Here is a 57671-nt window from a genome sequence, read left to right on the forward strand (position 1 = left end):
GCAACAACGCCCGCACCAACAGTACGGCCGCCTTCACGGATTGCGAAACGCAGACCGTCGTCCATCGCGATTGGGTGGATCAGGGTAACAACCATTTTGATGTTGTCGCCCGGCATTACCATCTCAACGCCTTCCGGCAGTTCGATGGTACCAGTCACGTCAGTAGTACGGAAGTAGAACTGCGGACGGTAGCCTTTGAAGAACGGAGTATGACGGCCGCCTTCGTCTTTGGACAGAATGTACACTTCAGATTCGAACTTGGTGTGCGGCTTGATAGAGCCCGGCTTAGCCAGTACCTGACCACGTTCGATTTCTTCACGTTTGATACCACGCAGCAGAACACCAACGTTCTCACCAGCACGGCCTTCGTCCAGCAGTTTGCGGAACATTTCAACGCCGGTACAAGTAGACTTAGCAGTGTCCTTGATACCAACGATTTCAACTTCTTCACCAACTTTGATGATACCGCGCTCTACACGACCGGTAACAACGGTACCACGACCGGAGATGGAGAATACGTCTTCGATAGGCAGCAGGAACGGCTTGTCAATCGCACGCTCTGGTTCTGGGATGTAAGAATCCAGGAAGCCAGCCAGTTCGATGATTTTCGCTTCCCACTCTGCTTCGCCTTCCAGCGCTTTCAGAGCAGAACCACGAACGATCGGAGTGTCGTCGCCCGGGAAATCGTACTGAGACAGAAGTTCACGAACTTCCATTTCTACCAGTTCCAGCAGCTCTTCGTCATCAACCATGTCGCATTTGTTCAGGAACACGATGATGTACGGAACGCCTACCTGACGACCCAGCAGGATGTGCTCACGAGTCTGCGGCATCGGGCCGTCAGTCGCAGCAACAACCAGGATCGCGCCGTCCATCTGCGCAGCACCGGTGATCATGTTTTTAACATAGTCGGCGTGGCCCGGGCAGTCTACGTGTGCGTAGTGGCGAGTCGGGGTGTCATATTCAACGTGAGAAGTGTTGATGGTGATACCACGAGCTTTTTCTTCCGGCGCGTTATCGATCTGGTCGAATGCACGAGCAGCACCGCCGTAGGTTTTAGCCAGTACGGTAGTGATTGCAGCGGTCAGGGTAGTTTTACCGTGGTCAACGTGGCCGATGGTGCCGACGTTAACGTGCGGTTTTGTACGTTCAAATTTTTCTTTAGACACGGCTATATTCCTTACTATAGTGCTCTCCCCTTTGGAGAGAGCACGGGACTTAGGTTTTAATCCTGTGGATTATTTACCACGGGCTTCAATAACGGCCTGAGCAACGTTGTTCGGCGCATCGTCGTACTTCAGGAACTCCATGGAGTAAGAAGCACGGCCTTTGGTCAAAGAACGCAGCTGGGTTGCATATCCGAACATTTCAGACAGCGGAACTTCAGCATGGATAACAACGCCAGTGACGTTGGATTCCTGACCACGAAGCATACCACGACGACGGCTCAAGTCACCGATTACGTCACCGGTGTTCTCTTCCGGAGTCTCTACTTCAACCTTCATGATAGGCTCAAGCAGAACTGGTTTCGCTTTCTTAAAGCCATCTTTGAAGGCGATAGAAGCGGCCAGTTTAAACGCCAGCTCAGAGGAGTCAACGTCATGGTAAGAACCGAAGTGCAGACGCACGCCCAGATCAACAACCGGGTAACCAGCCAGTGGGCCGGATTTCAGCTGTTCCTGGATGCCTTTATCAACGGCCGGGATGTATTCGCCAGGAATTACACCACCTTTGATGTCGTTGATGAACTCGTAGCCTTTCGGGTTTGAACCCGGCTCCAGCGGGTACATGTCGATAACAACATGACCGTACTGACCGCGACCACCAGACTGCTTAGCGTGTTTACCTTCGATATCGGTAACTTTCGCGCGAATCGCTTCACGGTAAGCAACCTGAGGTTTACCGACGTTCGCTTCAACGTTGAATTCACGCTTCATACGGTCAACGATGATGTCGAGGTGCAGCTCACCCATACCGGCGATAATGGTCTGGTTAGATTCTTCGTCAGTCCAAACGCGGAATGACGGGTCTTCTTTAGCCAGACGGCCCAGAGCCAGACCCATTTTTTCCTGGTCAGCTTTGGTTTTCGGTTCTACCGCGATGGAAATTACCGGCTCAGGGAATTCCATACGTTCCAGAATGATCGGGTGATCCGGGTCACACAGAGTGTCACCAGTGGTCACGTCTTTCAGACCGATAGCAGCAGCGATATCGCCCGCGCGAACTTCTTTGATCTCTTCACGTTTGTTAGCGTGCATCTGTACGATACGGCCAAAACGCTCGCGTGCAGTTTTCACTGAGTTCAGGATGGTGTCACCGGAGTTAACCACACCAGAGTACACGCGGAAGAAGGTCAGGTTACCCACGAACGGGTCGGTAGCGATTTTGAATGCCAGAGCAGCAAACGGCTCATCATCGCTAGCGTGACGCTCAGCCGGAGTATCTTTACCGTCGTCCAGAATACCGTTGATCGCAGGTACGTCGACTGGGGATGGCAGGTAATCAATTACCGCATCCAGCATCGCCTGAACACCTTTGTTCTTGAACGCAGAACCACAGGTTACCAGGATGATTTCGTTGTTCAGAACGCGCTGACGCAGAGCTTTTTTGATCTCTTCTTCAGTCAGTTCTTCACCACCCAGGTATTTCTCCATCAGCTCTTCTGAAGCTTCTGCAGCGGACTCGATCAGGTTCTGGTGCCATTCTTCAGCCAGTTCCTGCATGTCAGCCGGGATATCTTCATAAGTGAAGGTTACGCCTGCATCTTCTTCGTTCCAGTTGATGGCTTTCATTTTCACCAGGTCAACAACACCGGTGAACGCTTCTTCAGCGCCAATTGCCAGCTGCAGCGGAACAGGGTTCGCGCCCAGACGGGTTTTGATCTGACCAACAACTTTCAGGAAGTTCGCACCCATACGGTCCATTTTGTTAACGAACGCAATGCGTGGAACTTTATATTTGTTTGCCTGACGCCATACGGTTTCAGACTGAGGCTGAACACCACCAACTGCGCAGTAAACCATTACTGCACCATCAAGCACACGCATGGAACGTTCTACTTCGATAGTGAAGTCAACGTGCCCCGGGGTGTCGATGATGTTTACGCGATGCGGTTCATACTGCTTAGCCATACCAGACCAGAATGCAGTAGTCGCTGCGGAGGTGATAGTAATACCACGCTCCTGCTCCTGTTCCATCCAGTCCATGGTGGCTGCGCCGTCATGAACTTCACCGATTTTGTGGTTTACACCGGTGTAGAACAGAATACGTTCGGTAGTAGTGGTTTTACCGGCGTCGATGTGCGCACTGATACCGATGTTACGGTAGCGCGCGATGGGTGTTGTACGAGCCATTTGATTCCTCGTTTATCTTTTAGGCGTTCAATTTAAGTAGCCCAAAGCGGGCTGCTTACTAGAAGCGCCCGCCTGGTGACTAAAACTCCGAAGGGATTACCAACGGTAGTGTGCGAACGCCTTGTTGGCTTCTGCCATACGGTGAACGTCTTCACGTTTCTTAACTGCAGTACCTTTGTTTTCTGCAGCATCAGAAAGTTCGTTCGCCAGGCGCAGAGCCATGGATTTATCACCGCGTTTACGAGCAGCTTCAACGATCCAACGCATTGCCAGGGCATTACGACGAACCGGACGGACTTCAACTGGAACCTGATAAGTAGAACCACCAACGCGGCGAGACTTAACTTCGACAGTCGGACGCACGTTTTCAAGGGCTACTTCAAAAGCTTCCAGGCCATCTTTACCAGAACGCTGAGCCAGGGTCTCCAGCGCGCTGTATACGATGGTTTCTGCAGTAGATTTTTTACCATCTACCATCAGGATATTTACAAATTTAGCCAGCAGCTCTGATCCGAACTTAGGATCCGGCAGAATTTTACGCTGACCAATGACGCGACGACGTGGCATGGGAATACTCCGTTGTTAATTCAGGATTGTCCAAAACTCTACGAGTTTAGTTTGACATTAATATAAAACGTTTGGCCTTACTTAACGGAGAACCATTAAGCCTTAGGACGTTTCACGCCATACTTGGAGCGTGATTGCTTACGGTCTTTAACGCCGGAGCAGTCAAGCGCACCGCGAACGGTGTGGTAACGAACACCCGGGAGGTCTTTTACACGACCGCCACGGATCAGGATCACGGAGTGCTCCTGCAGGTTGTGACCTTCACCACCGATGTAGGAAGTCACTTCAAAACCGTTAGTCAAACGCACACGGCATACTTTACGCAGTGCGGAGTTTGGTTTTTTAGGAGTGGTGGTATATACACGAGTACATACACCACGTTTCTGCGGGCATGCTTCCAGTGCAGGCACGTTGCTCTTTGCAACTTTGCGTGCGCGTGGTTTGCGTACCAGCTGGTTAACTGTTGCCATTAAATAGCTCCTGGTTGTAGCTTTCGCTTCGTAAACACGTAATAAAACGACCTCATACAATATGAGGACGCAGAATTTTAGGTCGGTGTCGAAAAGGTGTCAAGAAATATACAACGATCCCACAATTACCAGGACATCTGGCTGGGGTGCTTCACCGTAAGTCTGACGAAGTCAGTATAGCTAACCCTGACGACACTGTCTGAAATTTGACCACATAAGCCGCGAGCTTGAATGTCTTCTTCCAGTACATAGACCTTAATGGAGGCATTTTGCAGACTTTCAAGGAAACGGCTTCCTTCTACTGCCGCGGTCACGCCATCCTGGAGCAATAAAAGTTCATCGTCTTTATCAATCAGGCGGAGAAGAGAGGAGAAATCGGTAAGCCACGCAGAGCGATGTAATGTGTGCAGCATGAGTATCTCAAAACCTTAAAATGACGTCATAGTTGCCTAGCTCACGGCGTAAATCTTCCGGTTCTAACGCTGTCGCATCGACCACAAAATTAACACCCTGCTGAAGACCCCGCTCGCGTAAAGAGGCGGCGCAAAGCCAACATTGCTCAATATCGTACAATCCCAACAGTTTGAAGGTTGCGATGTAGTCTCGCGCCAACACAACATCCGGCTGTTGTCCCTGAAGGATTTGAAAAACGCCATCGCCGATAAAAAATACGCCGAGGTCTTCCGTTAATGCCGATGTCGCCAGCAAGGCATCTAATCCTTCACGGCCAGACGCGCTGCCGTGCGGCACGGTAGAAAAGACAAAAGCAACACGTTTCATTAAAACTGCACCACGCGATCGCAGGTCAGGGACGCCTCAGCCAGCGAACCCAGCCCGCTGAGGTTAAAACCTGATTGTAAATTAGCGCCTGCCAGGCCCAGACGTTTCGCTTCAGTTTCATCGACTACGCCGCGACGCAACGCCGCCGCCACGCAAATATTCAGCGTCACGCCATGCTGCTGGTTCAGCTGTTGCCAGGCCCGTACCAGATCGTATTCATCACTGGCAGGCGAAGTCAGTAAGTTGGCGTTATACACACCTTCACGATAGAAAAAGACGCTACTTAGCTCATGCCCTTCTTTGAGTAGCGCATGAGCAAATTGCAACGCGCTGCTCGCCTGCTGCGTACCATAAGCCGGCCCCGTCACCATGATGGCAAAACGCATTACTTGTCTTGCCCCTGGAAATCGCCGCTTTTGAACTGACGAATATAGAGGTAGACCGTGTGCTTGGAGATGTTCAGCCGATCGGCAACCTGGTTGATGGCATCTTTAATATCGAAGATACCTTTCTCATACAGATTCAGGACAATCTGACGATTCTTGGCGTTGTTGGAAACATTGCGATCGGCGTTCACTTCTTCGATCGTGAATTCCAGCGTTTGGGTAACCAGGTCTTCCACCGAAGAAGCGAAGTTGACGGCAGAACCCACTTCCGGGGTTTCCGGTGGGATAAAGGTATTCATTATCTGCGAGAATGGGACATCAAGGTTCATATTGATGCACAGCAGACCAATCACGCGATGCTCACGGTTGCGAATAGCAATCGTCACCGACTTCATCAAGACACCGCTTTTCGCACGTGTGAAGTAACACTTCGACACGCTGCTATCCGCACCCGTCATATCATGCAGCATACGCAATGCAAGGTCGGTAATCGGCGAGCCAATTTTGCGGCCCGTGTGTTCACCGTTAGCAATGCGGATAGCCGAGCATTTCAAATCCTGCAAAGAGTGCAATACGATTTCACAATGGGAACCAATGAGCATCGCCAACCCGTCCACAACCGCTTCGTAGGATTTGAGGATATCGAAGTCAGTTTGATCGAAAGGACGTTGATCCAGTAAATCTAGCTCACTGGTTTCGTTGGTTAAAAGCGACCTGGACATGAAAAAAAGCACTCCTTTTCAGGAGCCTGTCGTTATGTTGTCAGGGCAGGCTCATCACTATTATAGGGGCATCTAAAGTAATACAGCGCACAAGGCGCTTTCCAGTATTAATTATATCCTGTCGATAATAAAAAACCGCCGCCCTGTGGGCGGCGGTTTCTGGTCACTTATTTTTTGCTGCTGTCTGCAGCTTTATCTGCCGGTGCAGCATCTGGCTGCGCATCGGCCTTCGGCGCCGGTTTGATGTCTAACAGTTCAACATCAAAGACCAGCGTAGAGTTGGCCGGAATGCCCGGTACGCCAGTTTTGCCGTAAGCCAGATCCGGTGGGATAACCAGCTGGATTTTGCCGCCTTTCTTGATGTTTTTCAGGCCTTCAGTCCAGCCCGGGATTACCCCGTCAAGACGGAAAGAGAGCGGCTCACCGCGGGTATAAGAGTTATCAAACTCTTTACCATCAATCAGCGTACCTTTGTAGTTGACTACCACGGTATCGCTGTCTTTCGGCGCAGCGCCAGTACCTTCTTTCTCTACTTTGTAGACCAGGCCAGTAGCAGAGGTTTTAACGCCTTTCTCTTTAGCAAATTTCTCGCGGTAAACTTTACCTTTGGCTTCGTTATCAGCCGCGTCTTTTTCCATTTTCGCCTGAGCGGAGCTCTTCACGCGCGCTTCAAACGCCTGCAGAGTTTGTTCGATTTCCTGGTCAGACAGCTTGCTCTTGTCTGCAAACGCATCCTGAACGCCAGCGATCAGCTGATCTTTATCCAGTTTGATGCCCAGTTTTTCCTGCTCTTTCAGAGAGTTTTCCATATAACGACCCAGGGACGCGCCCAGCGCGTAAGCGGCTTTTTGGTCGTCATTCTTGAATGCTGCTTTGCTGTCAGCAGTAGCGGCTGGTTTCGCAGCATCAGCAGCGAAGGTGATCGGGGCATGCAGAGCAACAGCCATTGTGGTCGCCAGCAGCGTTACTTTAAACAGTGATTTCATCCATATCTCCAGGGCCGGGGCATCTCACCCCAGGGTTAGCTAAAACAAAAATGTACTATAAAGCGTTGTAGAACAAATCAACATACGGGCACGCCCTATTATCACCACATTTCAGACTCTTTTTGTTTAAATTAGTTTCGTGACCGAAGATTGAGTGCTGTGCAAACAGGCAAAGTTAAGTAGAATTCGCCGCAGTCCGCGATCTGCCGGAGAAAAAAGAAAGAGGTGAATCATGCAGGATACAACAATGGAAACTCGCCTGGCTGAACTGGAAAGTCGCCTGGCATTTCAGGAGATAACCATTGAAGAGCTCAACGTGACGGTGACCGCGCATGAACTGGAAATGGCCAAACTCCGCGACCATCTGCGTTTACTGACAGAAAAGCTCAAAGCAACGCAGCCGTCCCACATTGCGTCGCAGTCTGAAGAGACCCCGCCGCCACATTATTGAGACGTAAAAAAAGCGGGGATATCCCCGCTTTTTGTGCCGGATGACGACGTAAACGTCTTATCCGGCCTACGGTAGGCCTGATAAGCGTAGCGCCATCAGGCAATCATACCGATCAGTGGCAACCGCAGCCGCCGCCGTTACCTTTACCGCCACCGCCGCAGCAGCCTTCGCCGCCGTGCTCGTGACCATGGTCGTGACCGTGGCCATGACCACCGCAGCAACCGTCATGACCGTGGTCATGATCGTGGTCGTGACCGTGCGCGCCGTGAACGTGGCCGTGAGCCAGTTCTTCTTCGGTCGCTTCGCGGATAGCAACAACTTCTACGTTGAATTTCAGGTTCTGGCCAGCCAGCATGTGGTTACCATCAACTACAACGTGATCGTCTTCCACTTCGGTAATTTCTACCGGTACTGGACCCTGGTCAGTTTCAGCCAGGAAACGCATGCCAACCTGCAGTTCGTCAACGCCCATGAAGACGTCTTTAGGAACGCGCTGCACCAGGTTTTCGTCGTACTGACCGTATGCGTCGTTTGCGCCAACAGCAACATCGAATTTGTCGCCAACTTCATGACCGTCCAGCGCTGTTTCCAGGCCAGAAATCAGGGAACCGTGACCATGCAGGTAGTCCAGCGGTGCACTCACCGGAGACTCATCAACCAACACACCGTCTTCTGTACGTACCTGATAGGCCAGGCTGACCACCAGGTCCTTTGCTACTTTCATGATATCTCCTGAGCATGGAAAGAATAGTGGCGCAGATTGTAGCGGAATTCTGCACCCGTGTACCCTCTAGCTTAAAAAAAGCTGCGCCATATCGCTAGTCCGGATGAAAAATCCCGATCACTTGCTCTTCTTTGCGAACGTGCTCGCGCGCCTCTTTATCCGCTTCCCGCATCTGATGGCCGCACTTAACACACTCAACAATATCGATATTATTTTCGCGCCACATTGCCAGCGTATCCTGCGCCTGGCAGGACGGACATTTTGCGCCTGCAATAAAACGTTTACGAATTGCCATGATTACCTCTACTCAAATTCATCCCAGCCATCCAGCTGACGCCGCTCTTGCTGCATCTCTCGTTGGAAAATTTCCTCCAGCTCGCGCCGGGCTTCCCTGGCTCGAGAGATTTGTACGGTATCCGTATGCATGGGGATCAGCTCCCGCAGCATGCGCATATCCAGCCGACGAAAATGCAGCTGAGCGCGCTGAGCCTGGTGCGGATGCATCCCCAGTGTAACCAGCGTTTTACGCCCCAACTCCAGCGCACTGGAGAACGTTTCGCGGGAAAACTGCGTCACACCAGCTTGTAATAACTCATGCGCCTCTACACGTCCGCGCGCACGCGCAAGAATATGCAAATGCGGAAAATACTGTTGGCACAGTTCCACCAGTTTCATGGTGTCTTTAGGCTCATTACAGGTAATAACAATAGACTGTGCCGCCTCCGCACCCGCAGAACGCAACAGATCCACCTGCGTGGCATCACCGTAGTAAACCTTATAGCCATATTTACGCATCAAATTCACCGCGCTGATATCCCGCTCCAGAACGGTAATCCGCATTTTATTGGCCATCAACAGGCGACCAATAACCTGACCAAAGCGCCCAAACCCCACCACAATCACCTGCGGTTTATCATCTTCTACCCAGGGTTTTTCATCTTCTTCATCCGTACCGTTAAACTGACGGGAGAGCCATTTGTCGATCAGCTTCATCACCAGCGGCGTGGTCATCATCGACAGCGTGACGGTCACCAGCAGCAACGCCATTTGGTCGCCCTGAAACAGCCGTTGCGAGGATGCCGTTGAAAACAGCACGAAAGCGAATTCACCGCCCTGACTCAAAACCCCGGCAAACTGCATCCGTTCTGAGCTTCTCATGCCGTTAAGACGCGCCAGCACATACAGCACCAGCATTTTTACAACCACCAGTACTATCACGCTCGCCGCCACCCACAGAATATGGGTATAGAGCACGCCAAGATTGAGTGACATGCCTACGGAGATAAAAAACAGGCCGAGCAGCAGGCCTTTAAACGGATCGATTGCCGTTTCCAGCTCATGTCGGTATTCGCTTTCCGCCAGCAGCACGCCCGCGATAAACGTTCCCAACGCCATCGACAGCCCCAGCGCATCCATAAATAAAGCCGAACCCAGCACCAGCAACAGCGTCGCGGCGGTAAATACTTCCCGCACGCCAGAATCCGCAATAAAGCGGAAAACCGGACGCAGCAAATAGCGCCCGCCAATCAGCATGCCGGCAAAGGCCAGCACCTTCATTCCCACTTTGATCCAGTCAAAATGTTCGTCAGCAGAACCCGCCAGCAGCGGAACCAGCGCCAACGCAGGGATCACCGCCAAATCCTGAAACAGCAGCACCGAAAAACCCAGTTGTCCGGATTCACTGCGGTTCATGCCTTTTTCGCGCATCAACTGTAGCGCCATGGCGGTCGATGACATCGCCAGACCAATGCCGCCAACCACTGCCGCCTGCCAGGAGAACGCAGTGAGCATCAATAATCCTGCCAGCACTACTGCACTCAGCATTACCTGCGCGGCGCCGACGCCAAAAATTGAACGCCGCAACTGCCATAACTTGGCAGGGTTAAGTTCCAGCCCAATGATGAACATCAAAAAGACCACACCCAGCTCGGAAAAGTGCAGAATTTCATCCACATCGCTGATGAATCCTAATCCCCACGGGCCGATAGCAATACCCGCCAGCAAGTAACCCAGCACCGGACCGATACCCAGCTTTGAGGCCAGGGGAACTGCCGCCACCGCCGCGAAGAGGAACAACACTCCCGCCGTCAATAAATCAGAACCTTCCATCAGCGGCCTCCCACAGGGATCGGATTCGCCAGCCAGTCACCATACGCTTTCGCATGGCTGTCCAGCTCCTGCTTCGTTTGCCGCCTGGCCCAGTAGACGATAATAGGGCTCATCCAGTGCATGCGGCACATACCGGCCGTTAGCTCAAAAGGACGCAGTACATCGCTCATTGGATAACGGTTTAGCGCGTCATAGCGATAGGCGCTTTCCGGTTCTCCGGTCGTGATAACGCTCCGCCAGTACTTTCCCGCCAGTTGATTCCCTCCGGGGCCGCTGGCAAATCCGCGGCTCAGTACACGGTCAAGCCACTCCTTTAACAGCGCCGGACAGCTATAGGTGTAAAGCGGATGCTGAAAAACAATCACATCATGCTCACGCAGCAGCGCCTGCTCATGCGGAATGTCGATAAAAAAATCAGGATAGTGCGCGTACAGGTCGTGCACGGTAACATTGCTGAGCTGCATGGCCGGTTTAAGCAGAACCCGGTTCGCAACCGAGTCCTGAGATTCCGGATGGGCATACAGCAGCAAGACTTTCGCTGGCTGGAACATCATCCCCCTCCCGGTTTTGTCTTTTGTCTATTTTCGACGTTTTGGGCTACCATTGCGCCTCGGTGCGGCAAATGGCCCACACATTACATTATCATAATGATAAATTAACATAGTCTGAACATACGGCGCCTTATGATTGTTTTCTCATCGTTACAAATTCGTCGCGGCGTGCGCGTCTTGCTGGACAATGCCACGGCCACCATTAATCCAGGGCAGAAAGTTGGTCTGGTAGGTAAAAATGGCTGTGGTAAATCTACCCTGCTGGCATTGCTGAAAAATGAACTCAGCGCCGACGCCGGAGGATTTACCTATCCGGGAAACTGGCAGCTTGCGTGGGTGAATCAGGAAACGCCAGCATTGCCGCAGCCCGCGCTGGAGTACGTGATTGACGGCGACCGCGAGTATCGTCAACTGGAAGCGCAGTTGAACGATGCCAACGAACGTAACGATGGACACGCTATTGCCACCGTCCATGGCAAACTGGATGCCATCGACGCCTGGACCGTGCGCTCACGCGCCGCCAGCCTGCTGCATGGTCTCGGTTTCTCCAACGAACAGCTTGAGCGCCCGGTCAGCGACTTTTCCGGTGGCTGGCGTATGCGTCTCAACCTGGCCCAGGCGCTGATTTGCCGTTCAGACCTGCTGCTGCTCGATGAACCCACCAACCACCTCGATCTCGACGCGGTAATCTGGCTGGAAAGATGGCTGAAAAGCTACCAGGGCACGCTGATATTGATCTCCCACGACCGCGACTTCCTCGACCCGGTGGTGGACAAAATTATTCATATCGAACAGCAAACCATGTTCGAGTACACCGGCAACTACAGCGCGTTTGAAATCCAGCGTGCGACCCGCCTCGCGCAGCAACAGGCAATGTACGAAAGCCAGCAGGAGCGCGTGGCGCATCTGCAAAGCTATATCGATCGTTTCCGCGCTAAAGCAACCAAAGCAAAGCAGGCGCAAAGCCGTATCAAAATGCTGGAACGCATGGAGCTGATTGCCCCGGCACACGTGGACAACCCGTTCCACTTCAGCTTTCGTGAACCAGAAAGCCTGCCGAATCCACTGCTGAAGATGGAAAAGGTCAGCGCTGGCTACGGCGATCGCGTCATTCTCGATTCGATCAAACTGAATCTGGTGCCGGGTTCCCGCATCGGCCTGCTCGGTCGCAACGGCGCGGGTAAATCGACGCTGATCAAGCTGCTGGCCGGCGAATTGGCCCCCATTAGCGGCGAGATTGGCCTGGCGAAAGGTATCAAGCTGGGCTACTTCGCGCAGCACCAGCTGGAGTTTTTACGCGCCGATGAATCGCCTATTCAGCACCTGGCGCGCATGGCGCCGCAGGAGCTGGAGCAGAAACTGCGGGACTACCTCGGCGGATTCGGCTTCCAGGGCGATAAAGTCAGCGAAGAGACTCGCCGCTTCTCCGGTGGTGAAAAAGCGCGTCTGGTGCTGGCGTTGATCGTCTGGCAGCGCCCGAACCTGCTCCTGCTTGATGAACCGACCAACCACCTGGACCTTGATATGCGCCAGGCGCTGACCGAAGCGTTGATCGATTTCGAAGGCGCGCTGGTCGTGGTCTCGCACGACCGTCACCTGATTCGCTCCACCACCGATGACCTCTATCTGGTGCACGACAAAAAAGTCGAGCCGTTTGACGGCGATCTGGAGGATTATCAGCAGTGGCTGAGCGATGTGCAAAAACAAGAAAACCAGAACGACGAACCGGCGAAAGAGAGCGTTAACAGCGCCCAGGCGCGTAAAGACCAGAAGCGTCGCGAAGCTGAATTGCGCACCCTGACGCAGCCGCTGCGTAAAGAGATTACCCGTCTGGAAAAAGAGATGGAGAAACTGCACGCACAGCTGGCGCAGGCGGAAGAAAAACTCGGCGATAGCGAACTGTATGACCAAAGCCGCAAAGCCGAACTCACCGCATGCCTGCAGCAGCAGGCCAGTGCAAAATCCGGACTGGAAGAGTGCGAGATGGCCTGGCTGGAAGCGCAGGAACAGCTTGAGCAGATGCTGGCCGAATAGTCATGAGTGCCTGATAAGGCGCTTGTGCGTCTTATCAGGCATTTTTGTTGAATTATCTCTGCATCGCCAGACGCTGGCGGATATCTTCAAAATGTTCACGGTTAAACAGCTTGCCGTTAAGAAAACGGGTTTTCAGTTCTCCTTCCTGCTCTTGCTCCCACGTTTGTTCATCATGCAGGCGCAATTCCCCCAGCTCATCACGTGCTACTCGAAGCAAACCGCGGGCAGAGCGCTTTAAGCCATTATCGGTTTTCGGCTCTTTGAAAATCGTCCGGCCTTTGCCATCGACTTCTCCCCACGTCGCTTTCATTGCAAAACCGAAGGTGTCACGCGTGTTGTACTGATAGGTAAAGGAACCCACGCCAAACACCACATTTGAACTGGCAAATCCTTTCGCTTCAAGACGACGCAGGATCTCATTCGCCCGCTCAAGGGTGATGGAATCGCCATAAATCAGCCCCACATGTGGGTCGAGCACCTTGTAGCCTTTAGCGTTAACCGTGCCGCCAAATATCTCCCACAGCACCTCCACAGAGCCTTTCTCCTGTGCCGTACGATCGGCTCGGGTATCCTCATCCGCACCTGTACCGCACAGAATCTCAACCGGATTACCGCTATCCGGACGGAATACCACCCGCCCTTCACGGGTCAGAATGATGTTCTTCAGTTCGCGGGTGTATTCCGTCAGCACCTGCCAGTAGTCCCAGGTATCGGAGACTATCGATACAAATCCCTGCGGATAGAGATCGGCAATCAGGCGGCGGAAGGTTTCAATCTCATGCTCGCGCTCACCCATACACATCACGCTGTGTTCGGTAGCCGGAATACTGGCGCCGATAAAATAGGGTTCGCCGTCGGTGTAGTAATCGCGGGCGTACAGCAGAGATGGAATACTGTCGGTCCCTTTAAAGCTTAACAAATGCCCACTGCCCGCCTGCATGGTGTCCTGTAATCCGGACATGCCGCGAAAGGAAAAGTCATGACACTGGAAGTCAAGGTGTGCCAGGTCGCTACAGGTTTTCTCTGCCCAGCGCGCGCAGATTTTGCGGTAGTGGTGAGCAATGGTGGCGTTGGTTGACGCTTTCCACAGCTCTGCCGACAGCACGGTTTCCAGGTAATTCACCAGCCAGAAAAACTCGGGTTTGGTGTTGATAATGGTTAAGACCGGTACCGCCATCGGAACTTTGCTGCCTTCATCCAGCGCTTTGATGTGCAACGGCAGATAGCCCAACTGATGCAGGGCGCGGATATGATCCACCGCCACCGCATCTTTGCCGAGATAGCTGTCCATGACCTGTTTATATTCGCTGACCACCTCATCTTCCGGACGGGCAAAAAACGCCTCATTAAACAGGTCGACTAAAAACCACTGCAAAAAACCCTGCAGGCCAAAAAATACCAGTTTGCCATCCGCCAACGGCGAGGAAAAAAAGCGATCGCTGCGTGGGGTAAAATTGGAATACACGCGACGGGTTCCCTGCGGATATTGCACGCGGTGAGAAACTTTGTAGCCGTCGATAGCCAGAATTGGGTTCATTTTCATAATCAGCATCTCCCTCAGGCGCGGTAAATCGCGTCAATGTCGATAAGCTCAAGCTGCGGATGCTCCAGCGTCGGGGCAGCAAAAGAGGTGGTGGTGTAGATAGCATCAATGCCGTTGGCAAACAGGTGTTCGACGCCCTTAGAAAAAATACCGTGGGTGACATACAGACTGACGCTGTGGGCACCGGCCTCACGTAGTACCTGCGCGGAACCAATGAACGTACCGCCTGCGTCGCACAGATCGTCAACAATCAGCATATCCCTGCCCCTGACGTCTCCGGCCATTAACGAAAATCCCGTCAGCTTGCCGCTTGCTACATCGCGTTTTTTGCTCAGGATGGCGTACTCCTCCACGCCGGCAGCTCTGGCAACAGCATCAATTTTCTTCAAAGCTCCGGCGTCGGGGGCAACCAGCATTAGCGTTTTTTGCTGGAACTGGCGCTGCAAAGTCGCGCTGTGCAGCAGGCAAGTCTCTTGTGAAATCGCCACAAAATTATTGATAGCTGCCGCCGCCGCGTCGCTGTGCGGATCGAGCACCTTCACCTTATCGAATTGCAGCGTATTGAGCTGGCTGGCGAAGACTTTCAGCGCAAAGCTATCACCCGCCACCATATGTCTGTCCTGACGCGCCCACGGCAGCCAGGGGAGGTCGAGATGGCTGACCAGTACATCCGTCTGATGACGGACCGCCTCAACCAGTTGCGCCAGCAGCATAAAATCGTTCATATCTCGCATTGCCACCGCGCGGATGCGCATCAGGCGAGCAAACGATGGCAGTGCATCAGTGACTTTCAACCAGCCGGCGCCATCAGGAAAAATACCACTGGCAACTGCGTAGGTCTGGTCGTCCAAAGTTAATGTCAGTTTTACGCTCATCGCTCTCACCCCTTAATTATGTCCCTTCGACACAATTAATAATGTCCTTGAGACACATATTAAGCAAGTATAAAATGCATTATTTTTAGAACAAGAGATAATCCACTGATAAGTAATGATAAAAAACGAACCTTGCCCCCCAGTGCCGGGCTGGTACACTTGTCAGCGTTACAAATCATCGTGAGTACCTTATGACCACCGAAGCCGACTACCTGAATCAGTACGACGCCAGCCGCTTCCCTTCACCTCTGGTGACGGTAGATAGCGTGTTATTTACCCTGCATCAGCAGGCGCTGTGCGTATTACTGGTCGAGCGGGCAAACCAGCCGCAAAAAGGACGTTGGGGATTACCTGGCGGTTTTATTGATATCGAAAACGATGATTCAACCCGCGCCACCGCGCTACGCAAACTCACTGAAAAAACGGGCGTTTCGCCTTCGTGGCTTGAACAACTGGATACCTTTTCCGGGCCAGAACGAGACCCGCGCGGCTGGAGCCTGACGGTCACCTGGTTTGCGCTAATCGCCTGGGTAGACTGCGCGCCGCATATTGCCAGCGTCAGTAACGCCCGTTGGGTACCGGTTGACGAGTTGAAAAACCATTCACTCGCGTTCGATCACGAGAAAATCATTACGGCGGCACTGCATCGCTTACGGCAAAAAACGATGTACTCGCTACTGCCCGTATACTGCCTGCCGGAGACATTTACCCATGGACAACTGCTTGAAGCCACCGAGGTTATCCTTGGTCAGTCGATCCAGCGTAAAAGTCTGATTCGCCGCTTTGAAGCGTCAGGAATGTTTGAAGATACCGGAGAAAGCATGGCGACAGGGACGCGTAAAGCTCGCCTGTGGCGACGTAAACCCGACGTCGATTTTCATCTTTTCTCGCGTAACCTGCTTGCTGACTAGCGACAAAATCACATATTGGCTAACCCGCACGCGCTGTGCGCGGTATAGTTATTCTTTCCGATTATTAATTGCTCTGGTGTTATGGTTGAAATCACGTCCACAGAAATGACCCCACCTACCGACGATTCGCGAGAATTCCGCCCGATGCGCGGTATCAGTAACCGCCATCTGCAGACGATGCTGCCGCGCTTAATTCGCCGCAAGGTGAAGTTCGACGCCCACTGGCAGCGTCTGGAATTGCCCGATGGTGATTTTGTCGATCTGGCGTGGAGTGAAGATCCGCAACAGGCGAAACACAAACCGCGCCTGGTGGTTTTTCACGGTCTGGAAGGTAGTCTGAACAGCCCGTACGCACATGGCCTGATTGAAGCGGCGCAAAAGCGCGGCTGGCTGGGCGTGGTAATGCATTTTCGCGGCTGCAGCGGTGAACCCAATCGTCTGAACCGCATTTATCATTCGGGCGAAACAGAAGATGGCACCTGGTTTTTACACTGGCTGGAGCGTGAGTTCGGTCGCGTGCCGACCGCAGCGGTGGGCTATTCGCTCGGTGGCAACATGCTGGCCTGCCTGCTGGCCAAAGAAGGCAACGAGATTCCAATTGATGCCGCCGTTATCGTCTCCGCGCCTTTCGTGCTGGAAGCCTGTAGTTACCATATGGACAAGGGATTCTCTCGGGTCTATCAGCGCTACCTGCTCAATCTGTTGAAAGCCAATGCCTCGCGTAAGCTTGAGGCCTATCCAGGCTCGCTGCCGGTAAGTCTGTCCCAATTGAAATCTCTGCGTCGCATCCGCGATTTTGACGATCTGATCACCGCCAAAATCCACGGTTTCGCCGATGCTATAGACTATTATCGTCAGTGTAGCGCCATGCCGTTGCTCAACCAGATAGCCAAACCCACGCTGATTATCCATGCCAAGGACGATCCGTTTATGGATCATCACGTGATCCCGAAACCGGAAAACCTGCCTTCGCAGGTGGAGTATCAGTTGACTGAACACGGTGGCCACGTCGGATTCATTGGCGGCACGGTACGCCATCCTGAGATGTGGCTGGAATCCAGAATCCCCGACTGGCTGACAACGTATCTGGAGGTCTCATCATGATCATCCCCTGGCAAGATATCTCCCCGGACGCGCTGGACAATCTGATTGAAAGCTTTGTCTTGCGTGAAGGCACCGATTATGGTGAACATGAACGTTCGCTCGAACAAAAAGTCGCCGACGTCAAACGCCAACTACAATCAGGTGAAGCCGTGCTGGTGTGGTCTGAACTGCATGAAACGGTCAATATTATGCCGAGGAAGCAGATTCACGAGTAATCCGTAGCCGCCGGCCGACTTTACTATAATTATAACCATTTCATGGAGTTGTTATGTCTGCCAAACATCCGGTGATTGCGGTAACAGGATCCAGCGGCGCGGGGACCACCACCACCAGCCTCGCGTTTCGTAAAATTTTCGCGCAGTTAAATCTGCGTGCCGCCGAGGTGGAAGGTGACAGTTTTCATCGCTATACCCGTCCGGAAATGGACATGGCGATTCGCAAAGCGCGCGATGCCGGGCGGCATATCAGCTATTTCGGCCCCGAAGCGAATGACTTCGGTCTGCTGGAACAAACTTTCATCGAATACGGTCAGACGGGCAAAGGCCAGTCGCGAAAATATCTGCACACTTACGATGAGGCCGTACCGTGGAACCAGGTGCCAGGGACTTTCACGCCCTGGCAGCCGCTGCCTGAACCGACGGATGTCCTGTTTTATGAAGGACTGCACGGCGGCGTCGTCACCCCACAGCAAAACGTGGCCCAACATGTCGATCTGCTGGTTGGCGTGGTGCCGATCGTAAACCTGGAATGGATCCAGAAACTGACTCGCGATACCAGCGAGCGTGGACACTCGCGTGAAGCGGTGATGGACTCGGTGGTGCGATCAATGGACGATTACATCAATTACATCACGCCGCAGTTTTCCCGGACGCATATTAACTTCCAGCGCGTACCGACCGTCGATACCTCTAACCCCTTTGCCGCCAAGAGTATCCCGTCTCTGGATGAAAGCTTTGTCGTGATTCATTTTCGTAACCTGGAAGGGATCGACTTCCCGTGGCTACTGGCCATGCTGCAGGGCTCATTCATTTCCCATATCAATACATTGGTCGTGCCGGGCGGCAAGATGGGCCTGGCGATGGAATTGATTATGCTGCCGCTGGTCCAGCGACTGATGGAAGGCAAAAAGATAGGGTGAGGCGTGGAAAGTGCCCGATGGCGCTTCGCTTATCGGGCCTACGAATCAACATTATCTGGCGTCAGGGATTACGCGGCAACCACTTCATAGGAGTGGGTAATGTTCACCGCCTTTTCCAGCATCAGTGCCACGGAGCAATATTTTTCCGCTGAAAGGTCGACTGCGCGTGAGACTGATGCATCTTTAAGATCGTTACCCGTTACGATGAAATGCAGGTTGATGTGGGTAAACAGGCGCGGCGCTTCATCACGACGCTCTGAGGTCAGTTTCACTTCGCAGTTGGTCACATCCTGACGACCCTTTTGCAGGATCGAAACCACATCAATTGCGCTACAACCGCCCGCCGCCATTAATACCATTTCCATCGGGCTCGGCGCTTTATCACCGGAGTTACCGTCCATCAGAATTTGGTGGCCAGAGGCGGACTCACCGAGGAAGGTTAACCCTTCAACCCACTTTACACGCGCTTGCATATTTCGTAACTCCAATGTTTCAATTTTCCTGACAGATTACGCGCACATAACAATTCTCGCAATGGAAGGCGACCTGCGTCATGCTGAAGCGAGACACCAGGAGACACACGGCGAAAGCTATGCTAAAACAGTCGGGATGCTACAGTAATACATTGACGTACTGCATGTATGCAGAGGACATCACATTACAGGCTGCAGTATATTTTTAGTAGCCCCCTTCCCAGGTAGCGGGAAGCACATTTTTGCAAACCCAGAGGCAGCGTCGTTTTCTGGCTCTGGAGACAGCTTATAACAGAGGATAACCGCGCATGGTGCTTGGCAAACCGCAAACAGACCCGACTCTCGAATGGTTCTTGTCTCATTGCCATATTCATAAGTACCCATCGAAGAGCACGCTGATTCACCAGGGTGAAAAAGCGGAAACGTTGTATTACATCGTTAAAGGCTCAGTGGCAGTGCTGATCAAAGATGAAGAAGGGAAAGAAATGATCCTTTCTTATCTGAATCAGGGCGATTTTATTGGTGAATTAGGCCTCTTCGAAGAAGGTCAGGAACGTAGCGCCTGGGTACGTGCCAAAACCGCATGTGAAGTCGCTGAAATTTCCTACAAAAAATTTCGCCAATTAATCCAGGTCAACCCGGATATTCTGATGCGCCTGTCTTCTCAGATGGCTCGTCGTCTGCAGGTCACGTCTGAAAAAGTCGGCAACCTCGCCTTCCTCGACGTAACTGGTCGTATCGCGCAGACTCTGCTGAATCTGGCGAAACAGCCTGATGCGATGACCCACCCGGACGGCATGCAGATTAAAATCACCCGTCAGGAAATCGGCCAGATCGTTGGCTGCTCCCGTGAGACCGTCGGCCGTATTCTGAAGATGCTGGAAGATCAGAACCTGATCTCCGCACACGGTAAGACTATCGTCGTCTACGGCACCCGTTAACCCCATCGAAGTGGCGCGTTACCCAGTAATGCGCCACTTTTGTTTGCACCGATGTGGCGAAGACTGATATACCACCCAGAGATCAACTACGCACTACGGCAGACGCTAGTGCTATGTTTACCTGTGGCTGTTGGTCTGATCATCGGTCAGCTTCATCTGGGCCTCCTCTTCTCCCTGGTCCCTGCCTGCTGCAACATTGCCGGTCTTGATACCCCGCATAAGCGCTTTTTCAAACGTTTAGCTATTGGCGCGTCTTTGTTTGCCGGATGCAGTTTGATCATGCAATTACTGCTGGCAAAAGATATACCACTGCCGCTTATCCTCACCGGCCTGACGCTAATTCTTGGTGTAACCGCCGAGTTGAGCCCTTTGCATGCGCGACTATTGCCTGCCTCACTTATCGCAGCGATTTTCACGCTAAGCCTGGCCGGCAACATGCCCGTCTGGGAGCCGCTGCTGATCTACGCGCTGGGCACGTTATGGTATGGCCTGTTCAACTGGTTCTGGTTTTGGATGTGGCGCGAACAGCCGCTCCGTGAATCGCTCAGCCTGTTGTATCGTGAATTAGCCGATTACTGTGAAACTAAGTACAGCATGCTGACCCAGCATGCCGACCCAGAAAAAGCGCTGCCTCCCCTGCTGGTTCGCCAACAAAAGGCAGTGGATCTGATTACCCAGTGTTATCAGCAAATGCATATGCTGTCGGCGCATCGCAACAACGATTACAAGCGCCTGCTGCGTGCCTTTCAGGAGGCGCTCGATTTACAAGAGCATATTTCCGTTAGCCTCCACCAGCCGGAAGAGGTGCAAAAGCTGGTCGAGCGTAGCCATGCGGAGCAGGTGATTCGCTGGAATGCGCGTACCGTAGCCGAACGCCTTCGGGTACTGGCCGATGATATTTTGTATCACCGTTTGCCGACCCGTTTCTCGATGGAAAAACAGATTGGCACACTGGAGAAAATCGCCAGGCAGCATCCGGACAACCCGGTGGGACAATTTTGCTACTGGCACTTTAGCCGTATTGCCCGCGTGCTACGCACCCAGCGCCCGTTGTATGCCCGTGACTTGATGGCTGACAAGCAGCGTCGGTTGCCGTTGATCCCAGCCCTGAAAAACTATCTGTCGTTGAAATCTCCAGCGCTGCGCAATGCCGGACGCATCTGCGTTATGTTGAGTATCGCCAGCCTGATGGGCAGCGCCTTACACCTGCCAAAGCCCTACTGGATTTTAATGACTATTCTGTTCGTCACGCAAAATGGCTACGGGGCGACCCGGGTACGCATCTTACATCGGTCGGTCGGTACGCTCGTTGGGCTGGTGATTGCCGGCGTCACGCTGCACTTTCATATTCCGGAAGGTTTCACGCTGGCAGCCATGCTGCTGATAACCCTGGTGAGCTATCTGATCATCCGTAAAAATTACGGCTGGGCTACCGTCGGCTTTACGGTCACGGCAGTTTACACCCTGCAACTGCTGACGCTGAACGGGGAACAGTTTATCGTGCCGCGGTTTGTCGATACGATCATTGGCTGCCTAATCGCCTTTGGCGGCACGCTCTGGCTGTGGCCACAGTGGCAGAGCGGTCTGTTGCGTAAGAACGCCCACGACGCGTTAGAAGCCGACCAGGAGGCCATTCGCCTGATCCTCAGCAACGATCCGCAGGCCACGCCGCTGGCGTATCAACGCATGCGGGTTAACCAGGCGCAGAACACGCTGTTCAACTCACTGAACCAGGCGATGCAGGAGCCAGGATTCAACTCGCACTACCTTGCGGACATGAAACTGTGGGTCACGCACAGCCAGTTCATCGTCGAACACATTAACGCGATGACCACGCTGGCAAGGGAACATACGATGCTGACGCCGGATTTGGCGCAGCGGTATCTGGAATCCTGTGAAATTGCGCTTCAGCGCTGTCAGCAGCGGCTGGAGTATGACGGACCGGGAAGCTCGGGCGATGTGAATATTCTCGAAGCGCCGGAGATGCTGTCCCACGGTCCGTTAAGCACTCTTGAGCAGCATCTGCAACGGGTTCTTGGGCATCTGAACACCATGCATACCATTTCGTCGGTAGCATGGCGTCAGCGACCGCACCACGGGATCTGGCTGAGCCGCCGACTACGGGACATGAAGGGTTAAAAGATTTGCCGGATGCGCTACGCTTATCCGGCCTACGAATCACACCTTACCCTGTAGGCCGGATAAGGCGCTCGCGCCGCCATCCGGCAATCAGCTCACCACCTTCGCGACAGCCTGCGCGAAACGCTGCATCCCTTCATCGATATCCGCCTGCTCTACCACCAGCGACGGCGCGAAACGCATTACGTCCGGCCCGGCGTTCAGCACCATCACCCCTTCGTGCGCGGCGGCATAGAGGAAATCGCGCGCCCGGCCTTTAAACTGCGGCTTCAACTCGGCGCCAATCAGCAGCCCCATCCCGCGAATATCGCTGAAAATGTCGAACTGTTGATCAATCTTGTGCAAATGCTGGACAAACGTCTGACGTTTGGCCTGAATGCCTCCCAGCACTTCCGGCGTGTTGATGATATCAAACGCTGCACCCGCTACCGCGCAGGCCAGCGGGTTACCGCCGTACGTGGAACCGTGCGACCCCACGTGGAACGCGGAGGCAATCTCCTGAGTGGTCAGCACCGCGCTCACCGGGAAACCGCCGCCGAGCGCCTTCGCGCTGGTGAGGATATCCGGCGTCACGCCGTAGTGCATATAGGCAAACAAATCGCCGGTACGCCCCATCCCGCTCTGCACTTCATCAAATACCAACAGCGCCTGGTGCTGGTCACAGAGTTCGCGCAAACCTTGCAGGAATTCCGGCGTAGCCGCAGTGACGCCGCCTTCTCCCTGAATTGGCTCAACCACCACCGCGCAGGTGTGATCGTCCATCACCGCTTTTACCGCATGCAGATCGTTAAACGGGACATGGATGATATCTGCCGGCTTTGGTCCAAAGCCGTCGGAGTATTTCGGCTGCCCGCCAACAGAAACGGTAAACAGCGAACGGCCGTGAAACGCATTATGGAAGGCAATGATTTTGGTTTTGAACGGGCTATGACGCACACAGGCATAGTGGCGCGCCAGCTTAAAGGCGGTTTCGTTGGCTTCCGTACCTGAATTCATGAACAGCACGCGCTCGGCGAAGGACGCATCAATGATTTTACGGCCTAAACGCAGCGCGGGTTCATTGGTGAAAACGTTGCTGGTATGCCACAGGGTTTCCCCCTGGGTTTTTAACGCCTCAACCAGTGCCGGATGGCAATGCCCTAGCGCGGTAACTGCAATGCCGCCCGCGAAATCAACATACTCTTTGCCCTGTTGATCCCAGACTCGACTCCCTTTTCCTTTTACCGGGATAAACTCAGCCGGTGCATAAATCGGCAGAATCACTTCATCGAATGTCGCGCGCGTAATAGCAGTTTGTTCAGTTGCCATGTCATTACCACCCTGTTAAGCAGAAATGCTAGTGAAATTATAATCACAAAATATGAATAAAAAATCACTGAATAGCAACCACAAATCAGCGATTGAGGAAATTAGCCAGCAGCTGATGCCCCTGTTCGCTGAGAATACTCTCCGGGTGAAACTGCACCCCTTCCATATCCCACTCACGGTGACGAATGCCCATAATCTCCTGCGTTTCACTCCAGGCCGTCACTTCAAAGCAGTCAGGAAGCGTTTCGGGGGCAACCACCAGAGAATGGTAGCGCGTCACCGTTAATGGGTTGGCGAGTCCCTGAAAAACGCCCTGCCCGTTATGCGTAATCGGCGAGGTTTTACCGTGCATCACTTTTGCCGCCCGAACCACGCTCGCGCCAAAGGCCTGCGCCATCGCCTGGTGACCGAGACACACGCCCAGCAGAGGGATGTTGCCCGCGAAATGGCGAATTACATCCAGCGAGATACCGGCGTCATCCGGCGTGCAGGGTCCTGGGGAAATCACGATTTTTTGCGGGCTCAACGCATCAATTTGCGCCAGCGTCAGCTCGTCGTTACGCCTGACAAGGACATCAGCGCCCAGTTCGCAGAAGTATTGGTACAGGTTCCAGGTAAAAGAATCATAGTTATCAATAAGCAGGATCATGGCGGCTCCGGTACATAAGAACCGCGCTATTCTACTCAGTTTCCGGGGCTTCGCTTACCACTTTACGAAATATCGCCCGCAGCGCAGACAAGTCACCCATCGCCCCGCTCTGATTAGCCAGATTCCACTCCTCAACCGGGATGTCATCCCAGCTCAGCATATACCCGGCATGAATCGCTAATTGTTCGAAGAAAATACGCTGCGCCAGGCCGCTGCCAATACGAAACGGATGCAGCACGTTGATTTCGCAATAATAGTGTGCAAGACGATCGACAAACTTGTCTTCCGGCAACCCCACCAGCCAGGACTCATCTTCCAGGTCCTGCATCAACGCATTGCCCTCTTTCTCGATATAAGCGAAATGGCAAAAACGGGTATCGCCCTGGTAGATATCGACTTCCCGCAGATGTCCCGCCCAGTCAAAAATATCCCGATACAGCTGGCGATGAATGGCGCACAGATGCGGCAATCCCCGTTTAAGCGGGCCCAGCTCGATAGTGGCCGCACGCAGCGCCGTCAGTTCATAGGCCGCCTGCGTCAGTCGTTGCGCCTGATGGATCCCCAGACGGTTACGCATGACATTCAGGCCCGGATACAAATAGGGGTCGCGTCCATCACCGAATTTATCGCTCATAGTGCCTCCTCAACTCTTCAAGACGCGCCAGGGCGTCTTCAGCACTCAGAGTAACCCGTGGAATATCCACACCTTCCAGCCGCCGACTGGCCTGGAAATTGGCATTTCGTCGTTGTTCCCAGAGCCGGGACTTTTGTTTATCGGTGAGTTTTTTCACATGACCTCCCTGAATGAGCCGACACTTGCCACAAGTATAAGCAGCAATTTCGGGTTACGCAGAGAAGGGAGAGAACGCGGGCGAGAACTGCCCGCGCAAAATACGGTTATGGCAGGACTTTAGCAGACAGGATAACAATCGGTTTTGACGGAACATTCTGGTAAGGACCGACATCATGGGTCTGTACCTGAGAGATCTTATCCGCGACATCCATACCTTTCACAACTTTACCGAAGACAGCGTAGCCAAAGTCGCGCTGGCCGTGATCGAGGAACGCATTGTCCGCAATGTTGATAAAGAACTGGCTGGTCGCGCTGTCTTTATCCGCTGTACGCGCCATAGCAATCGTGCCGCGGGTGTTACGCAGTCCGTTATCGGCTTCATTCTTGATTGGCGGGTTAGGTTTCTTCTGCTGCATCTGCTCGGTAAAACCGCCGCCCTGCACCATGAAGCCAGGGATCACGCGGTGGAACGTAGTGTTGTTATAGAAACCGCTGTTGACATAATCGACAAAGTTTTGCACTGAAACCGGGGCTTTCTGACTGTTCAGCTCCAGCTCAATGTTACCGGCAGAGGTTGTCAGCAGGACATGCGGGTCACCTTTTGCTGCCAGTGCTGCGGGAGAAAGAGCAGAAAGAGCGAGAACAGCTGCAACAGCCGCCAGAGTCGATTTGAGCATGAGAATTCCTTAACAAGAGCAGAAATGAAGCAAGTGAATTGATTCTAAAGAGCCTTCAAGGACAAGGCCATCCCTTTACTTAATTTTACGTACTTGAAACAAATGTAACCTTATAGCCCCAAGACTCAATGCGATCTAGATCACATAAAAAAATGTAACGGAGCTGGTAATTGCCAATAAACATTTAAATGCATCACTAAAACGCCTAAAATCTGCCCGCTCACGGCGCAGTCAATGCGCCTCCCACTTCTATACAGGCCAGTCATGACTAACAGCAATCGCATCAAGCTCACATGGATTAGCTTTCTCTCCTACGCCCTGACAGGCGCGTTGGTAATTGTCACCGGGATGGTGATGGGAAACATCGCAGAGTACTTCCATTTGCCCGTTTCCAGTATGAGTAACACCTTCACCTTTCTGAATGCCGGCATTCTGATCTCTATCTTCCTGAATGCCTGGCTGATGGAAATTGTGCCCCTGAAAACCCAATTGCGCTTTGGCTTTATCCTGATGGTTCTGGCGGTCGCCGGACTGATGCTCAGCCATAGCCTGGCCTTGTTCTCAGCCGCCATGTTTGTACTGGGTCTGGTGAGCGGTATCACCATGTCGATTGGTACGTTTCTGGTGACTCAGATGTACGAAGGCCGCCAGCGCGGTTCTCGTCTGCTGTTTACTGACTCCTTCTTCAGCATGGCTGGCATGATTTTCCCGATGGTGGCCGCGTTCCTGTTAGCGCGCAGCATCGAATGGTATTGGGTCTATGCCTGTATCGGCCTGGTATACGTCGCCATTTTCCTGCTGACCTTCGGCTGCGAATTCCCGGCGCTGGGCAAACACGCGCAGCAACCGGACGCGCCGGTAGTGAAAGAAAAATGGGGTATTGGCGTGCTGTTCCTGGCGATCGCCGCACTGTGCTACATCCTCGGTCAGTTGGGCTTTATCTCCTGGGTGCCGGAATACGCCAAAAGCCTTGGCATGAGCCTGAACGACGCAGGTAAACTGGTCAGCGACTTCTGGATGTCTTACATGGTTGGCATGTGGGCGTTTAGCTTTATCCTGCGTTTCTTCGATTTGCAGCGCATCCTGACCGTACTGGCGGGTTTGGCCACCGTCCTGATGTATCTGTTCATCACCGGTACGCCGGAGCATATGCCGTGGTTTATTCTGACACTGGGCTTCTTCTCCAGCGCGATTTATACCACCATTATTACTCTCGGCTCCCAGCAGACGAAGGTCGCATCACCTAAACTGGTTAACTTCGTTCTGACCTGCGGCACCATTGGTACTATGCTCACTTTCGTGGTAACCGGCCCTATCGTGGCGCACAGCGGACCGCTGGCAGCATTACAGACGGCCAACGGCTTGTATGCCGTAGTATTCGTGATGTGCTTCATCCTTGGGTTCGTCACGCGCCATCGCCAACATAACGTGCCAGCAACGCATTAATCTCACTGCCGGATGGTATCTGCGCTATCCGGCACATTCTCACTCCATCTGCCTTTCACTGGTCATGTAGGCCAATTCTTACAAAAGCCCCTTAAATTGTATGCTTTTTATACAAACACGAAAAGTCAGTTAATTCCGTTACTTATAAAAATGCTGACAAATCAGTTATATACCTCTTAAGGAGTATATAAAGGCGAATTTGATTTGCATCAATAAGCGGGGTTGCTGAATCGTTAAGGTAGGCAGTAATAGAAAAGAAATCGAGGCAAAAATGAGCAAAGTCAGACTCGCTATTATCGGTAATGGTATGGTCGGCCATCGCTTTATTGAGGATCTTCTTGATAAATCCGACGCTGCCAATTTTGATATTACCGTCTTCTGTGAAGAACCCCGCAAAGCGTACGACCGTGTACACCTGTCCTCCTACTTCTCCCACCACACCGCCGAAGAGCTTTCTCTGGTGCGTGAAGGATTCTACGAGAAGCACGGCGTTAAGGTGTTAGTGGGCGAGCGCGCAATTACCATCAACCGCCAGGAGAAGGTGATCCACTCCAGCGCGGGTCGTACGGTCTATTACGATAAGTTGATCATGGCGACGGGCTCTTACCCGTGGATCCCGCCGATTAAAGGTTCGGAAACCCAGGACTGCTTCGTTTACCGTACCATCGAAGACCTCAACGCCATTGAGTCTTGCGCACGCCGGAGCAAACGCGGCGCCGTCGTCGGGGGTGGCCTGCTGGGCCTGGAAGCCGCCGGCGCGCTGAAAAGCCTCGGCGTTGAAACCCACGTGATTGAATTCGCCCCAATGCTGATGGCTGAACAGCTGGATCATATGGGTGGCGAGCAGTTACGTCGCAAAATTGAAAGCATGGGCGTGCGCGTGCACACCAGCAAAAACACCAAAGAGATCGTCCAGGAAGGCACCGAAGCGCGCAAAACCATGCGTTTTGCCGACGGTAGCGAACTGGAAGTCGATTTCATCGTCTTCTCTACCGGTATTCGTCCACGCGACAAACTGGCCACCCAATGCGGCCTGGACGTCGCTCCGCGCGGTGGTATCGTGATTAACGACACCTGCCAGACTTCTGACCCGGATATCTATGCCATCGGCGAATGCGCCAGCTGGAACAACCGCGTGTATGGTCTGGTCGCTCCAGGCTACAAAATGGCGCAGGTTGCCGTTGACCATATTCTCGAAACCGAAAACGCCTTTGAAGGCGCGGATCTGAGCGCCAAGCTGAAGCTGCTCGGCGTTGACGTCGGCGGGATTGGCGACGCACATGCGCGTACGCCGGGTGCCCGTAGCTACGTCTATCTCGACGAAAGCAAAGAAGTCTACAAACGCCTGATCGTTAGCGAAGATAACAAAACCCTGCTCGGCGCAGTTTTAGTCGGCGACACCAGCGATTACGGCAACCTGCTGCAGCTGGTGCTGAACGCCATCGAACTGCCGGAAAACCCGGATTCACTGATTCTGCCAGCACACGCGGGTAGCGGTAAGCCGTCTATCGGTGTCGATAAACTGCCGGACAGCGCGCAGATTTGCTCCTGCTTCGATGTCACCAAAGGCATGCTGATTGCCGCTATCAACAAAGGCTGCCACACCGTTGCAGCGCTGAAAGCTGAAACCAAAGCCGGTACCGGCTGTGGCGGGTGTATCCCGCTGGTAACGCAGGTCCTGAACGCCGAACTGGCGAAACAGGGTATCGAAGTTAACAACAACCTGTGCGAACACTTCCCGTACTCACGTCAGGAACTGTTCCATCTCATCCGCGTAGAAGGCATCAAAACCTTCGAAGAGTTACTGGCAAAACACGGGAAAGGCTACGGCTGTGAAGTGTGTAAGCCGACCGTCGGTTCTCTGCTGGCTTCCTGCTGGAATGAGTACATCCTCAAACCGCAGCACACGCCTCTGCAGGACACCAACGACAACTTCCTGGCGAACATCCAGAAAGACGGTACCTACTCCGTGATCCCGCGCTCTGCGGGTGGTGAGATTACCCCTGAAGGGCTGGTGGCCGTGGGCCGTATCGCGCGTGAATTTAACCTGTACACCAAAATCACCGGTTCTCAGCGTATCGGCCTGTTCGGCGCGCAAAAAGACGACCTGCCGGAAATCTGGCGTCAGCTGATTGAAGCGGGCTTTGAAACCGGCCACGCGTACGCCAAAGCGCTGCGTATGGCAAAAACCTGCGTGGGCAGCACCTGGTGCCGTTACGGCGTCGGCGATAGCGTCGGCTTCGGCGTAGAACTGGAAAATCGCTACAAAGGCATTCGTACCCCGCACAAAATGAAATTCGGCGTCTCCGGCTGTACCCGTGAATGTGCGGAGGCTCAGGGTAAAGACGTGGGTATCATCGCCACAGAGAAAGGCTGGAACCTGTACGTTTGCGGTAACGGCGGGATGAAACCTCGTCATGCGGATCTGCTGGCGGCGGATATCGATCGCGACACGCTGCTCAAGTACCTTGACCGTTTCATGATGTTCTACATCCGTACCGCCGACAAACTGACCCGTACCGCACCGTGGTTAGACAATCTGGAAGGCGGTATCGAGTATCTGAAATCTGTCATCATCGACGACAAGCTGGGTCTGAACCAGCACCTGGAAGAAGAGATGACCCGTCTGCGTGAAGCGGTGGTCTGCGAATGGACAGAAACGGTTAACACCCCATCCGCGCAGGTTCGCTTCAAACACTTTATCAACAGCGAAAAACGCGATCCAAATGTCCAGGTTGTGCCTGAACGTGAACAACATCGTCCGGCCACGCCTTATGAGCGTATTCCGGTGACTCTGGTGGAGGAAAACGCATGAGCCAGTGGCAAAACATCTGCAAAATCGATGACATTCTGCCTGCAACAGGCGTCTGCGCCCTGTTAGGTAGTGAGCAAGTTGCGATTTTCCGCCCGTATCACAGCGACCAGGTGTTTGCGATCAGCAACATCGACCCGTTCTTTGAGTCCAGCGTACTTTCTCGTGGGCTGATTGCTGAACATCAGGGCGAACTGTGGGTCGCCAGCCCGCTGAAAAAACAGCGCTTTCGTTTAAGCGACGGCCTGTGCATGGAAGACGAACAGTTCTCCGTGAAACATTACGAAGCGCGAGTGAAAGACGGCACGGTACAACTGCGCGGTTAATAAATTTTTGGGAGGCGCAACGCCTCCCCTTTTTTGACGTATTTGCAGGTCTTTTATTGGTAGGCCTGATAAGCGTAGCGCCATCAGGCAATTGCAAAAGCACATTGCCGGATGGCGGCATAAATGCCTTATCCGGCCTACGGTTACGATTTTTTTTATTTTTTGTACTTCAAGGATAATCAAATGTTTACTGACACTATCAATAAGTGTGCGGCTAACGCTGCGCGCATCGCACGCCTGTCGGCTAATAATCCGCTCGGATTCTGGGTCAGTTCGGCAATGGCAGGGGCTTATGTCGGTCTCGGCATCATCCTTATTTTCACCCTCGGCAATCTGCTCGACCCGTCCGTACGTCCTCTGGTGATGGGGGCAACCTTTGGCATCGCTTTAACGCTGGTCATTATCGCCGGTTCGGAATTGTTTACCGGTCACACCATGTTCCTGACGCTCGGCGTCAAAGCGGGTACCATCAGCCACGGCCAGATGTGGGCTATCCTGCCGCAAACCTGGCTGGGTAACCTGGTCGGCTCCGTGTTTGTCGCCCTGCTTTACAGCTGGGGCGGCGGCAGCCTGCTGCCGGTTGATACCAGCATCGTCCATTCGGTTGCGCTGGCGAAAACGACCGCGCCTGCAACGGTGCTGTTCTTCAAAGGCGCGCTGTGTAACTGGTTGGTTTGTCTGGCAATCTGGATGGCAATCCGTACCGAAGGCGCGGCAAAATTCCTCGCTATCTGGTGGTGTCTGCTGGCGTTTATTGCTTCCGGCTACGAGCACTCGGTTGCCAACATGACGCTGTTTGCCCTCTCCTGGTTCGGTCACCACAGCGAAGCTTATACCCTGTCAGGAATTGGTCATAACCTGCTGTGGGTGACACTCGGTAATACTTTGTCCGGTGTCGTATTCATGGGATTGGGTTATTGGTATGCTACGCCAAAATCGGAGCGTCCTGTTCCGGCAAAAATCAACCAGCCAGAGGCTGCTGCCAATAATTAAGGGGTAATGTCGTGGATCATTTGCCTATATTTTGTCAACTACGTGACCGCGACTGCTTGATCGTCGGCGGTGGTGATGTCGCAGAACGCAAAGCGCGCTTACTGCTGGAAGCGGGCGCACGTTTAACGGTTAATGCGCTGGCGTTTATTCCGCAGTTCAAAGTATGGGCAGATGAAGGCATGCTGACGCTGGTTGAAGGGCCATTCGATGAGTCTCTGCTCGACGCCTGCTGGCTGGCTATCGCCGCCACCGATGACGATACCGTCAACCAAAGCGTCAGTACCGCCGCAGAATCACGCCGTATTTTCTGCAACGTGGTCGATGCGCCAAAAGCAGCCAGTTTTATCATGCCCTCCATTATCGACCGCTCGCCGCTGATGGTGGCGGTCTCCTCCGGCGGGACATCGCCGGTGCTTGCCCGTCTACTGCGTGAAAGACTTGAATCCGTATTGCCTCAGCATCTGGGCCAGGTCGCGCAGTATGCCGGCAAGTTGCGTTCCCGAGTGAAGCAACAGTTTGCCAGCATGGGAGAGCGTCGTCGCTTCTGGGAAAAATTGTTCGTGAATGACCGCCTGGCGCAGTCGCTGGCGAACAGTGACCAGAAAGCCGTCGAGGAAACCACCGAGCAGTTGCTTAGCGAACCGTTGGATCATCGCGGGGAAGTGGTGCTGGTTGGCGCCGGTCCTGGCGATGCCGGGCTGCTGACGTTGAAAGGACTACAGCAGATCCAGCAAGCAGATGTCGTGGTCTATGACCGTCTGGTGTCCGACGACATCATGAACCTTGTACGCCGCGATGCGGACCGGGTCTTCGTCGGTAAACGCGCGGGCTACCACTGCGTACCGCAGGAAGAGATTAACCAGATCCTGCTGCGTGAAGCGCAACAGGGTAAACGCGTCGTGAGACTGAAAGGTGGCGATCCGTTCATCTTTGGCCGCGGCGGCGAAGAGCTGGAAACCCTGTGCCACGCCGGTATTCCATTCTCCGTTGTGCCGGGTATTACCGCTGCTTCCGGGTGTTCCGCCTATTCCGGCATTCCGCTGACCCATCGTGATTACGCCCAGAGCGTACGTCTGGTTACCGGACACCTGAAAACCGGCGGAGAGCTGGACTGGGAAAACCTGGCGGCAGAGAAACAGACGCTGGTGTTCTACATGGGTCTGAACCAGGCGGCCACCATTCAGGAAAAACTGATCGAATTTGGTATGCAGCCCGATATGACTGTCGCGTTGGTAGAAAACGGTACTTCTGTGAAGCAACGCGTCGTCAACGGGGTACTGACGCAGCTCGGCGAACTGGCGCAGCAGGTTGAAAGCCCGGCGCTGATTATCGTCGGTCGTGTGGTAGGCCTTCGCGATAAGCTGAACTGGTTCTCGAACCATTAATATAGTTTCTGAAGATGCCCTGATATTCAGGGCATCTATTTATCCCCCAGCAGAAATAAATAAAAAACGAACCGCGCTATATACTCTCCTCAATAATCCGACTATTAATCATTAATTAAAATATAAGCATCCAGCAATCTAATTCATTAATTATATAAAGCTTATTATGTCCTTATCCGGACTACTTAAAGTTTATTTTAGTTGATATCCTAACCGCCGAGAAATGGATTTCATCCATTTAAAAATAGATATCTTACAAGGATTTTAACATGCTGAAATTTGCAAAAATCACCCTCGTTGCTGGTGTTCTGGCTACGCTGACCGCGTGTACTGGCCATATCGAAAATACAAAAAATAACTGCAGCTACGATTACTTCCTGCATCCAGCGATTTCAATTTCTAAAATTATTGGTGGCTGTGGTCCGGCTGCAAACCAGTAATAAAAGCGATTGCGCAGATACAAAAAAAACCGGGAATTTCCCGGTTTTTTGCATTTATAGATTAGATGCTCATTCACATGCTATCGCACTCACGCTCTCGCGCAGAATACGTAGCACGGTCTGTTCTCCACTTCGGTTTGGATTAATACGAATCGCATAATCACCCAGCAACGGATTCGCTTCGCGAAACGTCCCCGAAAGGCGATAGAACAGCGGAGGGATCTCATACTTCGACTCAGCTCCCACCGGGTATGGCAGCGCGCCTCTCTCTTGCGCCGCTTTCAGCACGCGGGCGGCAATCGGCTGATGAAACTCCACGATCAGCACCTTCGACTGGGCATTGGCGATGACGGCCTTTTTCACCTCGGGTAGCGCTCCGCTATTAAGCATCGTCAGCAACCGTTCAGCAACGCCAGCCTGTACCGCATGCATCACCGGCGCGAAAACCAGACCACGAAGCACCTCCAGCGCCTGCGCCCCCTGAATCTGGCTGCCGCCGGAATAAAGCGTCGCGCGGATTTTCGCGATAGCTTCCGCCTTGCCGACCACCGCCCCGACGCCCTCCGGGCCGAAGAGTTTAAAGCACGAAAAAGTAGACAGCGTCGCCCCAAATTCACAGCCAATACCGTCAACTTTCATCACCGCGTAGTTGTCATCGGTTAACGTCGGTACGCCGCACCGCGCGATTTCCGCCAGCACCTCGGCTAACACGTAACAATCCTGCGGTTGCTGACGCGTATGCTGCACCAGCGCGGCGTCAGGACGATGCTGCGTAATCGCCTGGGTGATTGCCGGGAGGCAGTTAAAATCCGCCCTCACCAGGGTAATGCCCATCTGCTCGACGAGCACCTGGGTTGTAGGATACACAGGCGCATCGTGAACTAACAGTCGCTGGCCGGGTTTGAGCAGCGCAGCCAGCCCGGCGCGAATAGCCCCGGTGCCTGCGCCCTGAACCAACGCTGCGGCCTCAGCGTGAAACGCCTCGGCCAGCACCTTTTCCACGCGTTGCGTCACCCGAGGCTGATTCAGCCCCGGGGCCAGCCCTATATCACCACCGGCCAGAAAATCAGCGCCAGGAAAGTGACGGCAAAGCGTATCCACCAGCGCAAACTGCTTTTGCTGTGCCTGCGCAAGCGTCAGGCTTTGCAGAGGGAACGTCTTCATGTTTTACGCCTCCTCAAGCCGGAACAAACAGACCAAACCAGTAGAGAATATTCAGCACAATACCGGTTATCATTACCGCTACGACCGGAGCCGCCATCTTCTGAACCGGACGCCCTATCGATTCGTTGAGGAAGTAAATCGCTACCGCAATTGAGAAACCGGTGTAGCCTGCCATCTTGATGGCGGCAAAAATCGAGCCTACCAGCAGCGCCATTTCCATCAGCATATTCATCGCATTACGAATATTGTCCGATGCGTTACGCACTGACGGATAACGCCCCAGCCATTTGCCAATAGAGCGCAGCAGTAACACTTCCGCTGAAATCACGATAGCGCCAAGGATTGCCGCTATCCACGGGTTCGGCGCCAGGTAACCTACGGAGAACACGAAGGTAAAACCCGCTACCGCATACACGCCCGTCGCCAGCGCGGTTGTCGCAATCATCGGTACAAAACCCAGCCCGCGCATAAACTCCGCCAGGGCCGCCTGATTCACCAGCGTCTGCGACTGCTCCGGCGAAATCCCAGCCGAATACGCTTTTTCCAGCGTAAAAATTGAAACCTCGCTGCCGGCGAAAATCTTCATACTGGCGACGGCGGCAATCAACGCGCCGACAATGGCGATATACGGCAGGTTTTTAATAATCCGCGAGGTTCGTTCTTCAAAGACCGATAGCCCGCTGGCATCCATCTCGTCATCGCCGCGGTGGCGAATATCATGCGTAATGGCGATCGCCAGCAGCATCATCATCCCCACAAAAATCTCAATTGATTCCGGGTTCAGGTGTGGGAAGTAACGCACCAACACCACGCGGGTCATCAGTACCACCACCGCCGCGATAATGCTGTGCTTCCAGCCAAACTGATAGAAAATCGCCACCAGCGGGAAGAGTGCGAATGCGGAAACCACCGGAGAACTCAGTTCACCGAGGCTACCCAGTACATCAACCGGCAGCGCCGTGAGCAGATGGTTCACCGGCAGCAGGCAGGTCAGAATCAATACGCCCCAGATAGCGCCCAGACCGAACGCCAGTAGGCTGTTCATCGCCAGCACGCCGAGAATATCCGTCGGCAGGAACAGCAGCCAGGCGTTGAGCAAGCCGGTTTTCAGGGTAAATGAGATCCCCACCGACGCCACAAAGCCGATACTCAGACCAAACGCGATACTCCCCGCCTCACGGCGATTCATGTACCCCTCGATCAGCTGCGGCAGAATCGGGCGGATACCGTCATGAAAGACGGCCGCCGAGCGATGTGCCAGAAGTGACGTCATGCCGGTCAGGCAGGCCACCACCACAATCTGAATATACAGATCCATAGTCATGCCTTTTATTTCAAATGGTTAACCAGCATCGGAATCGCATGTTCAACATGTTCGACGGAGAGACCAAAAGCCACTTTCCCTTCCGCAACCATTTTTGCGATATGTTCGTCTTTCGCCTTAATACCCGGCCTGGCGATAGTGCAGCTTTTGTTGTAGCCAATCACCGCGATGGCAATCGACAGCGCCGCGCCCGCGCCGGTGTTACAAGCGCCGATGTAGTAATCCAGCAGTCCGGATTTCACTTTCATCGCCGCTTCCATGTCGTTATGAATGGATACTTCAAAGCAACCCGGAGCTGCGGTTTCAATGGTCTTTTTAATCTGCTCACGCTGTAAGCCAGCAACGCCAATCTTTTTCATGATTCTGTCCTTATTGGAAAAATTTTGAGGGGTTATCACGTAACATCGTGTCCACATCGGCCTGGCTGAATCCTGACTGGCGCAACTGTGGGATAAAAGTGGTTAACAGATAGTCGTAGCCATTGCCGCCATTGGCTTTTAAATGCGAGCGGCGGGTAATGTCCATGGAAAGCATCACGCGATCAAGCAGCCCGCGATTGCGCAGCGCATGGAGCATGCCAATGCGTTTCTCGTCCGGGTAATAGTTGTTTTTACCGATGGTATCGAACTGCACATACGCGCCGAGATCGATCATGCGTAAGATATTGTCGAGATTATCTTTCAGGTCGCAGTGACCAACGGTTACGCGAGAAAGGTCAACGCCGTGCGCCTGCAGCAACACCAGCTGTTCCAGGCCCATGGTGCTAAACGAGGTGTGGGTGGAGATGGGACGTCCGGTTTCGATGTGCGCCCGCGCCGCGGCGATAAACACCTTCTCTTCAAGCGGCGTAATCACCCCTTCGCTGGAGCCAATTTCCGCAATAATTCCGGCCTTCAATTCAGTACCATCAATACCGATGACTATCTCATCGACCATCTCCTGCGCGAGCTGTTCCACGCTGCGAGCCGCGACATGTTCAGGGAAAAACGCATCCTGGTAATAGCCAGTGCAGGCCATGACGTTGATACCGGTATCGCGCATCAGGTCGAGCATGAATTGTGGATTACGCCCCATATAGCGGTTGGTCATCTCAATAATATTGCTGACGCCTGACGCCCGGAGATCCTTCATCTCCTGACAAATCAGATCGTACTGATCTAACCGGCAGTCGAGGTTATTTTTGAACCCAGAGAGATCGATATGCAGATGTTCGTGGACCCAGGTATAGCCCGTCGGATCAAAGTTCATAAGGTGTCTCCTGTAAGGCGCAATGCCGAGAGAAAAGAGCAGCCATTTTGTGGCGCCGCCGCGCCGAAAAATTCACACACCGTCGCGCCAACATCGGATAACGTCGCCCGGATGCCTAATTGCGCAGGCTCCAGCCCCTGTTGATACACCAGTACCGGCACAACTTCCCGGGTATGATGGCTGTGACCGATGGTCGGATCGTTGCCGTGATCGGCCATGACCACCAGACAGTCACTTGGATCCATAGCGGCCAAAAGGCGTGAAAGATTAAGATCGACAAGCTGCAACCGTTCGGCATACCGCGCTACGTCTTCAGCGTGCCCGGCAAGATCGGTTTCCTGAATGTTGGTACAGATAAATACCGTCGGCTCAGCGTTAAATTCGTTAAGCGTGATATCCATGATCTGCTGGCTATCCACCAGGTTTTGCCAGCTGCGCCCGTGCGGATTGGCAACGATGTCCGCCACTTTACCGACCAGCACGGTAGGGATTCCGACGTCATGCAGTTTTTGCGGCACCTGTACCTGCTCATCTACGCCAAAACCCATATGCCTGACCTGGAAGCCATTTTCATAGGCGCCGGAACGTGGAGCGTTAATGCCGATAAAGCGTCCTTCTTTGGTCTCGGCTGCATCCAGAATGCGCTGGCTGTCTTTAAGCTGACCGCCAAACGCGATCACGCGCCCGACCTGAACCTGCTCACGCACCACACGGCCTATTTTTAGCACCTCATCAAATGGGATAACGGCAAGATTGGCGGTAATGTTGTAGACCTGACCTAAATCCGCTTCGAGGTTATCGCCCACTGCGACCGCATTGTTGACCCAAAGAAACGCCAGATCGCCGCCGCGGCGTTCCACCTGCCAGCCCGCGGCTTTCAGCGCTTGCTCAACGCCATTGATGACGTCGCTAAATGGCATCCGCAGCGGAGCCTGAGGTCGTGTGCCTAAAATCTCCTGATGGCCCATAAAGGTATCTCCCCCTTCATGCTGCAGCTCTGCAACGCCCCAAACCGCCGATGCTGAAGGTTTCATCACGCCAGGCGTAAAGCCCAGAGCGTTAATCAGCCCCAACTTTTCCATGGTTGGCAACCGTAACTGCGGGAGTTCGCCCAGGATATGGCCGCAGGTATTCGCTCCCGCATCCTGCGGCCTGACCAGCGTGACGTCTTTCATTGCGCCAACACCAAAACTGTCGATCACCAACACGACGAATCGAGCCATTAGTCCTCCAGAATATTGCCGAGACTGTCGTAACGCGCGACGATTTCAGCCGCGCCGCGCTGAATGCCCGACACCAGCACCACGTCGCTACGCGTCACGAAGATCTGGGTGCGAAAACAGAAGATCACCGCGCTACTCACCGGAAATTCGCCGGCTACAGGCAGGTAGTAGTCAATGCTGCTGTCGTCGACGGGTTTAAGCTTTGCGGCTATTGGGGCGTCATTTTCCGGCGTAAAGACCAGCGCGTTTTGCGCGTGACCACGACGGTAATAGCCCCCGCCATAGCAATAACTGTCCCCACGAAACGTGTGTGAAACCTCGCTTAACCACAGCATCGCAATGCGTTCCGGCTGGTCGCCTTTTTGGTTACAAGGAATGGTGCCGGTCAGCGCATGACCCGGCTCAGCATGGGTGACACCATATTCCGCCAACAGGGGAAGTGACGCGCAGCTACTGGCTGACGGCGCATTAAGTTGCTCAATGGCAATCCCGGCTTCCGCCAACTGACGTCGGGCGCTCACCAGCGTGTGCAGATTAGGCGTCGGCATCGTCTGCGCTGATTTTTCATCCCATAACAGGCAGGGGAAATGGGTTAACCCGCACAGACGCAGGCCCGGCAGGCTGCCGATTTCATTGACCACATCCGTCAGATACTTCAGCGGAAATCCGCTTTCCTGCCCCGGATAGAGAAAATCATCCTTGTCATACACCTTCAGCATCACGTTCTGTTCACAGCCGGCCTTCACCGCCGCAGCCGAAACTTCGCGCGCTTTCTCCAGCGAGAACAATGTGATGACCTCAGTGCCTTGCGCCACTGCCTCATTGACCAGCCGCGACGGGATCTGCACCAGATGTCCCTGATGCGCAACCGGTAACCCGGCGCGGCGCATGACGCGGCTCTCCTTGTAATCGACAACCACGATGCCTTCATAGCCAAGCTGTAACAGCTTCTCTGCCAGCCACGGGTTACGTCCTACCTGTTTGGTCATCAGATATAGCGAGATGCCATGTTGCCTGGCGACATCCAGCAGGCGTTTGCCATTCTCCATGACCTGATCAACATCAATGACCCAACTGTCAGGCGCGATCTTCCCTTGCTGCCACAACGCGATAGCGGCCGAGATAAGTGCGGGGTTCTGGCGTTTCAATGCATCTATAAACATTTCTCTGCCTCGTTCTAATCCTTCAGTTAAATATTCATTTTTTTGAATATTTAGGGTGCAATAAGCTCATTGCCCATTGATTTCAGACGCCTTCGTTCGCCGCCATCCACAATCCGTACAGGTTAGCCAACATATAGCCTTCTTCATTCGCGTGCGGCGTCACCGTGAACTCTTTCAGCAGCGCCTGATGTACCAATAAAATAGTTGGCCACAGATGAGATTGCGCCAACTCCTCCAACAGCTCACCATCCAGCGCTTCAATCACTTCGCCCTGGCGACTGCGCATTAACGCGCTCGCCATATGGGTCATCGCCATGGTCCCTTGCTCGCTATAAACCGGTAAACACCACTCTTCATCCAGCCGCCTGACCACCTGCAGCATGCCGCTACAAATATCCTTGTCGATAACGCCCGCTTCACACAGCAGGTTAAGCCTGTTTTCCATATCGTTCGCCTTCACTTAATAACTGGGTTCCTGTTCACCGTTCGCCACACGCTGTTGGTGGGCAAGCAGCGCCTCTTTATTGACGACCGCTCGTAGTAGCTGTTGCATCGGATAATCCTCCGCCCGGGTCAGCACTACCGCCTCCGTGGCCTGCAGAAATCGCGGATCGTTGGTGAGCGGCGTGGCTTCTAATCCCAGTACCGCCAACTCGGCCTCTGCAACCACGTTCCAGATAACCGCATCCACATCCCCTCTCGCGATACGCTGCAAGCTTTCGTGATAAGGCATATCGATCAATTCAACGTCACGGTCGCCAAAACAGGCCTCGGTCATGATTTTCTGATCCGCCGAACGGTTATCGAGCCCGACACGTTTTACATCTGCGGATTCGCCCTTGCGACAAATCAGCTGATGCTCGCCGACGTAGGTATGCGGTCCCAGCGCCAACGTAATGCGCAATCCATCCTGGGCAAGGTAACTTTCCGCCGCCAGGCGGGAAACTACCGCCATGTCATAGACGCCGTTCAGCAGGCATTCCACGCGAATATCAGCCCCACGCATGTGTGCGTAATAAAACGGGATCCCATCGAATTGAGCCTTAAGCCCACTCGCCAGTCCTTCATATAAACGGGTGTAGGGCAGCGGCATCGCGCAGACCACGTTATTAATATCCACATGCTTTAGCAGCGTACGGTTATCCATCTCCACCAGATAGCTACCGTTACGCCCGCGGCGCTCAATACGGATCGCCCCGGAGGATTCCAGCGTTTTCAACGCGGCCTGGGTTAACCCTACCGATGAGTGACACTCGGCAGCCAGTTCATCGATAGTTTTCAGTCTGTTACCGCACTTCTCACCGAGCAGGTAACGGGCCAGGGTTGTCAGCACAACCCCCTCTTTCTTGATAAATGTCCGACGCATTTTATATTTTCAGTAAAGTGAATATTTATATCTTCATTAAAGTGAAGATATAACGCAATGAGGAAATGTGCAAACGGCGAGGCGCCTCACATTTTTTGAGATTTACCAACGAACAGGCGAAAAAAAACCGGGCGTAACCCGGTTTCTTCAACAACGCAGAGCGCATTACGGCTTGGCCACAAAACCAATCGCTTCGTAAACGGCTTTCAGCGTAACAGACGCGCGGGCGCTGGCTTTCTCCGCACCGTCTTTCATCACTTTCTGCAGGAAAGCTTCATCGTTACGGAAACGGTGATACCGCGCCTGAAGCTCGGTCAGCATGCCGGAAACGGCTTCTGCGACTTCACCTTTCAGATGACCATACATTTTGCCTTCGAAGTGCTGTTCCAGCTCCGGAATGCTCTGGCCAGTGACGGCAGAGAGGATATCCAGCAGGTTGGAAACACCTGCTTTGTTCTGCACGTCGTAGCGAACAACCGGCGGCTCTTCGGAGTCGGTCATCGCTCGTTTGATTTTCTTAACCACGGATTTCGGATCTTCCAGCAGGCCGATCACGTTGTTGCGGTTGTCATCCGACTTGGACATTTTCTTCGTCGGCTCCAGTAGCGACATCACGCGCGCACCGGATTTAGGAATGAACGGCTCAGGCACTTTGAAGATGTCGCCATACAGGGCGTTAAAGCGCTGGGCAATATCGCGGCTCAGTTCCAGATGCTGTTTCTGATCTTCGCCAACCGGTACCTGGTTGGTCTGATACAGCAGGATGTCTGCCGCCATCAGCACCGGATAATCAAACAGACCGGCGTTGATGTTCTCCGCATAGCGCGCGGATTTGTCTTTGAACTGGGTCATACGGCTCAGTTCGCCGAAGTAGGTGTAGCAGTTCAGCGCCCAACCTAGCTGGGCATGTTCCGGTACGTGAGACTGCACGAAAATGGTGCTTTTTTCAGGATCGATTCCGCATGCCAGATACAACGCCAGCGTATCCAGCGTTGCTTTACGCAGTTGCTGAGCATCCTGACGAACGGTGATGGCATGTTGGTCTACGATGCAGTAGATGCAATGGTAGTCATCCTGCATGCTCACCCACTGACGCAGCGCACCCATATAGTTGCCAATGGTCAATTCACCTGAGGGCTGTGCGCCACTAAAAACGATGGGCTTAGTCATTTTTTAATTCCTGATTTTCGCTATGCGGAAGCCCGAGAGCGGGCAGTAGTTCATTAATACGGTCGTAAATAACGTCGGGCTGGCTCAGCGCGATCGACTCGCCGTAGTTGTAGCCATAGGTCAGGCCAACGGACGGACAGCCAGCAGCTTTTGCCGCCTGAATATCATTGCGTGAATCCCCTACGAAGAGCATTTGCTCGGGCTTGATGCCAAGCTTGCTTGCCACCAACAGCAGCGGATCCGGATGCGGTTTTTTATTCTGCACGTCGTCACCACCGATGACCACGCTAAAGTATTTGGCGATATCCAACGCCTCGAGCAATGGCGCGACAAACGGAGTCGGTTTATTGGTCACCAGACCCAGCGGCAATCCTTTCGCATGCAGCGCGCCCAGCGTATCGGCAACATCAGGGAACAGGAATGTTCCCTCTTCTGCGACATCGCCGTAGTATCTGTCGAACAGCTTACGCAAAATACGCACCTGTTCCTCGGCGGGAATATCATCATCAACGGGGGGTTTACCCATCGTTTTGCGTAAAGTTGCGCGCTCCTGACGAGACCACGCCAGCGCGCGCTCCATCAGTACATCTGCACCGTTACCAATCCAGGTGATAACACGTTCTTCACCGGCAACCGGCAGTTCCAGCGCATACAGCGCCATATCCACCGCAGCGGCTAATCCCGGCGCGCTGTCGACCAGCGTGCCGTCGAGGTCAAATGCAGCGCCCCGAATATCCTGAAACTTATCCATGACTTACCTTCGCCAGTTCATTGCGCATTTCATCAATGACTTTTTTGTAATCTGGTTGGTCGAAAATAGCTGAGCCTGCGACAAACATATCTGCGCCTGCCGCGGCGATTTCACCAATGTTGTTCACTTTGACGCCGCCGTCCACTTCCAGACGAATGTCATAGCCAGATTCATCAATGCGGCGACGCACTTCGCGCAGCTTATCCAATGTTTGCGGAATGAAGGACTGCCCGCCAAAGCCTGGGTTAACGGACATCAGCAGGATCACGTCGAGCTTGTCCATGACGTAATCCAGATAGCTCAGCGGCGTTGCCGGGTTGAACACCAGGCCCGCTTTACAACCATGCTCTTTGATCAGCTGTAAAGTGCGATCGACATGCTCGGAGGCTTCCGGATGAAAAGTAATGATGCTGGCGCCAGCGGCGGCGAAGTCCGGGACAATACGATCGACCGGTTTCACCATCAGGTGAACATCAATCGGGGCGGTGATGCCATATTTACGCAGCGATTTCAGGACCATCGGTCCGATGGTCAGATTCGGTACGTAGTGATTGTCCATGACGTCGAAGTGCACAACGTCGGCACCGGCAGTCAGCGCTCTCGCGGTGTCCTCACCCAGGCGGGCAAAATCAGCCGACAGAATTGAGGGGGCGATCAAATACTGTTTCATCCGCTTCTCCTTGAGAATTATTTCTTCGCAGGCGTTACAACTCCTGGTTTATACAGTGCCAGCAGTTCGTTCACCTTTTTACGCGTGCCGCCATTGCTGCTAATGCTGCGCCGCACTTTGACCTGAAAATGTTTCGCCGATCGGTACCACTCACGGGTATCGGGCGTGTCATGATTCGAAATTAACACCGGGATCTGCTTACTGACCAGCTTTTCTGCCATTTCGGCCAGATGCGCCTGCTCTTTTGGGCTGAAGCTGTTGGTATGATACGCGGTGAAATTTGCCGTCGCCGAAAGCGGTGCATAAGGCGGGTCACAATAGACCACAGAGTTGCTATCCGCACGATCCATGCACTCTTCATAGGAGAGGCAATGAAACTCCGCATTCTGCGCTTTTTCAGCAAAATGGTACAACTCGGCTTCCGGGAAATACGGTTTTTTATAACGACCAAACGGCACGTTAAACTCGCCGCGCAGGTTATAGCGACACAATCCGTTGTAACCGAAGCGGTTCAGATACAAGAACAGCACTGCACGGCGGAAGGGGTCCTGGCTGGCATTAAATTCTTCTCTGAACCGATAGTACACCTCAGCCTGATTGGTTTCAGGCATAAACAGCTCACGTGAAGCCTGCACATACTCATCGGTACGCGTCTTCACGATGTTATAGAGACTGATGAGGTCGCTGTTGATATCGGCAAGAATATAACGAGAAAAGTCGGTGTTAAGAAACACCGACCCGGCACCCACGAAAGGTTCAATCAGGCATTCACCCTTAGGTAAATGCCGTTTGATATCATCAAGCAGGGGGTATTTTCCCCCTGCCCATTTCAAAAAAGCGCGATTTTTTTTCATGCTGACTAACTAATTACACCTTCTCCGGCTGTGGAGAAAGCTCCGACAGCATCCTGCGCTTTAGTCTTTGTCCCGCAATTGGGCGAAACAGCAAACCATTGCAGAACATATCCTATCTTACTTCAAATCGGCCTGAACCTGGTGCAGCGGTTTTGCCCACGGGTTTTTCGCCTGAATATCGGCGGGTAACGTAGACACTGCACGTTTAGCATCTTCTTTAGACGCATACACGCCCGTCACCAGAACATACCACGGTTGACCGTTGCGCGTCGTCTGATACACCACGTAGTTCTTCAGGTTTTCTTTCTTCGCCCAACCGTTCAGGTTGTCGTAGTTAGAAGAACTGCTGAGCTGCAGCGTGTAATGACTGGACGGCGCAGATTTTAACGCTCCAACATTTCCTGCACTTTTCGCTCCGCCGGCAACAGGCGTTGACGCTGTTGCGGTTGGCGCAGGCGTTGCGGTCTGAGCAGGCGTGGTAGTCGCGGTTGCTTTCGGCTCAGCCGTCGCCTTCGGCGTAGCGGTAACCACAGGTGCTTTGGTTGTGGTCGTCGGCGCAGTTGCGGTTGGTTTTGCCTGAGCAACAGGTTTCGGCTCTGTCGGCGTCGCTTTCACCGTAGTTTGCGGTTTGCTCTTCGGTTCAATGACGGCCTGTTTACGTTCCTGATGCGTAGCCACAGGACGTTCAGTCGTTTCCGTTTTCGCAGTCTGGCGCGCAGCATTACCATTACGCATCGGCGCAACGGTCGCAGGCTCGGTCGGCAGCGTAGAGTTAACCACGACGTTGTTAACCTGCTCCTGACCTTGCGGCTGCGTCAGAGCGTTGTTCAGATCGCCCTGCACTTCAACACGCTGCTGGCCTTCAGTTGCCGCAGGCGTCTGACCTTGAGTTGGGGTTGAGGAAATCGGCGGCAGGGAAACATCCTGCTGGGTATTGCCAGCGGTCTGCTCAGCGCCCGTTGCAGGCGTAGTCGTACCCGCCTGATCCGTCGCGTTGCTGCCAGAAAGATCGATGCTCTTCTCGCCAGATGCAGTAGGCTCACTGGAAGAGGATGAGGGGGCTTTCAGCGCAGAACCGATACCGATGATCAGCAGCAACAGCACCAGAACACCGACACCCATCATCATATACTGACGAGAGGCAGGCTTACTGGCGGCTTTCTTACGCTTGCGCGGACGACGTTCTACACGCTCTTCATCCACGCCATCGTCATCAGATTCATACTCTTCTTCAATGTCCCGCTCTTCTTCACGCTCTTTACGCGTGCGCGCAGGACGGCGATCGTCAGCATCCAGATCAACATCATCAAAATTGATTTGCGGCTCATTATCGCGTTCAGACGATTGACGAGAACGACCAGTACGACGATCGCTGGGATCGGGTTTCAGCTCGTCTTCTGGTTTGAATTCATCCATTTAACACCCCACTCAAAGGTTAATGCTTACGACTTTGCACATAACCTGAAGCTAAAAGACCTACGTTTTGCAACGTAAGCCAGACCTTTCTTGTTGTTACGCCTGCTGGCAATCAGCAATAGCGTTAAGAACCACCTCGTGCGACACTCCGCCGCGCACTTCACTCTTCCCTATGGCCCGCGGAAGCACTAAACGAATCTCTCCCGCTAACACTTTTTTATCTCGCAGCATATGCGGCAGATAAGCTTCAACAGACATCTCACGCGGCCCATTAACCGGTAAGCCCGCTCGCTGCAGTAGCGTAATGATGCGCTGCGTATCTGCGGAGGTAAACTGCCCAAGGCGTTCTGACGTACGAGCAGCCATTACCATACCTGCTGCGACTGCTTCACCATGTAACCAATTGCCATAACCCATTTCAGCTTCGATCGCATGGCCAAACGTGTGTCCCAGATTCAGTAAAGCACGTAAGCCCATTTCGCGCTCGTCTGCTGCGACAACTTCTGCTTTCAGCTCACAACAACGGCGAATACAGTACGCCATCGCCGGGCCGTCCAGACGCAGTAACGCATCCAGATTGTCTTCCAGCCAGCTGAAAAATTCACCGTCAAGAATGATGCCGTATTTGATTACTTCCGCCAGCCCCGATGCCAGCTCACGCGCAGGAAGCGTTTTCAGACAATCGAGATCCACCACCACGGAGGCCGGTTGGTAAAACGCGCCAATCATGTTTTTACCGAGGGGATGGTTTACGGCGGTTTTGCCGCCAACGGAGGAGTCGACCTGTGACAACAGGGTTGTCGGGACTTGAATAAAACGCACACCACGCTGATAACTGGCTGCCGCAAAACCGGTCAGATCGCCAATCACGCCGCCGCCAAGTGCGACTAACGTGGTATCACGACCGTGCGGTTTTTGCAGTAACGCGGTGAAAACCGTATCCAGAACCGTCAGGCTTTTATACTGCTCGCCATCGGGAAGGATAACGCTATCAACGTTAACACCCGCCTGTTCAAGTACGCCGCGAACCTTATCGAGATAAAGGGGAGCCAGGGTTTCGTTGGTCACCAACATAACCTGATCGCCCGATTTCAGCGGTAAGAATGAAGCTGGCTCATTGAACAAACCAGCCGCGATGGTGATAGGGTAACTACGTTCCCCGAGAGTGACTGTGATCCTCTCCATTACGCGACATCCACCTTAGTTACTTGTACCCGCAGACGAGTGTGTATTCAGCCAGAATTAGTTGCTTTCCAACATATGAATAATCTGGTTTGCTACGACTTTTGCGCTCTGATCGTCGGTGCGAATGGTCACGTCAGCAATCTCTTCGTACAGAGGATTGCGTTCGTCAGCCAACGCTTCCAGAACTTCACGAGGCGGTGATTCTACCTGCAGCAGCGGGCGTTTCTTGTCGCGTTGAGTACGCGCAAGTTGTTTTTCAATTGTCGTTTCAAGATAGACCACGACGCCACGCGCGGAGAGACGGTTACGTGTTTCACGTGATTTTACAGAGCCACCGCCAGTTGCCAGCACAATACCCTGTTTTTCCGTCAACTCGTTGATGACTTTTTCTTCGCGATCACGGAAGCCGTCTTCACCTTCTACATCGAAGACCCAGCCCACATCAGCTCCGGTTCGTTTCTCAATCTCTTGATCAGAATCGTAAAATTCCATATTGAGTTGTTGAGCTAACTGGCGCCCAATAGTGCTTTTTCCGGCACCCATAGGCCCAACCAGAAAGATATTGCGTTTCTCTGCCATTTTTTCGGTACTACTAAGACTATTCGTTAATGATAAACCCGCTTCGCAGACACCCAGCGCAGCAGGACATGAACTGAAACCTCATAAGATATTGCGAGAGTCAGACTGAAAATTATCTCAATACTCAAGCGGGTTTGGCAACTGAATAAATCACCAAACCTTACGCATTTCTGGTCGTGGCAGGCATGCTACCCTGCAAACATCAGACCTGGCGACGTATCGCGCAGCCAAATGACACCAAATAAGCCTATGACACACCACCAGAAAGGCAAAGCGTATTTACTGCCGCATAAGTAAAGAAAAGCACCGACGCTCAAATCGGTACTCCTTGTATGCTAAATACACCCGCACGTCAAATCCCTGAAACGTGTTCAGTGCAAAAACAACGGCTTTTCATGCATAAGTTATTGCGCTGAAACCAGTCTGGGCGTAATAAAAACCACTAATTCGCGCCGTTCGTCTTCTTTACCATCATGGCGAAAGAAAGTGCCAAGCCAGGGAATGTCGCCTAACAACGGCACGCTGTCGGCTGCGGATTTATTTTTATGTGAAAAAATGCCGCCCAGCGCAATCGTCTCGCCGCTTTTTACCTCGACCTGGGTTTCAATCTCCTGCTTATCAATAGCCAGAACCTCGCCATCCGCCTGCTGCAGCACCTGCCCGGGAACATTCTGGCTGATATGCAGTTTCAGTCTGATGCGCCCTTTCTGCAATACGGTGGGCGTTACCTCCATCCCCAGTACCGCTTCCTTAAACTCGACGGATGTCGCGCCGCTTTCACCGCTGGAGACCTGATAAGGGATCTCGCTACCCTGCTTAATACTGGCAGGTTGCAGGTGAGAAGCCAGTAAGCGAGGGCTGGCAATGATATCCAGTTGCTGTTTTTGCTCCAGCGCAGACAGCTCCAGCTCAAGTAAACGGCCGTTAATACGGCCAATGTTAAATCCCACACGTGATGTGGCGGCGGATACAGAGAGATCGCTGGCAAGCGTTGTGACGTTCCCTACCGCCCCCGGTTGCTGTGCGTCAGCCAGCGACCACTTAACCCCCAGCTCACGCAAACTTTTTTCATTAATCGTGACGATATGCGCCGCCAGTTCGACCTGGGCAACCGGCAAATCCATTTGCGCCACCCATTTTTCCAGTGCATTAAGCGCAACGCTATTGTCACGCAGCAGTAAGCGGTTGGTTCGTTTATCCACCGTCATGCTTCCTTTGGCGCTAAGCAGCTTTTCTCCGGCTTTGGCCAGCTCTGTGGCATCGGCATATTGCAAAATAATGCTGCGCTGCTCCAGTGGCAAACTGGCCTGAATCCGTGCCTGTTCATTGTCCTGGCGGGCCGCATTTTCACTCTGCCATTGGACAGAATGCACATGCAGAATATTGCCCTCCTGTCGTAATACCAGCCCGGCGCTTTTCACCACCGTTTGCAATGCCTGTTTCCAGGGGACATCCGTCAAATGCAGCGACAGCACGCCGCTGACATCCGGTGAAACGACCAGGTTCTTCTGCTCCTGTTCAGCCAGCGCCTGCAATACCTGTACAACCGGTACATCATCGACCACCAGCGTCACGTTTTGTGGTTTTCCCGCCAGCGCGCTCGTTATTCCAACCGCCAGCGCGAAGAGTATCCACGCTATCCATCGCTTCATTTACCGCTCCTTGTCGTTGCCACTGCCACCGCGGCGGCTCGCAGTTTTTCCCTGTGTCGAGCGTTACGCTCAGGGCCGTTATCTGTGTAATCGTCCAACCGTTTTTCAGGAGGTCATTTCGCTCAATCCGTCGCCATTTTTTCTGGCTATCCTGAACAATGCCGATAGGTCGTGCGCCCTGGCTCACCATGCCCTGAAAACGCCATGTCGGCAGTTCAGCAATTTGGCAACGGTCCTCCGGCGGCAGAAAGGGATTACGCATACCAGTGAGCATCAGTACGCTTACGCATACCAACAGCCAACGTTCAACCGTCATTCAGGCGCTCCAGTTGTAGCGTTAGCAGCAGATCCGAACCTTCAGCGCTAAGCGAAAACCGGCTGACGTTCATCCCCTGATCCGCCAGTAGGGCAAACATCGGCGGGATGGCATCCCAGGCGGGCTTCAGCGTCATCTCTCCGCCCTGTGCAGAGGGCTGCCAGTGGAGAAGACGTGCCAGAGGAGTCTGAAACCGCAGCGGGGAAAACGGAATCAACGTCTCTTCAGGCTCTCCTGGCGATGCCGCCAACAGATATAAATTTCGCCATTGCGCCTGAATGGCCGCGCGTTGCTGGCTTAGCGCCTCTTGCTGCATAATCCGTTTCTGCCAGGGGGAGTTGAGGCATAGCAAGACGGCGATGAGCAGTCCCAACATCCAGGCGCACCAGCAGAAAACTCGAAAACGTGGCGACTGCGCTAACCAGCTATCACAGAGCGTTATCATGCGCACCGCTCCGCGTCAGTCGATAGTGGAATTGCCAGCGTCCCTGCGCATCCTGCAGCGTTTCACCAGGACTGCCCAATGTAAACAGCGGTTGCTGACGTAATTGCGCTTCCAGCGCCCTCAGCGCGGCAAAGTTCAGCGTGTTTCCCGTCAGTTCCAGCGTCTCCTGCTGCCAGGTGATTCTTGTTAGCCACGCCTGCTCCGGCAGTAATTCCGCCAGTCCTTGCAAAACCTGCTGCCAGTTTCGGGTCTGCTCACGCTGTTTGTTCCGCGCCTGAACCTGTAGCCATCGTTGCTGGCGCTGCTGCATATGCGGCTTTAGCGCCATTAAGGCCTCGGCCCGCCTCTTTTCGGCGTCTGCCAGCAGTAATTCAGCCCGGTTTTCGACGTTCATCACGCTGTAACCGCGCAATAACACGCCGATACTGAGCAGGATTGAAGCGCTAAATAAAACACACCAGAAGCGCAGGCAGGCGCGGCGTCGCGTTTGGCGCCAGGGCAGAAGGTTGATAGTCGCTATCATTAGCACGCGCCTCCCATAGCGAGTCCCAGAGCAATGGCGAAGCGATGGCCTGGCGTTGGAATTGGCGGCTGGCGTACAGACACCACGCTTAATGGATCGAAGCCGCCGGGACCGCATAGCGCAATGGCTGTCGTGGGAAGCGACAATGTCGCGGCAAGCTCGTCGACACTGTCAATATCGCCTGTTGATTTACGTCCCCATGCCGAACGGGTCGCCCATAGCCACTGGGCGTCATCACGCCATGCCAGACACTGATGATGTTCGGGCAGGTAGGGCATAAATCGCTGTAATGCGCTGGCATCCGGCGTAATCGCCGTAACGTGTACCTTCAACGTTTGGATAAGCGTCAGAAGCGCTGAAATCTCTTTGCTTTGCGCAGCCGTGACGTTAAACGCCGGGCTCAACGTGTCTTCGCTATAATCAAAATGCAGCGCATCCGGCGCCATATCCAGCTCTCGCGCCATCGAGCCGGACAACCAGGCGGTTTGCTCCGGCTCACGCAACGTCATTTCCGGACGAGGGTACTTTTTTTGTAACGTCCTGTTGGCGGGAAAGGAGAGATGAATATGGTGTCGGCGAGGAAGCTCCCGGCTCCACGGCAGTAGCGCTGCGACAAGCTGTTCAGGCTCGCGAATGTGGCCATCGACGATAACCTGGGACGTCAGCGGTATACGCCACCAGCGCTGGAGAAACCAACCGGATGCGTCGTGAACAGCGGCGACAGCCAGCGCTTCATGTTGCTGAATATGCAAACCAATTTTCCAGATATTGAAAGCCATTGCTGATGATCTCCTTATCACCCGTTGCTTTAACGGGTATATCAATGCGTCTGGCTTGCCTTTATACTACCGCGCGTTTGTTTATAAACTGCCCAAATGCCACTAAATGGGAAATCTCCAGTGAAGTTCGTAAAGTATTTATTAATCCTTGCAGTATGTTGCATCCTGCTGGGAGCAGGCTCGATTTATGGCCTCTATCGCTATATTGAGCCGCAATTACCTGACGTCGCGACGCTCAAAGATGTGCGTTTACAGATCCCGATGCAGGTTTACAGCGCTGACGGCGAGCTGATCGCGCAATATGGCGAGAAACGTCGAATTCCGGTTACGCTGGATCAAATGCCGCCGGTGATGGTTAAAGCCTTTATCGCCACAGAAGACAGTCGCTTTTATGAGCACCATGGGGTAGACCCGGTGGGGATCTTCCGTGCAGCCAGCGTCGCGTTGTTTTCCGGCCACGCATCGCAAGGGGCGAGTACCATTACCCAACAGTTGGCGAGAAACTTCTTCCTCAGCCCGGAACGTACGCTGATGCGTAAGATCAAGGAAGTGTTCCTGGCGATCCGCATTGAACAACTGCTGAGTAAAGATGAGATCCTCGAACTGTATCTGAACAAGATCTATCTGGGGTATCGCGCCTATGGCGTGGGTGCTGCCGCTCAGGTCTATTTCGGTAAGACCGTAGATCAGCTGAGCTTAAGTGAAATTGCGGTGATTGCCGGTCTGCCAAAAGCGCCGTCAACCTTCAACCCCCTCTATTCGATGGACCGGGCAACCGCGCGACGTAACGTCGTGCTGTCGCGTATGCTGAGCGAAAACTACATCACGCAGGCCCAGTACGATCAGGCACGCGGCGAGGCCATTGACGCCAACTACCACGCGCCGGAAATCGCCTTCTCCGCGCCGTATCTGTCTGAAATGGTGCGCCAGGAGATGTATAACCGTTATGGCGAGAAAGCCTATGAAGACGGGTATCGCATCACCACCACCATTACGCGCAAAGTACAGCAAGCTGCCCAGCAGGCGGTACGTAACAACGTGATGGATTACGACATGCGCCACGGCTACCGCGGCCCGTCGAATGTGCTGTGGAAAGTGGGCGAAAGCAGTTGGGACAGCAAGAAAATCACCGATACGCTGAAAGCACTGCCGACTTATGGCCCCTTGCTTCCGGCGGTTGTTACCAGCGCTAATCCGCAGGAAGCCATTGCCACGCTGGCGGATGGTACCTCCGTGTCATTACGAATGGATGGTATGCGCTGGGCGCGTCCTTACCGCTCGGATACCCAACAAGGCCCAACGCCGCGTAAAGTGACCGACGTAGTACAGACCGGCCAGCAAATCTGGGTACGCCAGGTTGGCGATGCCTGGTGGCTGGCGCAAGTGCCGGACGTCAACTCCGCACTGGTGTCCATCAATCCGCAAAACGGCGCGGTGCTGGCGCTGGTCGGTGGTTTTGACTTCAACCAGAGCAAGTTTAACCGTGCAACCCAGGCGCTACGCCAGGTGGGTTCCAACATCAAACCCTTCCTGTATACCGCTGCGATGGATAAAGGTCTGACGCTGGCGAGTATGCTCAACGACGTACCGATCTCCCGCTGGGATGCCGGTGCCGGTTCCGACTGGCAGCCGAAGAACTCACCGCCGCAGTATGCTGGTCCTATTCGCTTACGTCAGGGGCTGGGCCAGTCGAAAAACGTGGTGATGGTACGCGCCATGCGCGCCATGGGCGTGGATTACGCGGCAGAGTATCTACAACGTTTTGGTTTCCCGGCACAGAACATTGTGCACACCGAGTCGCTGGCGCTGGGTTCGGCCTCGTTCACGCCGTTGCAGGTGGCGCGCGGTTACGCGGTGATGTCTAACGGCGGTTTCCTGGTCGACCCGTATTTCATCAGTAAGATCGAAAGCGATATGGGCGGCGTTATCTTCGAAGCGAAGCCGAAAATTGCCTGTCCGGAATGCGATATTCCGGTGATTTACGGCGATACCCAGAAATCTAACGTACTGGAAAACAGTAACGTAGAAGATGTCGCCGTCTCGCAGGAACAGCAAAATGCCGCCGTGCCAATGCCGCAGCTTGAGCAGGCCAACCAGGCACTGGTCGCACAAAGTGGAACGCAGGAGTACGCCCCACACGTGATCAACACGCCGCTGGCCTTCCTGATTAAAAGCGCACTGAACACCAATATCTTTGGTGAGCCAGGCTGGATGGGAACCGGTTGGCGCGCAGGTCGTGATTTACAACGTCACGATATCGGCGGGAAAACCGGGACCACCAACAGCTCTAAAGATGCGTGGTTCTCCGGCTACGGGCCAGGGGTGGTGACGTCAGTATGGATCGGCTTTGATGACCATCGTCGCAACCTTGGCCACACGACTGCTTCCGGGGCGATCAAAGACCAAATCTCCGGCTACGAAGGCGGCGCGAAGAGTGCGCAGCCTGCATGGGATGCCTACATGAAGTCCGTGCTGGAAGGCGTGCCTGAGCAGCCGCTGACGCCGCCGCCGGGTATCGTGACGGTCAACATCGATCGCAGCACCGGTCAACTGGCAAACGGCGGCAACAGCCGCGCAGAGTACTTCATTGAAGGCACACAGCCGACGCAACAGGCGGTGCATGAGGTGGGGACCACCATTATCGATAATGGTGAGACGCACGAACTGTTCTGATCGATTGCCGGATGGCGCTTCGCTTATCCGGCCTACATTTTCGGCGTAATCATTTGATATTGCTGGATGTTGTAGGCCGGATAAGGCGTCAGCCGCCATCCGGCAACATAAACTACAATCGTCCCTGCCCTTTCAGCCATTCGCGTACGAGGAACAGCGCACTGACATTACGCGCTTCGTGAAAATCAGGATCTTCCAGCAGGTCCATCAGATGCGCCAGCGGCCAGCGTACCTGCGGTAATGGCTCAGGTTCATCACCCTCCAGCGATTCAGGATATAAGTCCTCTGCCACCACGATGTTCATCTTGCTGGAGAAATAAGATGGCGCCATGCTGAGTTTCTTTAAAAAAGTCAGATCCTTTGCGCCAAACCCCACTTCTTCTTTTAACTCCCGATTCGCCGCCTCAAACACGCTTTCGCCAGGATCGATTAATCCCTTGGAAAAACCCAGTTCGTAAGATTCGGTCCCAACCGCGTATTCGCGGATGAGGATCAGGTGGTCGTCCACAATCGGCACAATCATTACCGCTTCACGCGTGGACGGACGCATACGTTCATAAACGCGGCGCACGCCATTGCTGAACTCAAGGTCCACGCTTTCGACTTTAAACAGCCGGGATTGGGCGACGGTTTCCACTTTCAAAATCGTGGGTTTCTGTAATGATTTGCTCATTGTGAGGATCTTTGCTGTGAAATCTGGGGTTATTGTGCGATATACCGCACGGTTTCGGCAATGTGAATTGCCGTTTATTTACATTTATGTAACGTACTAAAAGTTAATCCCTATTTCAAATTAAAAGTCAATAGGTTGAAATAACTCCAGGAATTTGCTGATATTCCATTTTTGGTGATTTTGCTATGATTCGCATTTACTGGGCTGTACTTAAAGATGCTCAAGTTCGACTCCACACTTGCCGATAGCCAACCACAGAATCACGAATATTGAACAGGGTGCGACTGGCCACGCCTGACAGACTAAGTAAGATGGGGAAAGCATGAGCACCATTCTGATTTTTTTAGCTGCTTTGCTGGCCTGCTCATTGCTTGCAGGATGGCTACTCAGAACGAAATCCAGACGGAAAAATTTACCCTTGAGCAACGTCTTCTCAGACGCCTCAAAGCGTAAACTCACGCCTGAAGAGCGCAGTGCAGTTGAAAACTATCTCGAAAGCCTTAGTCAAATTCAGCAGGTGCCGAGTCCAACGGGCGCCAGCTCCGCGCCGGTATCGTTAACGCTGAATGCCCAAAGTAATAGCGTCATCGTACTGACGCACGCGATTACACGTTACGGCATTACTACCGACGATCCTAACAAATGGCGTTACTATCTCGATTCCGTTGAAGTGCATCTTCCCCCTTTCTGGGAACAATACATCAATGACGAAAACAGCGTTGAGTTAATCCACACCAATACGATACCACTGGTTATCTCTCTGAACGGCCACACGCTGCAGGAATATATGCAGGAAGCGCGTGGCTATGCGCTACAGCATACCGCCTCTACCCAGGCGTCCATTCGCGGTGAAGAAAGCGAGCAGATCGAACTGCTGAATATTCGCCAGGAAACCCATGAAGAATACGCACTCAGCCGCCCGTCGGGATTGCGCGAAGCGCTGCTGATTGCCGCATCATTCCTGCTGTTCTTTTTCTGCTTAATCATTCCGGATACGTTTGCTCCGTGGGCCGTTGGTGGCGCGGTGCTGCTACTGGCGGCAGGTCTGTGGGGACTGTTCGCCCCGCCGTCTAAAACCGCCCTGCGGGAAATTCATTGTCTGCGCGGTACGCCGCGTCGCTGGGGACTGTTTGGCGAAAACGATCAGGAGCAAATCAATAATATCTCGCTAGGCATTATTGATCTTATTTATCCCCCTCACTGGCAGCCTTACATCGCACAGGATCTTGGCCAGCAAACGGATATCGATATTTATCTCGATCGCCATGTTGTCCGCCAGGGGCGTTTTTTATCCCTGCATGATGAAGTGAAAAACTTCCCGTTACAGCACTGGCTGCGCAACGCCGTCATCGCGGGCGGCTCATTGCTGGTACTGCTGATGCTGCTGTTTTGGATCCCTCTGGATATGCCGATAAAGCTAACGCTTTCCTGGATGAAGGGCGCGCAAACTATCGAAGCCACCAGCGTAAAACAGCTCGAAAACGCGGGCGTTCGCGTGGGTGACACGCTGCACCTGAGCGGTACGGGTATGTGTAACATTCATACCCAGGGGAGCTGGAATGCGCAGCCTGCCACGCCGTTTATGCCTTTCGATTGCACGCAAATTATCTGGAATGACGCGCGCGCATTGCCGCTACCTGAGTCCGATCTGGTAAATAAAGCTACCGCGCTCACGCAGGCCGTGAACCGCCAGCTGCATCCCAAAGCTGATGATGACTCTCGCGTCAGCGCATCGTTACGCTCGGCCATCCAAAAGTCCGGCATGGTGTTACTTGACGATTTTGGCGAGATTGTCCTGAAAACGGCCGATCTGTGCGCAGCCAAAGATGAATGTGTACGTTTAAAAAATGCGCTGGTAAACCTTGGTAACAGTAAAGACTGGACCGCGCTGGTGAAACGAGCAAACGCAGGCAAACTGGATGGAGTGAACGTGCTGCTGCGTCCGGTAAGCGCGGAGTCGCTGGATAATTTGGTGAATACCTCTACGGCGCCGTTTATTTCACGCGAGACTGCGCGAGCGGCCCAGGCGCTGAATAGCCCTGCTCCCGGCGGTTTCCTGATTATCAGCGACGAAGGCAGCGATCTGGTCGATCAGCCGTGGCCGACGACCTCGTTATATGACTATCCTCCCCAGGAACAGTGGAACGCCTTTCAGCGCCTGGCGCAGATGCTGATGCAGACGCCGTTTCGCGCGGAGGGGATCGTCACCAATATTTCGACTGACGCCAATGGCACCCAGCACATTGGTCTGCACCGTATCCCGGATCGTTCAGGATTATGGCGCTACCTTGGCACGACGCTGCTGATGTTCTCCATGCTCGGATGCGCTGTCTACAACAGCATACAGGCATTCAGACGCTATCAGCGTAACCGCACCCGCATCGCGGAAATTCAGAGCTACTACGAAAGCTGCCTGAATCCAACGCTGATTGACGACCCGGAAAGCCTGATTCGATAACACGCTCGCGCGACAGGATATGCTACTCTGTCGCGCATCATGTTTTCTTCTGGGGAGTTTCCATGCATATCAATATTGCCTGGCAGGATGTCGACACCGTGTTGTTAGATATGGACGGCACGCTGCTCGACCTGGCATTCGATAACTATTTCTGGCAAAAGCTGGTGCCGGAAACCTATGGCGCGAAGCAGGGTATCTCTCCCCAGGAAGCCCAGGACTATATTCGTCAGCAGTATCATGCCGTGCAGCATACGCTAAACTGGTACTGCCTGGATTACTGGAGCGAGTGCCTGGATCTGGATATTTGCGCCATGACTACGGAACAGGGACCGCGCGCCGTTTTGCGTGAAGATACCGTACCGTTTCTTGATGCCTTAAAAGCCAGCGGCAAGCGCCGTATTTTGCTCACCAACGCGCATCCGCATAATCTGGCGGTGAAGCTTGAGCATACCGGTCTGGCCTCACACCTTGATTTATTACTTTCCACCCACACATTTGGTTATCCCAAAGAGGATCAGCGGTTATGGCACGCTGTGGCTGAAGAAACGGGAATGAGTGCAGAGAAGACGCTATTTATTGACGACAGCGAACCCATTCTCGACGCCGCTGCCCTGTATGGTATTCGTTACTGCCTCGGCGTAACCAATCCCGACTCTGGCATTGCGGAAAAACAGTACGCACGCCATCCGTCATTGAATGACTACCGCCGACTGATCCCCTCACTGATGTGAAGGAGACGCCATGAAAGAAAAGCCCTCTACTGAAGTCAGGCTGGATAAATGGCTGTGGGCGGCACGCTTTTACAAAACGCGTGCGCTAGCCCGCGAAATGGTTGAAGGCGGTAAGGTGCATTACAACGGCCAGCGCAGCAAGCCGAGCAAGATTGTCGAGCTGAACGCCACCCTCACCCTGCGCCAGGGAAATGACGAACGAACGGTCATTATCAAGGCTAT

At 53.5% G+C, this 57671-nt stretch carries 59 protein-coding genes and 1 pseudogene (1 of these 60 running past the window's edge); 18 read left to right on the forward strand and 42 right to left on the reverse strand.

Annotation, left to right across the window (positions count from 1 at the left end):
• From tuf to fkpA, 9 genes are all read right to left on the reverse strand, one after another.
• Window positions 1–1169: elongation factor Tu (gene tuf / locus OGV80_RS06595; protein ID WP_286454612.1), on the reverse strand; the 1169-nt coding region annotated here is incomplete at its 3' end.
• A gap of 69 nt (window positions 1170–1238) precedes the next feature.
• Window positions 1239–3353: an elongation factor G gene (gene fusA / locus OGV80_RS06600; RefSeq protein ID WP_003023659.1), complete on the reverse strand. Its 2115-nt coding sequence runs from the start codon at window positions 3351–3353 to the stop codon at window positions 1239–1241.
• 96 nt (window positions 3354–3449) lie between these two features.
• A complete protein-coding gene (gene rpsG, locus OGV80_RS06605; RefSeq protein ID WP_016154763.1) occupies window positions 3450–3920 on the reverse strand; it encodes a 30S ribosomal protein S7 in 471 nt (156 codons plus the stop codon).
• Window positions 3921–4015: 95 nt separating this feature from the next.
• Window positions 4016–4390 carry a 30S ribosomal protein S12 gene (rpsL, locus tag OGV80_RS06610; protein WP_003023654.1) on the reverse strand — a complete coding sequence of 125 codons (375 nt, stop codon included), beginning with the start codon at window positions 4388–4390 and terminating at the stop codon, window positions 4016–4018.
• A 125-nt stretch (window positions 4391–4515) separates the two neighbouring features.
• Window positions 4516–4803, reverse strand: a complete 288-nt coding sequence (tusB, locus tag OGV80_RS06615) for a sulfurtransferase complex subunit TusB (RefSeq protein ID WP_047408236.1) — start codon at window positions 4801–4803, stop codon at window positions 4516–4518.
• A gap of 7 nt (window positions 4804–4810) precedes the next feature.
• On the reverse strand, window positions 4811–5170 hold the full coding sequence (gene tusC / locus OGV80_RS06620; protein WP_043018545.1) for a sulfurtransferase complex subunit TusC: 360 nt from the start codon (window positions 5168–5170) through the stop codon (window positions 4811–4813).
• Window positions 5170–5556 carry a sulfurtransferase complex subunit TusD gene (gene tusD / locus OGV80_RS06625; RefSeq protein ID WP_003023646.1) on the reverse strand — a complete coding sequence of 129 codons (387 nt, stop codon included), beginning with the start codon at window positions 5554–5556 and terminating at the stop codon, window positions 5170–5172. The genes tusC and tusD overlap by 1 nt, the downstream gene beginning before the upstream one ends.
• Window positions 5556–6278: a helix-turn-helix transcriptional regulator gene (locus tag OGV80_RS06630; RefSeq protein WP_003023643.1), complete on the reverse strand. Its 723-nt coding sequence runs from the start codon at window positions 6276–6278 to the stop codon at window positions 5556–5558. The genes tusD and OGV80_RS06630 overlap by 1 nt, the downstream gene beginning before the upstream one ends.
• 167 nt (window positions 6279–6445) lie before the next feature.
• On the reverse strand, window positions 6446–7264 hold the full coding sequence (gene fkpA / locus OGV80_RS06635) for an FKBP-type peptidyl-prolyl cis-trans isomerase (protein WP_003023641.1): 819 nt from the start codon (window positions 7262–7264) through the stop codon (window positions 6446–6448).
• Window positions 7265–7496: 232 nt separating this feature from the next.
• Between fkpA and OGV80_RS06640 the strand changes: the two genes are divergently transcribed.
• Window positions 7497–7715, forward strand: coding sequence for a protein SlyX (locus OGV80_RS06640; RefSeq protein WP_003023639.1), 219 nt, complete (start codon window positions 7497–7499; stop codon window positions 7713–7715).
• Window positions 7716–7827: 112 nt separating this feature from the next.
• Here the strand turns inward: OGV80_RS06640 and slyD are convergent, their stop codons facing one another.
• From slyD to kefG, 4 genes are all read right to left on the reverse strand, one after another.
• Entirely contained in the window at window positions 7828–8439 is a 612-nt protein-coding gene (gene slyD / locus OGV80_RS06645) for a peptidylprolyl isomerase (protein WP_008786294.1), read from the reverse strand.
• Window positions 8440–8533: 94 nt separating this feature from the next.
• Entirely contained in the window at window positions 8534–8734 is a 201-nt protein-coding gene (locus tag OGV80_RS06650; protein ID WP_016154768.1) for a YheV family putative zinc ribbon protein, read from the reverse strand.
• A gap of 8 nt (window positions 8735–8742) precedes the next feature.
• Complete coding sequence (gene kefB / locus OGV80_RS06655) at window positions 8743–10548, reverse strand: glutathione-regulated potassium-efflux system protein KefB (RefSeq protein WP_286514228.1); 1806 nt, start codon at window positions 10546–10548, stop codon at window positions 8743–8745.
• A complete protein-coding gene (gene kefG / locus OGV80_RS06660) occupies window positions 10548–11099 on the reverse strand; it encodes a glutathione-regulated potassium-efflux system ancillary protein KefG (protein ID WP_003023629.1) in 552 nt (183 codons plus the stop codon). The genes kefB and kefG overlap by 1 nt, the downstream gene beginning before the upstream one ends.
• A 132-nt stretch (window positions 11100–11231) precedes the next feature.
• Between kefG and OGV80_RS06665 the strand changes: the two genes are divergently transcribed.
• Complete coding sequence (locus OGV80_RS06665) at window positions 11232–13133, forward strand: ABC transporter ATP-binding protein (RefSeq protein ID WP_043018547.1); 1902 nt, start codon at window positions 11232–11234, stop codon at window positions 13131–13133.
• A 52-nt stretch (window positions 13134–13185) separates the two neighbouring features.
• On the opposite strand, the gene OGV80_RS06670 is transcribed toward OGV80_RS06665, so the two are convergent.
• Both OGV80_RS06670 and prs read right to left on the reverse strand, forming a co-directional pair.
• Window positions 13186–14676, reverse strand: a complete 1491-nt coding sequence (locus OGV80_RS06670) for a nicotinate phosphoribosyltransferase (protein WP_043018833.1) — start codon at window positions 14674–14676, stop codon at window positions 13186–13188.
• Window positions 14677–14690: 14 nt separating this feature from the next.
• A complete protein-coding gene (gene prs / locus OGV80_RS06675) occupies window positions 14691–15551 on the reverse strand; it encodes a ribose-phosphate diphosphokinase (protein WP_087051959.1) in 861 nt (286 codons plus the stop codon).
• Window positions 15552–15742: 191 nt separating this feature from the next.
• On the opposite strand from prs, the gene OGV80_RS06680 reads away from it, so the two are divergent.
• The 4 genes and pseudogenes from OGV80_RS06680 to OGV80_RS06695 all read left to right on the forward strand — a co-directional run bounded on the left by OGV80_RS06680 (window position 15743) and on the right by OGV80_RS06695 (window position 18704).
• Window positions 15743–16462, forward strand: a complete 720-nt coding sequence (locus OGV80_RS06680; protein ID WP_043018549.1) for an NUDIX domain-containing protein — start codon at window positions 15743–15745, stop codon at window positions 16460–16462.
• 35 nt (window positions 16463–16497) lie between these two features.
• Window positions 16498–17566 (forward strand): annotated as a pseudogene (locus OGV80_RS06685) (hydrolase).
• Window positions 17563–17781 carry a YheU family protein gene (locus OGV80_RS06690; RefSeq protein ID WP_003023615.1) on the forward strand — a complete coding sequence of 73 codons (219 nt, stop codon included), beginning with the start codon at window positions 17563–17565 and terminating at the stop codon, window positions 17779–17781. The pseudogene OGV80_RS06685 and the gene OGV80_RS06690 overlap by 4 nt, the downstream one beginning before the upstream one ends.
• A 53-nt stretch (window positions 17782–17834) precedes the next feature.
• Window positions 17835–18704, forward strand: a complete 870-nt coding sequence (locus tag OGV80_RS06695) for a phosphoribulokinase (RefSeq protein WP_087051958.1) — start codon at window positions 17835–17837, stop codon at window positions 18702–18704.
• Between the two features lie 68 nt (window positions 18705–18772).
• On the opposite strand, the gene OGV80_RS06700 is transcribed toward OGV80_RS06695, so the two are convergent.
• The gene (locus tag OGV80_RS06700) at window positions 18773–19177 is read right to left on the reverse strand and encodes an OsmC family protein (protein WP_043018552.1); all 405 of its coding nucleotides are present in this window, start codon (window positions 19175–19177) and stop codon (window positions 18773–18775) included.
• A 308-nt stretch (window positions 19178–19485) separates the two neighbouring features.
• On the opposite strand from OGV80_RS06700, the gene crp reads away from it, so the two are divergent.
• Window positions 19486–20118, forward strand: coding sequence for a cAMP-activated global transcriptional regulator CRP (gene crp / locus OGV80_RS06705; RefSeq protein ID WP_000242758.1), 633 nt, complete (start codon window positions 19486–19488; stop codon window positions 20116–20118).
• Window positions 20119–20169: 51 nt separating this feature from the next.
• Window positions 20170–22257, forward strand: a complete 2088-nt coding sequence (locus OGV80_RS06710; protein ID WP_087051957.1) for a YccS/YhfK family putative transporter — start codon at window positions 20170–20172, stop codon at window positions 22255–22257.
• Between the two features lie 90 nt (window positions 22258–22347).
• Here the strand turns inward: OGV80_RS06710 and argD are convergent, their stop codons facing one another.
• The 5 genes from argD to ppiA form a co-directional block, all read right to left on the reverse strand.
• Entirely contained in the window at window positions 22348–23565 is a 1218-nt protein-coding gene (gene argD / locus OGV80_RS06715) for a bifunctional acetylornithine/succinyldiaminopimelate transaminase (protein WP_286514234.1), read from the reverse strand.
• An 85-nt stretch (window positions 23566–23650) separates the two neighbouring features.
• Window positions 23651–24214 (reverse strand): aminodeoxychorismate synthase component 2, encoded by a 564-nt coding sequence (pabA, locus tag OGV80_RS06720; RefSeq protein ID WP_043018554.1) that lies wholly within the window; start codon window positions 24212–24214, stop codon window positions 23651–23653.
• Window positions 24215–24245: 31 nt separating this feature from the next.
• Window positions 24246–24848, reverse strand: a complete 603-nt coding sequence (locus tag OGV80_RS06725; protein WP_087051956.1) for a putative adenosine monophosphate-protein transferase Fic — start codon at window positions 24846–24848, stop codon at window positions 24246–24248.
• Window positions 24838–25005, reverse strand: coding sequence for a FicA/YhfG family antitoxin (gene ficA, locus OGV80_RS06730; protein WP_003827708.1), 168 nt, complete (start codon window positions 25003–25005; stop codon window positions 24838–24840). Before ficA ends, OGV80_RS06725 begins: the two co-directional genes overlap by 11 nt.
• A 106-nt stretch (window positions 25006–25111) precedes the next feature.
• The gene (gene ppiA, locus OGV80_RS06735) at window positions 25112–25684 is read right to left on the reverse strand and encodes a peptidylprolyl isomerase A (RefSeq protein WP_003023595.1); all 573 of its coding nucleotides are present in this window, start codon (window positions 25682–25684) and stop codon (window positions 25112–25114) included.
• A 264-nt stretch (window positions 25685–25948) separates the two neighbouring features.
• Between ppiA and tsgA the strand changes: the two genes are divergently transcribed.
• The 6 genes from tsgA to OGV80_RS06765 all read left to right on the forward strand — a co-directional run bounded on the left by tsgA (window position 25949) and on the right by OGV80_RS06765 (window position 33086).
• Window positions 25949–27130 (forward strand): MFS transporter TsgA, encoded by a 1182-nt coding sequence (tsgA, locus tag OGV80_RS06740; protein WP_043018556.1) that lies wholly within the window; start codon window positions 25949–25951, stop codon window positions 27128–27130.
• Window positions 27131–27401: 271 nt separating this feature from the next.
• Window positions 27402–29945: an NADPH-nitrite reductase large subunit gene (nirB, locus tag OGV80_RS06745; protein ID WP_043018557.1), complete on the forward strand. Its 2544-nt coding sequence runs from the start codon at window positions 27402–27404 to the stop codon at window positions 29943–29945.
• A complete protein-coding gene (nirD, locus tag OGV80_RS06750; RefSeq protein WP_043018558.1) occupies window positions 29942–30268 on the forward strand; it encodes a nitrite reductase small subunit NirD in 327 nt (108 codons plus the stop codon). Before nirB ends, nirD begins: the two co-directional genes overlap by 4 nt.
• 183 nt (window positions 30269–30451) lie before the next feature.
• Entirely contained in the window at window positions 30452–31261 is an 810-nt protein-coding gene (nirC, locus tag OGV80_RS06755; RefSeq protein WP_043018835.1) for a nitrite transporter NirC, read from the forward strand.
• 11 nt (window positions 31262–31272) lie between these two features.
• A complete protein-coding gene (gene cysG, locus OGV80_RS06760; RefSeq protein ID WP_043018559.1) occupies window positions 31273–32646 on the forward strand; it encodes a siroheme synthase CysG in 1374 nt (457 codons plus the stop codon).
• Window positions 32647–32915: 269 nt separating this feature from the next.
• Entirely contained in the window at window positions 32916–33086 is a 171-nt protein-coding gene (locus tag OGV80_RS06765; RefSeq protein ID WP_003827690.1) for a YhfL family protein, read from the forward strand.
• A gap of 69 nt (window positions 33087–33155) precedes the next feature.
• On the opposite strand, the gene OGV80_RS06770 is transcribed toward OGV80_RS06765, so the two are convergent.
• The 20 genes from OGV80_RS06770 to OGV80_RS06865 all read right to left on the reverse strand — a co-directional run bounded on the left by OGV80_RS06770 (window position 33156) and on the right by OGV80_RS06865 (window position 50914).
• On the reverse strand, window positions 33156–34250 hold the full coding sequence (locus tag OGV80_RS06770; protein ID WP_087051955.1) for an aminotransferase class I/II-fold pyridoxal phosphate-dependent enzyme: 1095 nt from the start codon (window positions 34248–34250) through the stop codon (window positions 33156–33158).
• A 13-nt stretch (window positions 34251–34263) separates the two neighbouring features.
• Window positions 34264–35568, reverse strand: coding sequence for a YhfT family protein (locus OGV80_RS06775; RefSeq protein ID WP_286514241.1), 1305 nt, complete (start codon window positions 35566–35568; stop codon window positions 34264–34266).
• Window positions 35569–35579: 11 nt separating this feature from the next.
• Window positions 35580–35933 carry a DUF2620 domain-containing protein gene (locus OGV80_RS06780; protein WP_087051954.1) on the reverse strand — a complete coding sequence of 118 codons (354 nt, stop codon included), beginning with the start codon at window positions 35931–35933 and terminating at the stop codon, window positions 35580–35582.
• A gap of 10 nt (window positions 35934–35943) precedes the next feature.
• Window positions 35944–36822: a phosphotriesterase-related protein gene (locus tag OGV80_RS06785; protein ID WP_043018562.1), complete on the reverse strand. Its 879-nt coding sequence runs from the start codon at window positions 36820–36822 to the stop codon at window positions 35944–35946.
• Window positions 36819–38045: a phosphopentomutase gene (locus OGV80_RS06790; protein ID WP_087051953.1), complete on the reverse strand. Its 1227-nt coding sequence runs from the start codon at window positions 38043–38045 to the stop codon at window positions 36819–36821. Before OGV80_RS06790 ends, OGV80_RS06785 begins: the two co-directional genes overlap by 4 nt.
• Window positions 38045–39208, reverse strand: a complete 1164-nt coding sequence (locus OGV80_RS06795; protein WP_087051952.1) for a YhfX family PLP-dependent enzyme — start codon at window positions 39206–39208, stop codon at window positions 38045–38047. Before OGV80_RS06795 ends, OGV80_RS06790 begins: the two co-directional genes overlap by 1 nt.
• Window positions 39209–39290: 82 nt before the next feature.
• The gene (locus OGV80_RS06800; RefSeq protein ID WP_003847975.1) at window positions 39291–39653 is read right to left on the reverse strand and encodes a hypothetical protein; all 363 of its coding nucleotides are present in this window, start codon (window positions 39651–39653) and stop codon (window positions 39291–39293) included.
• Window positions 39654–39668: 15 nt separating this feature from the next.
• A complete protein-coding gene (yhfZ, locus tag OGV80_RS06805) occupies window positions 39669–40574 on the reverse strand; it encodes a GntR family transcriptional regulator YhfZ (protein ID WP_043018565.1) in 906 nt (301 codons plus the stop codon).
• 165 nt (window positions 40575–40739) lie between these two features.
• Window positions 40740–41744 carry a tryptophan--tRNA ligase gene (trpS, locus tag OGV80_RS06810; RefSeq protein ID WP_043018566.1) on the reverse strand — a complete coding sequence of 335 codons (1005 nt, stop codon included), beginning with the start codon at window positions 41742–41744 and terminating at the stop codon, window positions 40740–40742.
• Window positions 41737–42495, reverse strand: coding sequence for a phosphoglycolate phosphatase (gph, locus tag OGV80_RS06815; protein ID WP_047408202.1), 759 nt, complete (start codon window positions 42493–42495; stop codon window positions 41737–41739). Before gph ends, trpS begins: the two co-directional genes overlap by 8 nt.
• A complete protein-coding gene (gene rpe, locus OGV80_RS06820) occupies window positions 42488–43165 on the reverse strand; it encodes a ribulose-phosphate 3-epimerase (protein WP_003023561.1) in 678 nt (225 codons plus the stop codon). Before rpe ends, gph begins: the two co-directional genes overlap by 8 nt.
• Before the next feature lie 17 nt (window positions 43166–43182).
• Window positions 43183–44019, reverse strand: coding sequence for an adenine-specific DNA-methyltransferase (gene dam / locus OGV80_RS06825; protein WP_043018568.1), 837 nt, complete (start codon window positions 44017–44019; stop codon window positions 43183–43185).
• A 117-nt stretch (window positions 44020–44136) separates the two neighbouring features.
• Window positions 44137–45435: a cell division protein DamX gene (gene damX, locus OGV80_RS06830; RefSeq protein ID WP_286514246.1), complete on the reverse strand. Its 1299-nt coding sequence runs from the start codon at window positions 45433–45435 to the stop codon at window positions 44137–44139.
• Window positions 45436–45531: 96 nt separating this feature from the next.
• On the reverse strand, window positions 45532–46620 hold the full coding sequence (gene aroB / locus OGV80_RS06835) for a 3-dehydroquinate synthase (RefSeq protein ID WP_043018570.1): 1089 nt from the start codon (window positions 46618–46620) through the stop codon (window positions 45532–45534).
• 57 nt (window positions 46621–46677) lie between these two features.
• A complete protein-coding gene (gene aroK, locus OGV80_RS06840; RefSeq protein ID WP_003023552.1) occupies window positions 46678–47199 on the reverse strand; it encodes a shikimate kinase AroK in 522 nt (173 codons plus the stop codon).
• Between the two features lie 404 nt (window positions 47200–47603).
• Window positions 47604–48851: a DNA uptake porin HofQ gene (hofQ, locus tag OGV80_RS06845; RefSeq protein ID WP_087051950.1), complete on the reverse strand. Its 1248-nt coding sequence runs from the start codon at window positions 48849–48851 to the stop codon at window positions 47604–47606.
• Window positions 48754–49167, reverse strand: coding sequence for a HofP DNA utilization family protein (locus OGV80_RS06850; protein WP_087051949.1), 414 nt, complete (start codon window positions 49165–49167; stop codon window positions 48754–48756). The genes hofQ and OGV80_RS06850 overlap by 98 nt, the downstream gene beginning before the upstream one ends.
• Window positions 49157–49612, reverse strand: a complete 456-nt coding sequence (locus OGV80_RS06855) for a HofO family protein (RefSeq protein ID WP_087051948.1) — start codon at window positions 49610–49612, stop codon at window positions 49157–49159. Before OGV80_RS06855 ends, OGV80_RS06850 begins: the two co-directional genes overlap by 11 nt.
• The gene (locus OGV80_RS06860) at window positions 49596–50135 is read right to left on the reverse strand and encodes a PilN domain-containing protein (RefSeq protein WP_087051947.1); all 540 of its coding nucleotides are present in this window, start codon (window positions 50133–50135) and stop codon (window positions 49596–49598) included. The genes OGV80_RS06855 and OGV80_RS06860 overlap by 17 nt, the downstream gene beginning before the upstream one ends.
• A complete protein-coding gene (locus OGV80_RS06865; protein WP_087051946.1) occupies window positions 50135–50914 on the reverse strand; it encodes a type IV pilus biogenesis protein PilM in 780 nt (259 codons plus the stop codon). The genes OGV80_RS06860 and OGV80_RS06865 overlap by 1 nt, the downstream gene beginning before the upstream one ends.
• A 120-nt stretch (window positions 50915–51034) precedes the next feature.
• Between OGV80_RS06865 and mrcA the strand changes: the two genes are divergently transcribed.
• Complete coding sequence (gene mrcA, locus OGV80_RS06870; RefSeq protein WP_047408184.1) at window positions 51035–53587, forward strand: peptidoglycan glycosyltransferase/peptidoglycan DD-transpeptidase MrcA; 2553 nt, start codon at window positions 51035–51037, stop codon at window positions 53585–53587.
• A gap of 112 nt (window positions 53588–53699) precedes the next feature.
• Here mrcA and nudE read toward each other — a convergent pair whose 3' ends face one another.
• Window positions 53700–54260 carry an ADP compounds hydrolase NudE gene (gene nudE / locus OGV80_RS06875; RefSeq protein WP_003827667.1) on the reverse strand — a complete coding sequence of 187 codons (561 nt, stop codon included), beginning with the start codon at window positions 54258–54260 and terminating at the stop codon, window positions 53700–53702.
• Window positions 54261–54582: 322 nt separating this feature from the next.
• Here nudE and igaA point away from each other — a divergent pair, with 322 nt between their 5' ends.
• The 3 genes from igaA to hslR all read left to right on the forward strand — a co-directional run.
• On the forward strand, window positions 54583–56718 hold the full coding sequence (gene igaA, locus OGV80_RS06880) for an intracellular growth attenuator protein IgaA (RefSeq protein WP_047408180.1): 2136 nt from the start codon (window positions 54583–54585) through the stop codon (window positions 56716–56718).
• Between the two features lie 62 nt (window positions 56719–56780).
• On the forward strand, window positions 56781–57449 hold the full coding sequence (yrfG, locus tag OGV80_RS06885; RefSeq protein WP_003023533.1) for a GMP/IMP nucleotidase: 669 nt from the start codon (window positions 56781–56783) through the stop codon (window positions 57447–57449).
• A 10-nt stretch (window positions 57450–57459) separates the two neighbouring features.
• Window positions 57460–57671, forward strand: partial view of a ribosome-associated heat shock protein Hsp15 gene (gene hslR, locus OGV80_RS06890; protein WP_019078146.1) — the 5' portion only. 190 nt of this gene lie beyond the right edge of the window; the window shows 212 of its 402 coding nt (coding positions 1–212); its start codon is at window positions 57460–57462; its stop codon lies off the right edge, out of view.

Origin of the sequence: Citrobacter sp. Ce119 (assembly GCF_030334525.1) — a bacterium.
Taxonomy (GTDB): Bacteria; Pseudomonadota; Gammaproteobacteria; order Enterobacterales; family Enterobacteriaceae; genus Citrobacter; species Citrobacter europaeus.

Coding starts and splice junctions, on each gene's coding strand:
- OGV80_RS06855 (WP_087051948.1), bottom strand. CDS start 49,612: ATGATAACGCTCTGTGATAGCTGGTTAGCGCAGTCGCCACGTTTTCGA.
- tusB (WP_047408236.1), bottom strand. CDS start 4,803: ATGCTGCACACATTACATCGCTCTGCGTGGCTTACCGATTTCTCCTCT.
- rpe (WP_003023561.1), bottom strand. CDS start 43,165: ATGAAACAGTATTTGATCGCCCCCTCAATTCTGTCGGCTGATTTTGCC.
- yhfZ (WP_043018565.1), bottom strand. CDS start 40,574: ATGCGTCGGACATTTATCAAGAAAGAGGGGGTTGTGCTGACAACCCTG.
- OGV80_RS06765 (WP_003827690.1), top strand. CDS start 32,916: ATGCTGAAATTTGCAAAAATCACCCTCGTTGCTGGTGTTCTGGCTACG.
- OGV80_RS06670 (WP_043018833.1), bottom strand. CDS start 14,676: ATGAAAATGAACCCAATTCTGGCTATCGACGGCTACAAAGTTTCTCAC.
- igaA (WP_047408180.1), top strand. CDS start 54,583: ATGAGCACCATTCTGATTTTTTTAGCTGCTTTGCTGGCCTGCTCATTG.
- yrfG (WP_003023533.1), top strand. CDS start 56,781: ATGCATATCAATATTGCCTGGCAGGATGTCGACACCGTGTTGTTAGAT.
- OGV80_RS06770 (WP_087051955.1), bottom strand. CDS start 34,250: ATGAAGACGTTCCCTCTGCAAAGCCTGACGCTTGCGCAGGCACAGCAA.
- nirB (WP_043018557.1), top strand. CDS start 27,402: ATGAGCAAAGTCAGACTCGCTATTATCGGTAATGGTATGGTCGGCCAT.
- OGV80_RS06780 (WP_087051954.1), bottom strand. CDS start 35,933: ATGAAAAAGATTGGCGTTGCTGGCTTACAGCGTGAGCAGATTAAAAAG.
- kefG (WP_003023629.1), bottom strand. CDS start 11,099: ATGTTCCAGCCAGCGAAAGTCTTGCTGCTGTATGCCCATCCGGAATCT.
- damX (WP_286514246.1), bottom strand. CDS start 45,435: ATGGATGAATTCAAACCAGAAGACGAGCTGAAACCCGATCCCAGCGAT.
- tusD (WP_003023646.1), bottom strand. CDS start 5,556: ATGCGTTTTGCCATCATGGTGACGGGGCCGGCTTATGGTACGCAGCAG.
- OGV80_RS06640 (WP_003023639.1), top strand. CDS start 7,497: ATGCAGGATACAACAATGGAAACTCGCCTGGCTGAACTGGAAAGTCGC.
- crp (WP_000242758.1), top strand. CDS start 19,486: ATGGTGCTTGGCAAACCGCAAACAGACCCGACTCTCGAATGGTTCTTG.
- argD (WP_286514234.1), bottom strand. CDS start 23,565: ATGGCAACTGAACAAACTGCTATTACGCGCGCGACATTCGATGAAGTG.
- hofQ (WP_087051950.1), bottom strand. CDS start 48,851: ATGAAGCGATGGATAGCGTGGATACTCTTCGCGCTGGCGGTTGGAATA.
- OGV80_RS06680 (WP_043018549.1), top strand. CDS start 15,743: ATGACCACCGAAGCCGACTACCTGAATCAGTACGACGCCAGCCGCTTC.
- nirD (WP_043018558.1), top strand. CDS start 29,942: ATGAGCCAGTGGCAAAACATCTGCAAAATCGATGACATTCTGCCTGCA.
- OGV80_RS06860 (WP_087051947.1), bottom strand. CDS start 50,135: ATGATAGCGACTATCAACCTTCTGCCCTGGCGCCAAACGCGACGCCGC.
- OGV80_RS06695 (WP_087051958.1), top strand. CDS start 17,835: ATGTCTGCCAAACATCCGGTGATTGCGGTAACAGGATCCAGCGGCGCG.
- prs (WP_087051959.1), bottom strand. CDS start 15,551: ATGAGCGTAAAACTGACATTAACTTTGGACGACCAGACCTACGCAGTT.
- OGV80_RS06700 (WP_043018552.1), bottom strand. CDS start 19,177: ATGCAAGCGCGTGTAAAGTGGGTTGAAGGGTTAACCTTCCTCGGTGAG.
- OGV80_RS06795 (WP_087051952.1), bottom strand. CDS start 39,208: ATGTTTATAGATGCATTGAAACGCCAGAACCCCGCACTTATCTCGGCC.
- fusA (WP_003023659.1), bottom strand. CDS start 3,353: ATGGCTCGTACAACACCCATCGCGCGCTACCGTAACATCGGTATCAGT.
- OGV80_RS06690 (WP_003023615.1), top strand. CDS start 17,563: ATGATCATCCCCTGGCAAGATATCTCCCCGGACGCGCTGGACAATCTG.
- OGV80_RS06775 (WP_286514241.1), bottom strand. CDS start 35,568: ATGGATCTGTATATTCAGATTGTGGTGGTGGCCTGCCTGACCGGCATG.
- OGV80_RS06785 (WP_043018562.1), bottom strand. CDS start 36,822: ATGAACTTTGATCCGACGGGCTATACCTGGGTCCACGAACATCTGCAT.
- aroK (WP_003023552.1), bottom strand. CDS start 47,199: ATGGCAGAGAAACGCAATATCTTTCTGGTTGGGCCTATGGGTGCCGGA.
- OGV80_RS06850 (WP_087051949.1), bottom strand. CDS start 49,167: ATGACGGTTGAACGTTGGCTGTTGGTATGCGTAAGCGTACTGATGCTC.
- trpS (WP_043018566.1), bottom strand. CDS start 41,744: ATGACTAAGCCCATCGTTTTTAGTGGCGCACAGCCCTCAGGTGAATTG.
- slyD (WP_008786294.1), bottom strand. CDS start 8,439: ATGAAAGTAGCAAAGGACCTGGTGGTCAGCCTGGCCTATCAGGTACGT.
- pabA (WP_043018554.1), bottom strand. CDS start 24,214: ATGATCCTGCTTATTGATAACTATGATTCTTTTACCTGGAACCTGTAC.
- OGV80_RS06800 (WP_003847975.1), bottom strand. CDS start 39,653: ATGGAAAACAGGCTTAACCTGCTGTGTGAAGCGGGCGTTATCGACAAG.
- kefB (WP_286514228.1), bottom strand. CDS start 10,548: ATGGAAGGTTCTGATTTATTGACGGCGGGAGTGTTGTTCCTCTTCGCG.
- gph (WP_047408202.1), bottom strand. CDS start 42,495: ATGGATAAGTTTCAGGATATTCGGGGCGCTGCATTTGACCTCGACGGC.
- OGV80_RS06790 (WP_087051953.1), bottom strand. CDS start 38,045: ATGGCTCGATTCGTCGTGTTGGTGATCGACAGTTTTGGTGTTGGCGCA.
- OGV80_RS06650 (WP_016154768.1), bottom strand. CDS start 8,734: ATGGCAATTCGTAAACGTTTTATTGCAGGCGCAAAATGTCCGTCCTGC.
- rpsL (WP_003023654.1), bottom strand. CDS start 4,390: ATGGCAACAGTTAACCAGCTGGTACGCAAACCACGCGCACGCAAAGTT.
- tsgA (WP_043018556.1), top strand. CDS start 25,949: ATGACTAACAGCAATCGCATCAAGCTCACATGGATTAGCTTTCTCTCC.
- OGV80_RS06665 (WP_043018547.1), top strand. CDS start 11,232: ATGATTGTTTTCTCATCGTTACAAATTCGTCGCGGCGTGCGCGTCTTG.
- OGV80_RS06710 (WP_087051957.1), top strand. CDS start 20,170: ATGTGGCGAAGACTGATATACCACCCAGAGATCAACTACGCACTACGG.
- tusC (WP_043018545.1), bottom strand. CDS start 5,170: ATGAAACGTGTTGCTTTTGTCTTTTCTACCGTGCCGCACGGCAGCGCG.
- OGV80_RS06630 (WP_003023643.1), bottom strand. CDS start 6,278: ATGTCCAGGTCGCTTTTAACCAACGAAACCAGTGAGCTAGATTTACTG.
- nirC (WP_043018835.1), top strand. CDS start 30,452: ATGTTTACTGACACTATCAATAAGTGTGCGGCTAACGCTGCGCGCATC.
- OGV80_RS06725 (WP_087051956.1), bottom strand. CDS start 24,848: ATGAGCGATAAATTCGGTGATGGACGCGACCCCTATTTGTATCCGGGC.
- aroB (WP_043018570.1), bottom strand. CDS start 46,620: ATGGAGAGGATCACAGTCACTCTCGGGGAACGTAGTTACCCTATCACC.
- fkpA (WP_003023641.1), bottom strand. CDS start 7,264: ATGAAATCACTGTTTAAAGTAACGCTGCTGGCGACCACAATGGCTGTT.
- dam (WP_043018568.1), bottom strand. CDS start 44,019: ATGAAAAAAAATCGCGCTTTTTTGAAATGGGCAGGGGGAAAATACCCC.
- rpsG (WP_016154763.1), bottom strand. CDS start 3,920: ATGCCACGTCGTCGCGTCATTGGTCAGCGTAAAATTCTGCCGGATCCT.
- nudE (WP_003827667.1), bottom strand. CDS start 54,260: ATGAGCAAATCATTACAGAAACCCACGATTTTGAAAGTGGAAACCGTC.
- OGV80_RS06865 (WP_087051946.1), bottom strand. CDS start 50,914: ATGGCTTTCAATATCTGGAAAATTGGTTTGCATATTCAGCAACATGAA.
- ppiA (WP_003023595.1), bottom strand. CDS start 25,684: ATGCTCAAATCGACTCTGGCGGCTGTTGCAGCTGTTCTCGCTCTTTCT.